Origin of the sequence: Pullulanibacillus pueri (assembly GCF_014639255.1) — a bacterium.
GTDB classification, from domain to species: domain Bacteria; phylum Bacillota; class Bacilli; order Bacillales; family Sporolactobacillaceae; genus Pullulanibacillus; species Pullulanibacillus pueri.
Genome location: NZ_BMFV01000034.1, coordinates 1 through 53,418, shown reverse-complemented (window position 1 = coordinate 53,418; position 53,418 = coordinate 1). Strand labels below are relative to the sequence as shown.

Sequence of the window (53,418 nt, the reverse complement as noted above, 5' to 3'; positions counted from 1 at the left end):
ATACAAAAAAATACCTGTAGGTGAAACACTCTTTTTCAAGTGTCCTACCTACAGGTACCATTTTAAACTGGTCATCCTCTTTTTCTAAAAATGAAGTTTTTGCGTTTCAATCTCTCCAACATGGAGCTTATGGGCAATTCTTATAAGGGGACGAATAAGCATTTGCGCACTGCCAATAACGAAAAGATACGTTCCTGCTTTTTGATATGCCTCAAAAAAGAATAAAAAGCTTCCAACAAGAAACCATAAACCGATCACGATATCGTTGATGATATGAAGCCACTGGTAACGATGATGAATAATAATCTTATGATGTTCCCATTCAAAGCTTAAGGTTCGATCTGCGGAATGAACATCAGGCGTATTTTTACTCACCTAAAAACCTACCTTTACTTAAGACTTATTCCAAGTGATTCCCTATTCTTTAGCTTCATTAACATATCTTTTGTCATTTTATCGAGATCATAAGCTGGAGAAAATCCCCATTCTTCTCTTGCAGCCTGAGCATCAATAGAATTGGGCCAACTATCAGCAATCTTCTGCCTTTCTGGATCTACATGATAATCAAGCTTAAATTCTGGCATCTGTTTCTTAATCGCCGCCGCAATGGATTCAGGTGCAACGCTCATTGCTGTAATGTTAAACGCATTGCGATGAATAAGCTTATCAGGATTCGCTTCCATTAACTTAATGATCGCGTTCAGAGCATCAGGCATGTACATCATGTCCATATAAGTACCTTCAGCAATATAAGAGGTATACTTGCCTTTTTCAACAGCTTGATAATAAATATCCACAGCATAATCCGTTGTCCCACCTCCAGGAGGGGTCATGTAAGAAATGAGTCCTGGGAATCGAACACCGCGGGTATCGACACCGAATTTTTGATAATAGTAATCACAAAGCAATTCCCCTGCAACTTTGTTGATACCATACATCGTTGTGGGACGCTGAATGGTATCCTGAGGCGTATTATCCTTTGGTGTTGATGGCCCAAAAGCACCTATAGAACTTGGAGTGAAAAATTGACAATTTAATTCGCGAGCAACCTCTAACGCATTCACCAATCCCCCCATGTTTAAATCCCATGCGGCTAATGGTTTTTTCTCAGCCGTTGCTGATAAAAGAGCGGCCAAGTGAATGATGGTGTCGACTTGATGTCTTTTAGCCATCTCATAAATCTCCTGAAGATTGGTCACATCCAACTTTTCAAACACACCCGTTTGTGTCATTGCATTCTCAGGCTTTCTCACGTCTGTTGCAATGACATGATCCTCTCCATATTGCTTTCTTAGCGCCATCGTTAATTCTGAGCCGATTTGTCCTAAGGCACCTGTAATCAGTATTTTTTTCAATGCTAAGCCCTCCTCCTCAAGAAAAAATTGCCTTCCATTAATGACTGTTTCTAAGAAGACAACCCTATCCATCACTTAAAAACAAATGTATTTTCTAAAAAGACAAATTCTCATATCCTCATTTTTTCAAAAAATAAGTGATATCAATATATGCACACCCAAACAACGTGTTTTACTCATTTTATAATAGCATATTTTCAGAGAAATGTTTACACCCTGAGGACATTTTCAAAAATAAGGCTCATCTTTAAGTTCTTATATTTTTCCATAAAAGGTGGGCGCCATTCGGAAGAATTTTCACTATCTGCAGAAATGAACTCAGTTTAAGGCGTTTAGAGCCTTTTTAGTTAGACAGAACATAAAGGACAACTATAAAAACATTCGAAACAAATAAACTAAAGAGATCCCAAGGAATCACACAGATGAGGCACAACTTTTTGACTAAAGGAAAATAACGAGTTGTGTGTATAAAAAAGTGCCACGTCCTCCGTCGGCCATTTGTTGTAATTACCTTCTTCCCACGAAAAAAGGATGGCGTCCTTAGACACCATCCTCAATATTCAATGCTTTAGTTTCGCTCTGAAATCTGTTTCAACAGTTGATCCTTAAAAGCCTCAAAAGCGATCGTCTCAGAGTTATTTTCGCCATATTTTCTAACGTTAACACTGTTTGATTCGATTTCTTTATCTCCCACAACAAGCATATAAGGGATTTTTTTCGTTTGTGCTTCGCGGATTTTATACCCTATTTTCTCATCACGATCATCGACTTCGACACGAACAAGCTGTCGTTGCAAGTCTTCAGCGACTTTCTTAGCATATTCCTGATGAACGCCGGCCACAGGAATCACTTTCACTTGAACTGGCGCAAGCCAAGCAGGAAAGGCGCCCTTATATTGTTCAATAAGGAAGGCAACAAAGCGTTCCATTGTGGAAACAACCCCACGGTGTATAACCACTGGACGATGCTCGTTTCCGTCTTCACCAATGTATTTTAATTCAAAACGCTCAGGAAGATGGAAATCTAATTGCACCGTTGAGAGCGTCTCATCCTTCCCTAATGCCGTCCGGACCTGCACATCAAGTTTCGGACCGTAGAAGGCTGCTTCCCCTTCTGCTTCCACATATTCAAGGCCCATCGTATCCATGGCATCACGTAATTTTGCTTGAGCAAGCTCCCACATTTCATCATTATCCACATATTTTTCGGTGTTGGCAGGATCGCGATAAGATAGACGGAAATAGTAATCCTTAACGCCAAAGTCTTCGTACACTTCTTGGATCAAGCGAACGACGTTAATGAATTCTTCCTTCAATTGCTCTGGACGACAGAAGAGATGCGCATCATTAAGGGTCATCGCGCGGACTCTCTGTAGACCCGCTAAGGCTCCAGACATTTCATAGCGATACATGGTCCCGAGTTCAGCAATGCGGACGGGAAGGTCACGATAGCTATGCAATTGATGCTTGTACACCATCATATGGTGTGGACAGTTCATGGGTCTGAGCACCAATTCCTCATTATCAATTTTCATGATAGGATACATATCTTCATGATAATGATCCCAGTGACCACTCGTCTTATAAAGTTCCACATTTGCAAGATTTGCCGTATACACATGCTCATAGCCATGCTGAATCTCCTTGTCAACGATATAACGCTCAATAACACGACGAATGGTTGCACCTTTTGGTAACCACACTGGAAAGCCTTGTCCAATTTCCTGGGAAATTGTAAATAAATCAAGTTCCTTCCCAAGTTTACGGTGATCACGCTCTTTACGTTCTTCAAGAATGTGCAAATGCTCTTCAAGCTGTTTTTTCTTAAAGAAGGCTGTACCATAAACCCGTTGTAGCATCTGATTATCACTATTTCCCCGCCAATAAGCACCCGCAACACTTAATAATTTAAAGGCTTTGATTTTCCCTGTGGATGGAAGATGCGGTCCACGGCAAAGATCGACGAATTCCCCTTGACGATAGAACGTAACGACTTCGCCCTCTGGAATCGCAGAAAGGAGCTCTACCTTATACTCATCACCAATTTCCTTGTAATGTGCAAGTGCTTCTTCGCGACTCACCACTTCACGTTTGATCTCCAGATTTTCATCAATGATCTTTTGCATTTCTTTTTCTATTTTTGGAAAGTCTTCAACTGATAAAGATTCAGGAACATCAATATCATAATAAAAGCCTTCCTCAATAACAGGACCAACCCCGAGTTTCACATGATTAAAGAGACGTTTAATGGCCTGAGCCATCACATGGGTGGTCGTGTGTCTTAAAATTTCTAGGGCCTCTGGGGCATCTTCTTTTAAAATCTCGATGGTCCCATCCATAGCTAATGGCCGACGCAAGTCGACGAGATCTCCATTAAACTTTCCAGCAATGGCCTGTTTTTTCAAACCAGAACTGATGCTGCCGGCAATATCTTCAATGGTTGAATCCATAGGATATTCCTTCACCGCTCCGTCTGGGAACGTAATTTTAATCTGTTCTGTCATCCTTCAACATCCTTTCAAAATTAAAGAAACTAAAAAACACCCATCCCAATTAAGGGACGAGTGTTATTCTCGTGGTTCCACCCTTCTTCCCACATAATTACTGTGGCTCGAAGTCAACATAACGGTTGGACCGTTGTTAGCTAATGATTATCCTTGTAACGTTCACTAACAAAGCTCAGTAGGGGGTAAATTTGTTGCCTACTAGGAATTCACAGCACACATTCCCTCTCTGTAAGTAGAAGCTCACAAATTCATGTCCTCATCAACGCTTTTCATAACGATTCATTTGTCTACCTTAACAAGCATTAAGCCCCCTATTCTTGTGGGGAGCCCATAAAGGTCCGATGTGTTCAACTCGTCCAATGGCGATGAAAGACCCTACCACGGGATAAGCTGCACGTTATGTTAGGTATTATAACTTTTCAGCCTGTAAAAAGCAAACCTAATTTTTCAGCTTCTTTAATCGGGAAAAAATGGACACGCTCTTCAAAGACTTTTTGTAAGGTATACATCATACTATCCTCAATACGATCAGTAAAAATATAAATATTCACCGGCGCTAACCCGATTAATGTTAAAAGTAAAGATGGTTCGGCTTCAATCCCCCATTGCTTTAACAAAGGATAAAATGAGCGAACCGCTCCAGGATCATCAATGATGCGATAATGCTCATCGTATAAGACATACGAGTCTTTATCCACGGCGTAAATCGTATGATGAAGGGGTCGATATGCTTTAACAATTCGGCGAAGTTTGTCTACGAAAGCACCATACTCTTGTTGTAATTTAAATTCATCAATGGCCAGTTCAACCGTTTCAGTCAAACATTCAAAATAATCATTCAGCCGAAAGGTCTCCAGCGATTGAAAACTGAAAGAAGAATGTTCTAGGAATAACCCCCTAATGGCTTCTCGCATCATTTGATATCGTGAAGGTAATGTATCCACCTTTGGCAATTCTTGTTTTTCACCGTCAAATATAGCACGAACAATGTTTAAAATATCTTCTTGATCCCCTTCATCAGTAAAATAGAAGGTATGCTTTAAAATATGTATTAACCATTGTTCTTCATAAAACTCAATCATGTAATCGGCCAAAGCGTCAGTCAATGCATCCTTAAGCTGCTCAGTCATCCCCCCAGCAAAACTTATCTCGAGTGTATTTTCATTTAAAGTACTCTCAATGGAATGAGTAAACCGTTGTGTGAGGTAATTATGTAAAGACACGGCTTCATGCCGAGTATTTAATGTCATTAAAATCAAACAGTGCCCCTCCTTCTACCCTTTTGTAAAACTATATGGGTCCTGTCCAAAAAAAATGACAATAAAAAAGGAAGCGAACACTCATTCGCTCCCGATTATTAAACGTCTAATGTTGGCTTCGCCTATTTTCTCCAGTAACAGCAACGGCCGTCGTATAATGCCGAATCCGCTCCATTAAACGTTTGGCTTTCAATTCCTCTATCCCGCTCTTATTGGAGTAGGAGAGATGATCTTCAAGTTCATCAAGATCATAATTCGATGTATATAAGGTTGGGAGATTGTCCATCATTCGATATTGTAAAAGACTCCCTAAGACTTCATCACGGATCCAAGGAGTTAATGTTTCTGCTCCAATATCATCTAAGATAAGAACAGGGACTCTTTGAATATAGTCTATTTTCTCATTCAGCGTATTATCTTGAATGGAATTTTTTAATTCCCGGAAAAAGTCGGGAGTATACACCATGAGCGAACTTACACCTTTTTGTTCGGCGAGAGCATTCATGATGGCGCCCATAATATAGGTCTTCCCGACCCCAAATTTCCCATGTAAGTAAAGTCCTTTTGTCGCCTTAGGGTCTCGACTATATTGTTCGACGAACCTCCCTGCAGCTTCAAGAGCATCGAAACGTCCAACATCAGCTTTATCTATCGTTTTAAATGTCACAGATAAGACTTCTTTCGGCACATACATACTTTTGATGAGTGAGGCTTGTCGGCGTGTATTCTCCAACTCTATCTTTAAGTGACAGGGCTCATAGGTAATCCCAAGGGATCCTTTATCAACCATTAAGTTGGGTTGATGCCCTTTAAGGACATTTTGACAATGAGCAAGGCCCGGACAATGGTCACAATGCTTTTGCCCCTCTATATACTCATAGAGTTTCGGAAGATTTTTTAATAGAATATCATCAGAAAGATTGGGATGTTCTTCAAGAAAGTCTACCACTCTATCATTTTTTTTAAGGGCTTCTAACAGTTTCTGATTCCTTTCTGCAAAAGACTGAGAACCTGAGAGTCGCCGTAGTGTCGACTGGATTGATTGCACACCTGACACCACCTATAAATTATTTAAATACTCTTCTAAACGCTGCTTTCTTTCAGCAAGAGTCTTATCATCAGGAGCAGATTGACCTTCAGACTTCGCTTGCTTTCCCTCTTCCATCCATTTTGGAAGTTTTGCTCGACGCGTATTACTACGCTGGGTTGGCCGCTTCGTTTTCTCCTCTGTCCATTTCTGATATTGCTTGTGTTCAGATTTCGCCAGTTCCATCGCTTCTCTGACTGTTTTTACCTTTTTCCGACCCCATTGAGCAGCAATTTTAGTCACATAGCCTTTGATCAGCCGATAATCATTTGTCCGCATCACATAATCCAATAACACATTCACAACGCCAGGATTAAGTTTTTGATCAAAAAGAACTTCCTCTACTATTTTAAGGTCAGGTGCAGCAGGTTGTCCACCCCCAACGGTTTCCAGTAATTCATAGGGCGATATTGATTCAAACCACTGAATGAGATGCTCATAATCGTCCTTGGGGGGGGTCGACGAAAATTCTTTCAAAGGTTCTGGTTGAGTGCGAAAACTCAGCGCCGGCAACTGTTCTCCATTTTCTATTTGATAATAATTTCTAACTTCTTTCCTCAACTGCTCTATATCGATTTCACCGGTATGCAAAAAGGCCCGCTGAATAATCTGGCCCATTTGCTCAGGACCCATTTTGTAGACAAAGGCGAGCTTCGTAATCGCCTCTTTTATTTCAGCTGTGAAAGCCTCCCGTGAAATAATCACATCCGACAATTTTCTATAAAGCTGATCGAAATCAAAATCTATTGTTAATCGTGGTTCCCCGTGCTTGTCCTCAAATTCTTTTACTGCTATCTCCATAGAGGCAGGGTCATGATGTTGGACTAACTCTGAGGGATTCACTGACGTAAACACATCACTAAAGCTCACCGTCACCTCATCATAATGGTCTGGAAGTTCCTTGAGTTTAAACCAATCCTTAAGCCTCGCATATTCTTGCTGTCCCACACGATTGTATAAAAAAATATTTAATAAGCCATCTGTAAAAAATTGAGCAGGTGAAAGAGGGGCCACTAAGTCATAAATAAAATGTGTGACCGTGCCCTCTTTGCTTTTGTAGACCTTAAGTAAACCGACGGCTTCAAGAAGCTTTCTATCTTTAAATAAGCTCTGTAGCGAGCAATTTGTTCTGACCATTAAATGATGGTGGGTAAAGTCAGTGGTAGGACCTTGAGCTTCCAATTGAAGGGACATATAGAGTTGACATGCCGATGGACCAATAAGAGGTTGATATAAAAAGTTAATAATCTTTAAATCAAAGGATTGGATAACGGCACCAAGACGCACTGTATATCGATCTACCGGAAGCAGCTCTTTCCAATGGGCCTGCACCTTAATTCCTCCTTTTGGGTACATCTCGGAAAAGACATTTATTCCTCTGCTTTTGCTTTGTTTAATAAGTCCTTAAGCTCATGAATAAAGACGTTAATATCCTTGAATTGACGATAAACAGAAGCAAAGCGAACGTAGGCAACATCATCCACCTTAGCAAGCTCGTCCATGACTAATTCACCGACTTCTTTGCTATTGACTTCAGACACCCCTCGCCCTCTTAATTCGGTCTCGACTTTTCTCACAAGTTCTTCTAGCTTTTCAAGAGGAACCGGGCGTTTTTCACACGCTTTAATGAGCCCTCTAAGGATTTTTTCACGATTAAAGGTTTCTCGATTATCACCTTTCTTAACGACAATCAATGGAATTTCCTCAACTGTCTCAAACGTGGTAAACCTGAAATGACAAGATTCACATTCTCTTCTTCGTCTAATAGAACGTCCATCTTCTACAGGTCTTGAGTCTAACACTCGGGTTCCGTTATGCTGGCAATTCGGACAGCGCATGTTTAGACACCTACCTTAGAATTTCTATCAATAGAGAGATAGATAAATAAATAGATTTAAAAAATTATTCACTGCCGCCAATGCCTACAAAAGTATGCTCTTTATCAAGATTGGCATAAAATTGTCGAATTAATTTCTGACCATATCCAAAATTGACACCTTTTTCAACTGTAAAAGAGAAGTCCACGCCAGTTCTAAAGGGTCGAACACTTGTAACAGTAATAACTAGAAAGCCTTTCTTGCCTTTAACAACATTAACAGAAAGCTCTCCACGTTCCTTCGATTCATCTAATAAAGAGAATCTTTGGTCCTTTGTCACCCATTCTGAAATAGCATTCATCATTTTATCTTTTGTCGTTTTATAATAATGGGTTCGAAGGGATTCATCTTCGTTTCTTTCTGAAGTTTCAACATGACTATTTAAAAAAGCTGATATTTTAGAAAACATTCCCATGTGCTCCACCGCCTCTATTCATACTACTCTAAGTTTAATGAAAAGAGCAGGGATTCACAAGTCTTTTTATCTGAAAAGCAAAATATTTGAATGCGTTCTCTTACAGAGAGCCGTCTATATAAGTTTTTATTTAAAAAGTTTTAGAAAACTTGGTGTATACTTCACCGTTTCGTAGAGCACAGCCTGATGTTCAAGCTACGCTTTCACACATTAAAGGTGTCGACATGCCTTCTGGATGAAAGTCAAAGTTGCACTTATAATGTCTTCTGCAACGTTATAAAAGGAAACGCCAGTCGCGTCTCCTTTACTCATCCATTATTCTATAATAACATGTCTTCCAATATTTCAGTAGAAATAACCCTCATATAAAAGGAACTTTCCTCTTACCATGAAAGGTGACCTATCACAAGTTTAATCACCTGTAAGGCGCGCCCCATATAAGGGTTAAGCGACCTTTAAAGATGATGGGTCAACGATGTTTAGTATAATTGTTTTGCCCTGACATTGCAATGGTAATTGATGAAATTCACTTTTTCAGAAGCTGGCGATAGGTCAAAGGTTTAAGCCTTTATCCACTGGTGAAGAATCGCATCAAGCTGCTTCTCAGTTTCCGCTATCGTGTGGCTATTGTCAATCCAAGCGTCCGCTTTGTCTCTCTTTTTTTCAAGAGACAATTGTGCATGAATACGTTGCTCTGCTTCTTCCTTTGTTAAGTGATCTCGCTTCATTAATCGATCAAGCTGTATAGAATCAGGAACGTAGACAACCAGAACTTTTTGTACCCAATCGGTGAGTTTACTTTCAAATAATAATGGAATATCGAGAACAACCGTCGCGTGACCCTGCTCCTCATAAGCCTGCACCTGTTCCAGCATATAGCGACGTACAGCTGGATGAACAATCGCATTCAGTTGGAGTCGCTCCTCTTCATTAGAAAATATCCGTTGTCCAAGGACTTTACGATTGAGGGTCCCTTCTGGGGTTAAAATCTCCTCTCCAAAGGTCTTAACAATGTGCTGAAGTGCGGGTTGTCCTGGCTCAACAACTCTTCTTGCTGCAATATCAGCATCAACAACCGGAATTTGGCGATCACGAATCATTCTAGATACCGTGCTTTTCCCACTGGCGATGCCCCCTGTAAGGCCAATCCTCATACCCTTACCTCCACTTGACACGACGGACAAAAGTGAGTGCCTCGCCCGGCTGCTTTGATCTTCTCAATCGGTGTGCCACATTTTTTACAAGGCTCTCCGGCTCGATCATAGACATAAAGCTTTTGCTGAAACATGCCCATTCGCCCCTGACCATTCAGATAAGTTCTTACAGAGCTCCCCCCCATTTTCACCGCCTCAGATAAGGTGGCTCGGATACTCTCAACAAGAGTCTTGATTTGTTGTTGTGTTAAGGTTTTGGCTTTTGTCGTGGGGTGAATGCCGGCACGAAACAAAGCTTCATCTACATAGATATTCCCTAAACCCACTAACACCTTTTGATCCAGTAAAACAGCCTTGACCATTCGTTCGGTTTTAGAAAAAGCTTGTTTTAATACTTCTTCGGTAAAAGCCTCATCTAATGGCTCCGGTCCAAGATCTAATAGCGGTGGACGATGCCATTCTTCCCCTTTGAGAAAGAGATGCATCGTACCAAATTTACGAACATCCTTATAAAAAAGTTGGGTTCCATCCGTAAAATGAAAAATAACATGTGTATGCTTATCCGGCACCGCCGTGGCTTCCTCTAAAGAGTATTTCCCCTCCATTCGCAAATGCGAGACGAGCACATAATGATCAAGAATAAAGCGAATAAATTTCCCGCGCCTTTCAATGGTCTGAAACGTCTCTCCACGAAGCAATGTGGTGAATACCTCACCATCATCGGGCTCTTTAATGATCTTTGGCCAACGGATCGTCACATCCTGAATGGTTTTTCCTATAATAAGATGTTTGAGTGTTTCCTTAACGGTTTCGACTTCTGGTAACTCTGGCATGTAAATCCCTTCTTTACTCTATTACTACTTAGCGTCATACCATGTTTGGCCATAAGAGGCTTCCACTTTAAGTGGGACCTTTAATTCAATGGCACTTTCCATTACTTCCGGAACAATCACCTTCAGCTTTTCGATTTCATGCTTAGGTGCTTCGAAAATCAATTCATCGTGTACTTGCAAGAGCATATTAGCTTCCAATTCTTCTTCTTCAAGACGATGAGCCATATTTACCATCGCTAATTTAATAATATCGGCTGCTGACCCTTGGATCGGTGTATTCATCGCGGTTCTCTCAGCAAAACTCCGACGATTAAAGTTACGACTCGTAATTTCAGGTAAGTAACGACGACGGTGTAACAAGGTCGTGACATAGCCATCGTGTTTCGCCTTTTGCACAATATCCGTCATATAGTTTCTGACCCCTGGATAACTATCTAAATACTTCTCAATAAACGCGGCGGCTTCTTTCCGAGTAATATTAAGACTCTGTGATAGACCATAATCACTAATCCCATAAACAATACCAAAATTAACCGCCTTCGCATGGCGTCTCATTAATGAGGTCACTTCATCATCTTTTACCCCAAAGACATCCATTGCCGTCTTAGTATGAATATCCATTCCTTCATTAAAGGCCTTAATAAGATTTTCATCATTAGCAATATGCGCAAGAACCCTTAACTCAATTTGTGAATAATCGGCTGCAAACATGATCCACTCTTTTTTAGAAGGAACAAAGGCTTTTCTTATTTTTCTCCCTTCTTCTAAACGAATAGGGATGTTTTGTAGGTTAGGGTCAGTAGAACTCAGTCGCCCTGTTTGTGTGAGTGCTTGTCTGTATAAAGTATGAATCTTATTGGTTTTTGGATGGATGACCTTCAATAATCCCTCAATATAAGTCGAATTCAACTTTCCTAACTGACGGTACTCTAAAATGTGGTCAATGATGTCATGACTGCCTTGAAGCTTTTCAAGAACATCTGCTGAAGTTGAGTACCCCGTCTTCGTCTTCTTGATCACAGGGAGATTGAGTTTTTCAAAAAGGATTTCCCCAAGCTGCTTCGGTGAATTAATGTTAAATGCAACGCCCGCCAGCTGATGTATATCTTTTTCAAGGCGCTCTAGTTTTTCATTTAATTCAATGCCCATATCTTTTAACGTTTGTTCATTAATGGCAACGCCTTTAATCTCCATTTCAGCAAGCACTTTTGCTAACGGCATTTCGAGCTCAAAGAAGAGGCTGGATTGATGGTTAGTCTGTAATTCTTCAGAAAGGAGAGGTTCAAGCTCTAACATCGCATGAGCCTTTCTCACCAAATGATCTGCAAGCTTCTCCTCTTCAGGAATGTGTTGCTTTGCCCCTTTTCCGTAAAAAGCCTCATCAGAGTAAACGTAATGAATCTTGCGACGTTTAGCAATCGCTGCTAAATCATGATTCGATTCCGAGGGATCAATGAGGTAAGAAGCTAAATTGATATCAAAATGGATGCCTCTAAGCTGAATACCATGCCAGCGCATCGCTACAATGTCACGTTTAGCATCATAGACAATCTTCTTGGTTGTCCCATCCTCTAGCCAATCTTTGAACAGTGTTGAAGCTAATGCAACTTCTTTTGGTACATAATAGTTTCCCTGTTCGTTCACGATTGAGAAACCCAAAATGTCAGCGTAGTGGTAATTCTCATCTAAGGTTTCAACAAGCACCGCACTTTCTTTTTGCAGCAGAGTCTCGGTGATATCATGGACGAGCTCAACATGGATGTCAAAATCCCTCGTTTCTTCTTCAATGGTCGCTTCGAAGCCAATGCGATCCAAAAGTGACGAAAATTCGAGCTCCTTGAACAAATCTCCTAATGCTTGAGAAAAATTACTTTCAAATGCTAAATCCTCAAGTTGAATATCTACCGGTGCGTGCACATCTATCGTTGCCAATTGTTTACTTAATACCGCTTGCTCATGGTTGGCCTCTAGTTTTTCTTTCAGTTTCTTTCCAGAGACAGACTCAAGATCCTCGTAGACGGCTTCCAATGAACCAAATTGCTTGAGTAACTTTATCGCCGTTTTCTCACCAACACCTGGGACTCCTGGAATATTGTCAGAAGAATCGCCCATGAAGCCTTTAAGATCAATAATACGAATAGGATCGATTTCATAGCGTTCCATTACTTTTTCAGGATCATAATCATCCATTTCAGTAATCCCTTTTCGAGTTAAACTGACAGTAATGTTTTTATCAACAAGCTGCAAGAGATCCTTATCACCAGTTACGACCTTTGTCGTCCAGCCATCTTTTTGAGCCACCTTTGATAACGTGCCAATGATATCATCGGCTTCATAGAGTTCTTTCTCATAGCGCTTAATCCCCATTAAATCAAGCATTTCACGAATAAGTGGTAGCTGTTCAGAAAGCTCAGGTGGTGTCTTTTGACGGGTGCCCTTATATTCCTTAAAGGTTTTATGACGGAAAGTCGTCTTTCCCGCGTCAAAAGCGACGAGCATGTGTGTCGGTTTTTCAGTTTCAATAATTTTTAGTAGCATGGTCGTGAAACCATAAACCGCATTGGTATACACACCCTTATCGTTATTTAAAAGTGGCAAGGCAAAAAACGCACGGTAAGCAATCCCACTGCCGTCGATTAAAACGAGCTTGTTCATAAAAACACTCCTCAAAAATCAAATGTTCGCTTTTCTATCTACTTATCATACACTTTTTTTCCCTGTGTTAAAAGAAAGGAGAGGTCCTTTGTAGTATTAAAAAAATTTAATATAATGTCTTGAGTCTTTAGGGCTTATACTTCTCACAATCTTACTCACTTTTCCTTTCATGAAACTAGGGACAGATCTATTAACGATAACAAGCCTTTGAATGAATGAGGCTAAAAGATAATAAGGGTTGACCTAATGATTTTATTTGTCAGGTAATGAATATTGCCTCGCTCTAGTGTGCCCTTGACCCTTGAGGTTCATGGTAGAAAACAATCTTCTTACGATATTTCGGGAGGAGAGGTGGAGAAAGTGACAGCCTTCTTTTAAAGTAATAGTTGATTTTATTAAAATGAAATAATCTAATAATGCTTGTACGTGGGCATCAGGTGAGGTAGCCAAACAATGAGGACAATGCCAAAGTGTATTTTTGTAAAACATAGCGAATCTTTGGCATTGGGAACACATGACGCCTGTTTCGAGGTCTTTTATTGTTATGTTATAAGATTTGAGAATCGAAGTTGTTTTTGGGGAATGATGAGATAAAAGATAATCGTTAATTTTTTTCAGTTCACTATTCGTAAATTTTTCACTCGCCTTCTTAGAGGCGAATAGTTCTGTTAAGTTAAGAACATGTTCTTTTAAATCTTCAATAGTGACGACTCTTTCTTTAGTCAAAGGATCATTTGAGAAGTTCCTAATAGAAGTAGTGGGATTGCTGAAAACAACTAGCCAGGGAGTAGGAATATTGGGAAGGTGTTTTTTTATCAACCATCGCTGCAACTCGTAAACTTGACGTGATACCTGCTGAAGAGGACTTTTTATTTTAATTCTATTACCATTTACAATATGAAAAAAATGATTATTTTCATCTATCTCGATGATCCCTGCATGATTTTTGGTTTCTATTGGAAGTAAAAAGCGAGAATTCATTAAAAGAGTGTCCATTTGAAAAGCATATTGGTCAGAGAGTAAACGAAGACCGCGATAGATGTAGTAATCATTCTTAGGCAACCCTGAAAGATAATAATCAGTACTTTGTTCTCCTCTTAATCCCGATTCATATCTTTGATAATCGGCAGCTATTAATGATGCCTTTGCATGCCCTTTTCGTAAATATCTTTTTAGTGCCGCTAATTCCTTAACGATGCTATAATTATCTCTAAATTTTTTCATCAATTGAGTAGTCTCTCCTTATCTTAACCAAATATTTCGACATCAAATCAAAATATCCTACAAAAATTAACAATGAATTTATTTCAAATTTATATTCGTTGCTAGTTTAGATATATGGTTTCATTACGTCACGTTTTCGCTTCTTTTCATTCATTTTTGTTGCAACTCTCCTTGTATATGAGGGGCATTCGTTGCTTAAGCTGTTCTTTTGTCCCTCCATGGCTTCTTTTAGTCGCTTTACCCCTTCTTTTGTTGCTCCTTTCCTTGAATTTGAATGACATTCGTTGCTTAAGCTATTCTTTTGTCCCTCCATGGCTTCTTTTAGTCGCTTTACCTCTTCTTTTGTTGCTCCTTTCCTTGAATTTGAATGGCATTCGTTGCTTAAGCTGTTCTTTTGTCCCTCCATGGCTTTCTTTTAGTCGCTTTACCTCTTCTTTTGTTGCTCTTACCAGTATTTTTGTTCATCCGCTTTTTGGCACGAAAAAAGTGTCCCCAAAAGCATTGCTTCTGGGGACACTTTTTATTGTTTTACAATTTACAGAGCTGCCATTACACTTCTTACAGACTCGACAGATTTATCGAGTGCTGCTTTTTCGTCTGCAGTAAGTTCAAGCTCAATAATGTGTTCAAGGCCGTTCCCGCCAAGGATAGTCGGGACACCAAGATAGAGATCGTTGTAGCCATATTCACCTTCAAGATAGGCGATCGCTGGTAAAATACGACGCCTGTCTTTTAAAATGGCTTCTGCCATTTCTGCAAGAGAAGCGGCTGGCGCATAATAGGCGCTCCCATTCCCTAGAAGGCTGACGATTTCACCGCCGGCCTTACGCGTACGCTCTACAATGGCATCGATCCGATCTTTAGGTATTAATGTTTCTAATGGTACCCCTCCAGCATAGGAATAGCGGATGAGGGGAACCATGTCGTCACCATGACCCCCAAGAACGAAACCAGTGATATCTTTGACAGATAGGTTAAGCTCTTGAGCAACGAACGTCCGAAAACGAGCCGTATCAAGAACACCGGATTGACCGATGACGCGGTTTTTAGGCAATCCGGATTCTTTATATACAGTGTAAGTCATTGCATCAGCAGGATTTGTTAATACAATGATTGTACAATTTGGTGAGTTTTCAACGACGTTGCGCGTCACGTCTTTCATAATTTTGGAGTTTGTATTAACGAGATCGTCACGGCTCATCCCTGGTTTACGAGCGATACCTGCTGTGATGATCACAAGATCTGAATCAGCCGTATCTTTGTAATTAGAGGTGCCCGTAATATTGGCATCTACACCGAATACCGGGGTGGATTCTTGCATATCAAGTGCTTTACCCTTTGTCGGATCTTCCATTTGTGGAATATCAACAAGAACAACATCCGCTAGCTCTTTCTGCGCAATGATGAAGGCAGTTGTAGCACCCGTAAATCCCCCACCAATAACCGATACTTTTTTCCTTTTGATGCCCATTAATACTCATCTCCTCATTACATATTTTTAATGAGTTCATCACCGAATTCAGAGCATTTGACTTCTGTTGCACCTTCCATAAGACGTGCAAAGTCATAAGTCACCACTTTACTTGCAATGGTTTTTTCCATTGACTTGATGATTAGGTCAGCAGCTTCATTCCATTTCAAGTGTTCAAGAAGTAGGACACCTGAAAGGATTACTGATGATGGGTTCACTTTATCGAGTCCAGCATATTTAGGCGCTGTACCATGTGTTGCTTCGAAAATAGCATGTCCTGTTTCATAATTGATATTCGCACCTGGAGCGATACCAATACCGCCCACTTGAGCTGCAAGTGCGTCAGAAATGTAGTCACCATTAAGGTTCATTGTGGCAACAACATCGAACTCTTCAGGACGAGTAAGGATTTGTTGTAAGAAGATATCAGCAATCGCATCTTTAACGATGATTTTGCCCTCTGCTTCAGCTTTAGATTGTGCTTCGTTAGCAGCATCTTTGCCTTGAGCTTCAACAATACGATCGTATTCTGCCCAAGTGAAGACTTTATCGCCAAATTCTTTTTCTGCCACTTCATAGCCCCAGTTTTTGAAGGCCCCTTCAGTGAATTTCATGATGTTCCCTTTGTGTACAAGGGTTACGCTCTTACGATTTTCATCAAGAGCATATTGAATAGCGGCACGAACAAGGCGAGTTGTCCCTTCTTCAGAAACAGGCTTAATACCGATACCAGAAGTTTCTGGGAAACGGATTTTGTTAACGCCCATTTCATTTTGAAGAAATTCGATAACCTTCTTCACTTCTTCTGTCCCTTTAGCATACTCAATACCCGCATAGATGTCTTCAGTGTTTTCACGGAAGATAACCATGTCTGTCTTTTCAGGATGTTTAACAGGTGAAGGCACACCTTCAAAGTAACGTACAGGGCGTAAGCATGTAAAGAGATCAAGTTCTTGGCGAAGAGCGACGTTTAGGGAACGAATACCACCACCGATTGGTGTAGTAAGAGGCCCTTTAATCGCGATGATATATTCACGAATAACATCTAATGTTTCAGCTGGTAACCATTCACCGGTTTGGTCAAAGGCTTTTTGTCCTGCAAGGACTTCTTTCCAAACAATTTTCTTTTCGCCATTATATGCTTTTTCAACTGCAGCTTCTAATACACGAGACGCTGCTGCCCAAATATCAGGACCTGTCCCGTCCCCTTCAATAAAAGGAATAATAGGTTGATTTGGTACTTTTAAATTACCGTTCTCGACGACAATGCGTTCTCCATTTGCCATATAGAATGCCTCCTATGTAATAGTCATTAATATTTATACATAAAACAGGAGGGGAATCCCCTCAACACCATCATATCTGTTTTATTTACGGTCTTCAATTGCGACGTATTCTTGTTTATCAGGTCCAACATATTCAGCACGTGGACGGATAAGACGGTTGTTTGCATATTGTTCTAGAATATGCGCTAACCAGCCTGACACTCGGCTGACTGCAAAAATAGGGGTAAAGATATCATGCGGAATTCCTAAGCTATGATAAACGCTTGCAGAATAGAAGTCCACATTTGGACGTAATCCTTTTTCCTTAGTTACGATTTCGTCCATCTTGACAGACATATTATACCACTTTGGTTCACCGCTAATTTGTGTAAGCTGACGAGACATTTCGCGTAAATGCTTAGCACGAGGATCGCCATTTTTATATACTCGGTGACCAAAACCCATGATCTTTTCTTTATTTGCAAAAGCATTTTCAAGGAATGGTTCAATCTTATCTTCAGAACCAATTTCAGTGAGCATCTTCATTACACGTTCGTTAGCGCCACCATGTAATGGCCCCTTAAGAGCGCAGACAGCAGCAGTAATCCCTGAGTAGATATCCGATAACGTTGCAACCGCAACACGAGCAGTGAATGTTGATGCATTAAGTTCATGATCTGCATGAAGAATGAGAGCCTTATTAAACGCTTCAACTTCAATTTCATTTGGTTCACGATCAAATAGCATATATAAGAAGTTAGCTGCAAAGCTTAAATCACTTCTTGGTGCCACAGGCTCTTTTCCGTCACGAATCCGTGTAAATCCTGCAACAATAGTTGGTAATTTTGCTTGTAAACGCACCGCTTTACGCTTGTTAGCTTCTTCTGTCATTTCATCAGCTTCTGAATCAAAGACACCAAGAGTAGACACTGCCGTCCGTAATACAGCCATTGGATGCACATTTTTTAGTGGTAAAGCCTTGATTTGATCAAAGATCTCTTTTGGTACAACCATTTCTTCTAATAATTGTTTTTTAAAGGCATCTAATTCAGTTTGTGTTGGGAGCTTATCGTTCCACAAAAGATAGACGACTTCCTCAAATGTTGATTTCTCAGCAAGATCATCAATGTTATAGCCTCTATATGTAAGTACGCCATCAATGATAGAACTCACTGAAGAAGTTGTTGCGACAACGCCTTCTAAACCTTTTGTTGTTGGCAATCTAATCTCCTCCTTAAGAGTTTTGCAATTAACAACCAATGATTATCTATTTTGAAACTATTGGTTATTGGGTTGGAATCCATATACAATTATAAACAAAGTCTAAGTATTTGTGAACAAATATGGATCTTGTGAAAAAATGGGAATAAAGTGACAAGCATAAAAAACACATTATTTTCTTACTGACAAACGTTTTTTTCACAAAGCAGGGTAAATGACTGTCTAGAATTTTTTTGATACAAGGTTTCGAGAACATGCAATAATCAGCCGAACTCACCATAGAATGATAATGGATAAGCTTTCTTCTAATGTGAGTTAAGGTGGGTTAGCATGAATTCAAAATACCTCAATGACTTAGTGAGATACGTGTTTATTATTTTCCGATTTGCCTTCATCTTGCTCGTCTTTACCTTTTTTGCTGTTCTGTTTTTCTATGTGGTTAAGTACGCATATCCTTTTATTATTGCCTTTGTTTTAGCTTTGCTGATTAATCCTATCGTCGACTATCTAGAAACACGGACGCCATTACCAAGAAGTCTGGCAAGTTTGCTGGCCATTCTTAGCTTTATGAGTCTAATCCTTGGAGCCATTGTGTTTCTCGTCATTGAGATGATCAATGGTCTTAATGATTTAAGTCATACGATTCCTAGCCATATTAAGTGGCTCTCTCATCACCTGCAAGCATCTTTCTCGTCTCATATTCTCCCCTTATGGGAGCGTATTACTCATATTATTAGTACATTAAACGAAGGACAGCAAAAAACAATTGAAGCCAATATTCAAGAACTAGGACAAAAACTTGCTTCAGCCTTAGGAGATGTTGGACAATCCATCGTCACGGTCCTTACTCACTTTGTGGTTTCTTTTCCTTCATTCTTAACCGTATTGTCCTTTGTTCTCATGGCGACCTTTTTTATTAGCAAGGATTGGTACAAGATCCATCGCTATATTCATAAAAAAATTCCTACAACGTTTTTAGACAATGTCGTTTCCATTGGACTAGATCTTCGAAAAGCCTTAAGAGGTTACGTCAAAGCACAAATGACGCTCATGGTGATCACTGGTGTGACCATTTTTATTGGACTCATTTTATTAAGAGTCGATCACGCACTAACGATCGCCATCGTTGCTATGTTAGTAGATATTCTCCCCTATTTAGGAACTGGAACGCTTTTAATTCCCTGGGGGGTTTCAACCTTTCTTACTGGAAACTATTTTCTCACCATTGGTATCGGTAGCTTATATGCCATCACTGTTCTTCAAAGACAAATGATTGAGCCTAAGATATTATCGACTTCCATTGGTTCAAACCCCTTACTCACATTGATATCATTATTTGTTGGTTTTAAACTTATGGGCATCATGGGGATCGTCCTTGGGCCAGTCTGCTTAATTACTTTAACAACGATTGCCCATTCAGGGATCATTCTAACTGTGTGGCACTACATATTAGGCAAAGGGTCCCCTCATTAACAACTTGAGAAATTTGAGTTCCCATTCTCAGCGTCTGTAATGAAAGAAAAGTCGCCCCTTACTTAACTGCTGTTTCAACCAGAGGTAAATCATAAATCTAACCTTGCGTCTAACAAATGGAATTAAGAGCAGAAAGCCTGTGAGATCACTAAGATAACCTGGCGTAAGAAGAAGAATACCGGCGATGAGGGTCACAGCACCTTCTAAAAGAGTGTTTCCGGGCATTACCCCTTGAGAAACTTCATTTTTTAATTGGTTCCATATTTTAAGGGCTTGCTGTCTGGCAATATACCCCCCTATAACACCTGTTAAAATAACGATCAGTAAGGTAGAAAAAAAACCAATCCAATGCCAAGATGTGGCCAATAATGCTAATTCTATTAGAGGTATAAGGATAAAGAGCGGAATCAGCTTCTTCACTTCTACCCCTCCATGTTATCAACGAGAATCTTATCAAGCTCCGGCCACAATTTCTTTAATTTAACAGGGTGCATTGACTTGGATGTCCAGCAATGTTCTGTGTGGCCCTCCACAATAACCCGTTTATCTTCAGCATGTAGGGCAATATAATGGAATTTTATCCGGACGCCATTGTATTGGCTAATCGAGGTTTGAATGATGATTTCATCATCATATTTTGCAGGTGACTTATAATGAACATCCACACCAATAACAGGAAGGTAAAAACCCTTGTCTTCAATTTCGACAAAGGAGTAATTAAAGTCACGTAAAAAATCAGTCCGGGCCACCTCAAACCATTTCACATATTCACTATGGTGGACAATACCCATTTGATCTGTTTCACTATATCTTGCTCTTATTTTTGACTCTCTTATCATCTGATTTTGATGAGGCCACTAGAAGGCTTTCCCTCTCTACACAATAACCTCACCCTCTCCCTCCTTTATTCTAAATTTGAGGTGAATGGTTTTAAAAACCTTGGCTTGCGCTTCATCGCTTTGCTAAGCACCGCCTGATGTTCAGGCATACGCCTACACATTAAGGCTGCCGCCAAGCCTTATTGCGATAAGCCTAAGTTGCACTGACAAGGTCTTCCACTAGTTATTAACTTTGATTGACAAAAAAAGGGGGGCAAATTAAATAGAAATTGCCCCCTCTAACTTTTAACGACCTATTAAAGGACTTTAGCGTGTCCGTTATAAATATTGCCACGTTCGGAATCGACGGTGACTTCTTGATCATTTTTGAAAATTTTAGTTGCATTTTTAACCCCGACAATAACAGGTAAATCAAGGTTTAAACCTACCACAGCTGCATGAGAAGTCAATCCGCCTTCTTCAGTAATCACAGCACTCGCACGTTCAAAGGCTGGCATCATATCGCGATCGGTTGCACTGGTGACTAAAACAGCCCCCTCAGGCATATTCGAATTTGCGTCGGCACTATCGTTGGTGACGTAAACTTTACCATTGGCTGACTTTCGCCCCACACCTTGCCCTTTAGCTAAGGTTTCGCCAACAAGGTGAACTTTAATAAGATTGGTTGTCCCAATTTCTCCTACAGGTACACCCGCTGTAATAACAACCAGATCACCGTGTTGCACAATCCCTGATTTAACAGCATCATCGACAGCGTAATCTAACATTTCGTCTGTAGACTTTGCAACATTGCCGAGATAAGGATAAACACCCCATACCAGGCAGAGATGTCTTAAAGATTTTGGCGTACTTGTGACAGCCACAATATTCGCTTTAGGACGATATTTAGAAACAACGCGAGCAGTTTGCCCTGAAACCGTTGCTGAAACAATAGTGGACACATTAAGAGACAATGCAGTGTTTGCGACAGCTTGACCAATTGCATCTGTAATGCTAACACCATTCTCTCTAATACGCGCATTAAAAAGATCACGATAGTCTAGAGAAGCTTCAGTTCTTGTGGCAATGCGATGCATCGTTTGTACTGCTTCTACAGGATAGTCACCTGCAGCCGTTTCGCCGGAAAGCATGATCGCATCGGTACCGTCAAAGATAGCATTAGCAACGTCACTGGCTTCAGCACGCGTTGGGCGTGGGTTCCGTTGCATGGAGTCAAGCATCTGTGTCGCAGTGATAACGGGTTTTCCAAGAGCATTACATTTCTTAATCAACATCTTTTGAACCAATGGCACTTCTTCAGCTGGAATTTCGACACCTAGATCACCACGGGCAACCATTAGACCATCAGAAACCTCTAAAATTTCATCGATATTATCGACACCTTCTTGGTTTTCAATTTTAGGGATAATATGTATTTGGTCCCCAAAGTTATTCTTTTCAAGAAGTTCACGAATTTCTAATACATCAGATGCACGACGTACAAAAGAAGCGGCAATAAAATCAACATCCTGCTCTATACCGAAAAGAATATCATTAGCATCTTTTTCAGTGATCCCTGGTAGATTGACACTTACATTAGGAACATTGACACCCTTCTTACTCTTTAATTCGCCAGTATTTAACACCTTTGTGACAATCTCATTGTTAGACACAGAAACCACTTCAAGTTCAATAAGGCCATCATCCAAAAGAATTTTGGAACCAGGATGAACATCATTGGCCAATCCCTTATAAGTTACAGAAATTTTTTCTGCAGTCCCTTGAACCTCATCCATGCTGACAATGAGTTGCTGACCTTTTTCCAATAACACCTTAGGCGTTGCCATATCACCCGTTCTAATCTCCGGACCTTTTGTATCTAGAAGAATGGCAACATTTTTCCCCGTGCGTTTTGAAGCTTCACGGATGTTTTTAATTCTGTTCCCGTGCTCCTCATGATCACCATGAGAAAAGTTCAATCGCGCAACGTTCATACCCGCCTCAATCAATTCAACGAGCTTGTCTACACTTTCACTAACAGGACCAATTGTACATACTATTTTTGTTTTTCTCATCTCAAATAAACCTCCATCAATTCATGCATCATTGTTTTTCTTATATCGAAAGTTCTCTAGCAAGATCAATGAGTTCTTTACCAACAAAATGTTTTTCCGTTAGTATATCCCCAATGTCATGAGAAACAATCTGATTATTTTGGATGCCAACCATTTTACCAGCTTCTCCATTTATGAGAAGTTCTACCGCTTTGGCTCCAAGGCGACTCGCTAACACACGATCATTCGCCGTGGGGGTGCCCCCTCTTTGAATATGACCTAAGACCGTCACACGCGTTTCAATCTCAGCCTGCTGCTTCAATTGCTTGGCAACATCATGGGCCGTACACACACCTTCAGCCACAATAATAATACTATGTTTTTTTCCTCGGGCATGTCCTTGTTGTACCCGCAAAATAACTTCATCGAGTTCCTTAGGATTCTCTGGGATTAAAATCGATTCAGCACCGCCTGCCAGACCTGACCAAAGGGCAATATCCCCAGCATCTCTTCCCATGACTTCAATGATAAAAGTTCGGTCATGTGAAGTAGCCGTATCACGAATTTTGTCAATGGCATCAATGACTGTATTCAGTGCCGTGTCAAATCCAATGGTGAAATCAGTACCCGGAATATCATTATCTATAGTACCCGGAATACCAATGGTCGGAAACCCGCTTTCAGTCAGCTTTTGTGCTCCACGGAAGGAACCATCACCACCAATAACCACCAGTGCCTCGATTCCAAACTTTTTGAGTTGCTCAATGCCCTTTTGACGACCTTCTACTGTTTTAAATTCTTCACAGCGTGCACTGTAAAGCATTGTTCCCCCTCTTTGAACAATATCACCAACAGAACCGACCTCTAGCTTTTTAATATTCCCTGCAATGAGTCCTGAATATCCTTGATAAATACCATAAACCTCTAGACCTTCAAAAATCCCTTTACGAACAACCGAACGGATTGCAGCATTCATCCCCGGTGAATCGCCACCACTTGTTAATACACCAATCTTCTTCATCTTCATTCACCCCAAATTTTAATAAGTGACTTTAATGCTTTAAAAGTAGCTGGTTCATCGACTGATTCAGTTTATTCTATACTCTCAGTTATACAATGAATATATTACCGTAAAAAAGGTGCTTTCCATAGTGGAAAGCACATTGGTTTCATTCGACGTAATCGGTTTCATGCTTAAACTCACCCATTACGCGGTATTTTTCTAGTCTTTGTTGGACAAGATCTTCTTTATTAAAATGGCGTAATTGTTCAAAGGCTTCCGAGAGAGCGGAATCGATGGCCTTAGCCTGCATTTCAATATCATGATGGGCGCCGCCCTTTACTTCTGGAATAAGTGTATCGATAATATCTAATTCTTTTAAGTCAGGCGCCGTAATTTTCATTGTTTTCGCAGCTCTTTCAGCTTGGGTTGCATCTCTCCATAATAAAGCAGCGGCACTTTCGGGGGCAATAACCGAATACCATGAGTTCTCAAGCATTAAAATGCGGTCTCCAACACCGATCGCAAGCGCACCACCACTTGCACCCTCACCAATAATAATACATACGATTGGCACTTTCAGACCCGCCATCTCAAAAAGGTTACGGGCAATAGCCTCACCTTGGCCTCTTTCTTCTGCGGTTTTTCCTGGAAAAGCGCCTTTTGTATCAATAAAGGTCACCACAGGACGACCAAATTTTTCAGCTTGTTTCATAAGTCGTAACGCTTTCCGATAGCCTTCTGGGTGAGGCATACCGAAGTTTCTACTTAAATTTTCCTTTGTATCACGGCCCCGTTGCTCGCCTATAATAGTCACAGGACGACCTTTATAACTGGCAATTCCGCCAACAATAGCCGCGTCATCTCCAAAGAGACGGTCACCGTGACATTCAACAAAATCAGAAAAAAGATAAGGAATATAATCAAGGGTTGTCGGTCGGTCCATATGTCTCGCAATTTGGACACGATCCCAAGGCGAAACATTGCTATAGGTTTCATCCTCTAGCTTCGAAAGCCGATTCTGTAGCCTTTCAAGCTCATCAGACAAATCAATATTTTTCTCCTGCATAAATGCCTTGAGTTCATTGATTTTATTTTTAAGCTCTATAATGGGCTTTTCAAAAGCTAATTCTGAAGCCATGCTTCGTCACCTCCTTGATCATGTAATGATAATACTGTTGTTAATTGGTCTTTTAATTCGTCTCTTGGAATCACGCGATCCAATTGCCCATGCTTTAATAAAAATTCAGCCGTTTGAAAGTCTTCGGGTAATTGTTCTCTGATCGTTTGTTCGATAATCCTTCTCCCAGCAAAACCAATCATAGCCCCCGGTTCAGCAAAGTTATAGTCCCCTAACGAAGCAAAACTTGCTGTGACGCCTCCTGTCGTTGGATGTGTCATCACCGTAATAAACAAACCACCAGCATCACTATATTTCTTGAGGACTGTGCTTGTCTTAGCCATTTGCATTAAGCTGAGAACACCTTCTTGCATGCGTGCACCGCCAGAAGCCGTAAAAATAATCATCGGGAGGTTTTCAGCCATGGCTTTTTCAAGGGCGCGCGTAATTTTCTCGCCAACAACCGATCCCATGCTCCCCATTCTAAAGCGGGCATCCATCACCGCGATCACCGTGCCATGACCATTAATCTTTCCTTTGCCGGTGACAATCGCTTCATTTAAAGACGTCTTTTGACGATCCTTTTCTAATTTTTCTTCATAACCAGGGAATTTTAATGGATTTTCAGACAAGAGGTCAGCATCAAATTCCACAAATGTACCTTCATCCATCAGGCTCTTAATACGTTCATCCGAAGCCATTTGAAAATGATAACCACAAGATTGACAAATATATAAGTGCTTTTGAAGCTCTTTAGTGTACATGATCTTCTTACAACTTGGACATTTTTTCATTAGACCTTCCGGAACATCTGGTCTTACCTGTTGTGAAGGTACTGTTGCATATTTTTTCTTTTTATTAAAGATATTATTAAGCACTGCTCTACCACCTTCTTCATTCTGTTGGTTGGCCTAGGTAAATGAAGTCGACACCCTTAATAATATTAGCCTTGCATTTTTCGCCCGTCAAATATTTTTAAACAGGTTAGGCAAAAAGCCCCCCCCAAAATCACGAAGACAACGGCTTTTTGAATATATCTTTCGTGGTCTTAGCGTATGAGCTCGTCCTTAAAGGCTAACAGCTATTTAGTCTTCATCAATTAAAGAGAGTTGACGCGTCTTTTTAGCCATTTCCTCTGGGTCCACCTGTTGACGTGCCACACCTGTTTCCATTGCCGCCTTAGCGACTGAAGGGGCTACTTTAGGATCGAAAGGCCTTGGAATAACGTATTCAGCATTGAGTTCATCCTTCGAAACAAGACTGGCTTTGGCGTGAACTGTTGCCACCTTCATATCTTCATTAATATGTGTCGCATGGACATCCAATGCCTCCCGAAAGCTAATGCTTTCACGGTGTGTATAATCTTTTCGTTGTCCGTTGAATATAAGCATATTGGAAAGACGTCAACTCCAGCAAAACTTTTAAATAGGACGGCCTTTCCTTCCATTACTGACCGAGCGGCTTTAGGGCCTAAATCTTCCAATCCAAGAACGGCTGTCCCATTTGTAACTACCGCGACCGTATTCGCCTTCATGGTGTGTATTGATATACCTCTTTTTATTATTGTAAATTTCTTTACAAGGTTCCGCGACACCTGGTGAATACGCTAAGCTGAGATCCCTTGCATTTTTGACAGGAACCTTAGGGATGATTTCAAGTTTCCTTGATTCATTCTATGCCTATGTAACGCTTCTTTTCGGGTGACTGCTACCTGGATCCGTTCCTTTATCTCGGTGCTCGATCATCAGTAGACCAAACTATTATAACAAACTCCATATACATATTAAAGCGATCTAAAATACGCCAACCGTTTCCATCGAATTAACCTTTGAGAATCACATGTTCTTCACCTAATAGGTTGCTCATTGTCTTCAAACAGCTTGCTGATGCCTCAACATGATAATCCTTTGAAAGCTCTACCAATCGCTTTTCCTCTTCGTAATAGAGCAATACAGGACTATTCCCTGGATGCTGCTTTAAGAGATTTTTCAATTGGTAAAGGACATCACTTGAACGGTTGCTTTTCGTAATCCTTAAGAAAAGTTGTTGAGGAACTTGAACACTCTCCAGTTTTTGAGCAGTTTGAACAATAAACTGTTTTTGTTCCGCGCCACCCTTACGGTCAAGATTCCCTTTGACTAAAAGGAGTTCTCCTTTAACAAACAAGTCTTTAAGGGGCTCATAACTTTTTGGGAACATCACAGCATCAAGTGTCCCCGTTTGATCACTCAGCGTTATAAAGGCCATCAGTTGCCCCTTTTTCGTACGGATCTGCCGGACATCTTCTATCATTGCCGCGAGCTGTATGCTTTTATTCACTGGAGCAGTCGCTATCTCTACAATCTGGTCAATCACCAATTGAGATAAAAGGTGGTGATAGCGATCTAAGGGATGCGCACTCAAATATAACCCAAGAGCTTCTTTTTCAAAATAGAGCCTTTCTTTGAGTGTTAAAGGGGGAACAGGCTCATAACTCTCTTCCTGATCATCCAAAAATGAAGTTTGCCCCTCAAAGTTCTGCTGATTTTCAGCAAGTCTCATCGCTTTATCAATCGTGGCAATGAGACTGGAACGATCGACACCAAATTCATCCATAGCACCTGCAAAGATTAAGGACTCAATCGCTCGCTTATTCACCTTTTTTAATGAGACCCTTTGACAAAAATCAAATAAGTTTTTGTAATTTGTGGTCCTCTTTTCCAAAATTTCTTGGACAGCCATCGTGCCAACATTTTTTATAGCGCTTAATCCATAGAGAACACCTTGGGCGGTTGTTTTAAACGTTGCATCACTTTTATTGATAGAAGGAAGCATAAGAGAAACCTGCCGCTTTTGCATTTCCCTTCTATACTCATTCAATTTTTCCTGATGGTGGATAGCCCCTGATAACAATGCCGTCATAAAGGCCTCTGGCTCATGCGCCTTTAAATAGGCTAAACGATAGGCAATGACTGTATAGGCGACAGCATGTGAACGGTTAAAACCATAATCGGCAAACCGCACAATCAACTTATAAATAGTTTCGGCAGTCGCTTGCTCATACCCTTTTTTTAAACAACCAGAAACAAAATGTTTTTCCTCTTGTTCTAACACCTCACGTTTTTTCTTTGAAACGGCTCGCCGCAAGATATCGGCTTCCCCAAGGCTAAATCCCGCCATCGTCGCTGCAATTTGCATAATTTGTTCTTGATAGACGATAATGCCATAGGTTGATCTGAGTATCGGTTCTAGATCCGGGTGAGGATACGTGACTTGACGCTTGCCATGCTTAGCCTCAATAAAATCAGGAATAAACTGCATAGGACCCGGGCGGTTGAGGGCATTGACAGCAACAAGGTCTTCAAACTCAGAAGGTCTCAACCTTTTCAAAACCGAACGCATGCTGTCTGTTTCAAATTGAAAGATCCCCAGTGTGTCACCACTACTTAATAATCGATACGTTTCTGGATCGTCCATGGGTATGCTGTTAAGATTGATTTTCGTTCCTTTTCCATGCTCAACCTCTCTTAAAATGCGATAAATCAGCGTCAGATTACGTAATCCCAAGAAATCCATCTTCAATAATCCTAAGTCTTCTAAAACCTCCATAGGAAACTGGGTCACTTGAATACCGTCCTTATTTTCATCAAGAGGGACTAAATCAGTCAAACGCTCTGCGCTAATCACTACACCTGCAGCATGAACTGAAGTATGTCGAGGAATGCCTTCAACCTGACTTGCTAATTTATAAAGCTTTTTAGCCTCATCGGATGCGGCAATAAGCCGTTGCAAAGATCCGGAAGCGTGGTAGGCTTTTCCAAGTGTTATGCCTGGTTTAGATGGAATTTCACGGGCAATGCGATCCACTAAATGACTCTCCAGGCCTAAAACCCTCCCCATATCACGAATCGCTGCCTTAGCTGCTAAAGTACCAAAGGTTCCGATTTGGGCTACGTGCTCACCGCCGTATTTTTCATTTACATAGGCAATGACTTTATCCCGATCAACGTCCGGGAAATCAATATCAATATCTGGCATTGACACGCGTTCAGGATTAAGAAATCTTTCAAATAAAAGGTTATACTGGATAGGATCAACATCCGTGATCCCTAAAACATAAGCCACTAGTGACCCCGCAGCTGAGCCCCGTCCTGGTCCTGGCCCCATGCCTTTTTGTCTCGCATACCGGGTAAAATCCCATACAATAAGAAAATAATCATTAAATCCCATATCATCAATGATAGTTAATTCATAATCCAATCTTGCTTTCAGCTGTTCTGAAGAAGTTTTGCCTTCATAACGTCGCCTTAAGCCCTTTTCACATAACGAGCGTAAAAAAACTTTGGCTGATTGTTGATCAGGGACTGGGTATTTAGGCAGCCTTGGGACACCAAAGGTAAAATCCACCTGACATTGGTCCGCAATTTTCATCGTATTTGCTATTGCTTCTGGCACCTCTTGAAATAATTGCTTCATTTCATGAGGGCTTTTAAATGCATACTCCTGGTTGAGTGTCTCAAAAGGGTGCGCGTTTAAAACCTCACCAGATTGAATACTTTGCAGGCACAGATGGGCCGAAGCCTCACTCGGCTCAATATAATGCACATCGTTCGTGGCCACAAAGGGAATTGCACAAGCCTTCCCTAACTGGAGACTCTTTTGCCAAAGGGCTTTTTCCATCGGCTTGCTATGATCCTGGAGCTCCAGATAAAAAGCACCGTTAAATAGATGCTTATAGTGCAAAGCCACTTCCTCGGCCGCTACAAAATCATTGTTTTGTAGATGACTTTCAACTTCACCGTCTGGACCTGATGACAAAGCAATTAATCCCTCCGAATATTCCGCGAGTTTTTCCTTAGGGAGTGTTTGCCATTTGGATGTATGGATGAAAGTGCTCAGTTTAACAAGATGACGATAGCCTTGATTATTTTTGGCTAAGAGGATCAGCGAGAATGTCGCTGGTTTTAACCGTGAGTGTGTTGACTTTTCCATGTTACTGAGTCTAATTTCCATTCCAATAATCGGCTTAATTCCCTTAGCTTGGCAAAGTTTATAAAAAGGAATCACGCCGTAGAGGACGTTTGTATCTGTGATCGCTAGGGCTTGATATCCTTTGTCCTTAGCGGCATTGACTAATGGTTCTAAACGACAGGTACTATCTAATAAACTGTATTCACTATGGACGTGAAGGTGTGTGAAACTCAAGCATTCTCCCCCTTTCCACACTTACAAAAATCTAACGTATCTATCATTCTTTCTCCTCTTATTATAATATAGACTCCTCATTTATGCGTGGTTAAACAGCCGATCGCCGTTCTCTTGTATCGTTATCCAATGAAAAAGAAGAATATTTCACTTAGAATACGCTTGCGATCTTCATACCCTTTCTCGACTTCTACCTTTGTGAAGGAAAAATGGCATACCTGAACACCTTGTCTCATAAAAATATGTCTAAGAAGGGGAGAGAGCGTATGGATTTTCGTGAATTTGCATCGAGTGCCATTATGAACTTTTTGATTGCTATGGGTTTGCTCATTGGTGGGTGCCTACTAAGTGGCATCGGCGCAATGTTTGTCAGTAAACCTCCGCTTTTCACCATGAATGAATTTGCTGACAAACTCAAAATTTGGGCTATCGTTGCTGCCATTGGTGGAACTTTTGATACCATTGATGATCTTGAAAATAGTTTCTTCGGCGGGGCACCCGGAGAATTAGTTAAACATCTCTTATTGATTGGTTCAGCCATGACAGGCGCTCATACCGCTTCACTCATCATTCACTGGATTACTCAGGAGTATTAGGAATGAGGGTTCCTCCTAACTATCGCTCCCCTGGTCTTGAGCGTTTTTTTGCCGGCGCCGTTGTCGGCATTGTCATCGGGTTTGTTTTTTTTATTCTTATCTATGGACTTGCCCAAGATAAACAAATGCAGAAAATAACAAAGCAACAAGTAGAAATTGAAGGCTTGAAGCATGACAATGAAATCTTGAAGGAAAAAGGTCTAGAGGAAAATAAAGAACTTGAAAAACAATTAAAGGTTCAAGAAATTTTAGTCACTATCGATGATGGTGATGAGAATCTCCCACGTCTTGTTACCTTTGAACTCAAAAGGAAAATCGCCCAAAGACTAGATTCCTTCAAAAATAAAAATATCGAAACAGTAGCTGATACAAAAGATGTTATCTACGGGCTAATAGAAGGCTATAGCTTTCAGGTTGAAGATAAGCTTTATACCTTTACCGTTAAAAATTTTGTCGTCTCATCAACGCTTGATCTTACCGTTCAATTACTTGATGCTAAATCAGCCTCGACTATCCCATAACCATGCTTCACACCTTAAAAATAGGCTTAGTCAAAAGAAATCTAAGGAAGCAAAAACGAACGATAATCCGAGTATCTTTTAGTGATTATCGTTCGTTTCTTGCTCGTTATATATGTTGGGGTCTAACAACGATTTAAAAAAGTTGTTTAAAACATTTTTAAAGGGTTCACGCCTTCCGCTCCAATCTCCTTGATTACTGCGATGTTTTTTGTTAGAAAAATCTGTCTTTAGTGCAAGCGCAGCGCTATTTTGTTAATTTTAGCCTTGATTGGTGCGCCTTTTAGGATTCAGTACTCTTTTATGTGCGAATGCAGCGCGCTTTTGTTAGCTTCACCCTGGCTATGCGCGCCGCCCCGTTACGTCGCAATCTATATCCATTATTCTTTTAAGCATTCTTTCATTACTGTTCTTCTAGGAATTTTTGTGTTGCTTCGATAAGATCGGCAAGAACGCGATCGCAGTCTTCCCAGGAATAGACGGTGGCACCACTGGCCATCGGATGCCCTCCGCCATTGTAACGGGCAGCAATCGTATTCACGACAGGACCTTTGGAACGCAATCTGACACGAATTTGATCGGGTTCCTCAATGAAAAATACCCAAGCCTTGATCCCCTCAACATTCGAAAAAGAATTAATTAATAAAGATCCCTCTTGAGGAGAAATACCATAGGTCTGAAGCACGTCCTTTGTGAGCCTCATCTGACCGACCTGACCATTAATAAGTTCAAAATTTTCGAGAACATAACCTTTAAAACGGATGACTTTCAGCGTCACTTCATTTAATTGATCATGGAGTGTTTGCCGATCAAACGATTTCTCGATAAGGCGACTGGCTTTTTTAAAAGTTTCAGGTGTCGTGTTATTAAACATAAAATGGCCCGTATCACCGATAATGCCTGCATAAAGCAAGCGAGCCGCTTCATTCGACATCTTCAGTGAAGGATCAGATTCATAGAGATCAACGATCATTTCACTGACTGAGCTTGCTTTTGTTTCAACCCACATCAGATCTCCATAAGGATCTTCATTAGGATGATGATCAATCTTCACTAATTTGTCGCCTTGGCCATAGCGTTCATCACTAATCCGCGCTTGGTTTGCGGTGTCACAGACAATGACGAGGGCTCCCTCATACATGGCATCTTCAATAAGGTCCATTTTGTTTAAGAAGCTTAAAGACTCAACCTCTTCACCTACAACAAAGACCTTCTTACTTGGAAAGTTATCCTTAATTAAAGCAGCAAGTCCCCCTTGGGAACCTAAAGCATCTGGGTCCGGTCGAACATGGCGGTGAATGATGATGGTGTCATAGGCTTTAATCATTTCAATAATCTTATTTTTCATTTTTTACTGCCCCTTATATAATTAGGATTCAATCATTATCAATCCAATCCCGAGTGATTAGAGATTGTCATGTTTGATTCTTTCTGATAGTCTATGAATTGAGAAGATTCTCGGAGGTTAAAAAATGCCAACACTTATTGTTTTTATCGTTCTTAGTGCGATTATGACCCTTTTCTATTGGTTTAAAGGCTGGATGACAGACGCTCCCTACCGAAAAAAATGGACATTTTCAAAAGCCCGAATAGGACTTGGCGCGTTTCTTTTCTTTTTTGGTGCGAATCGAATCTTTATTTCTTCAACAACCCTGACGATGATTGTTTGTGCCATTTTTATGTTATACGGCATTTTCATTGTTTATTTTAGTATTAAAACTTATCGATTTTATACGATGAAGATGATTGAAGAGGCTAATCAAAGTCAAAAACAATAGTCTTTTATTCGCCTGAACCATGACTAGTAGCGGTCAATAAATTGGGCAATCAGAAACGCTTTACCTACAATGTGTTCCTCATGATAGAGTTCAATATCAACTTTTCCATAGCGTCGAGTCACTTCCAACACTTTGGGATGGATATCGATAACACTTTCTAGCTGAACAGGCTTTAGAAAATAAAGGGTGACATTCTCAACCACGAGGTCTCCCTTTTTTTGTTTCCCTAAAATTTTCTCTGCAACGGTTGTGACAATGGTTGTCGTCGTCCCATATGAGAGCGCCCCTAAATGATTGGTCATTTGTGGTCTAACTGTAAATTGATACTTTTGCCCTCTCACTTCGGTGAGTTGATCCGTTATGATGTCGTCAATCGTTTCGCCTATTTGCGGTTGCCGCTGGGCCATTTGCAAGGCTTTAAGCACATCTTGACGTGTAATAATCCCTATTAATTCTTGAGAATGGGTCACAACGGGTAAACACTCAATGCCCTCCCAAATCATCCGATGGGCCGCTGAAGCCACCGTTGTTGTTTCACTTACTGTAATGGGTGATTTCGTCATGACCCTTTCAATAGGGACATCATCAGAATACCTGAGAATATCTTTCGCAGTCACCATCCCTTGTATTCTTTTTTGATGATCAATAACAGGATACCGACTGTGCCCGGTCTCCTTGTTGAGTCGTTGCCAATCCGACACCTTAGAATCGTTATAAAGAAAGCTTGTATCTTTATAGCCAATTAAAATATCAGAAACATGGATGATTTCTTTTTTGATTAACCGATCATAAATGGCGCGATTGATCATGGCAGCTACAGTAAACGTATCATAGGAGGTGGAGATAATCGGAAGCTCTAAGGTGTTAGCAAGCTCCTTCACTTCTTCGCGGGTCTCAAATCCCCCTGTTATAAGAACAGCGGCTCCGGATTGAAGAGCATATTCATGGGCTTGATCACGGTTACCAACAATGAGTAAGCCACCTGCCTCAATATATCGTTTCATGGCTTCAAGTTTCATGGCTCCTATGACAAAACGATTTAATGTTTTATGTAAGCCATTACGCCCTCCTAGGACCTGACCATCAACGATAGAGACCACTTCTGCATAGGTGAGTTTTTCAATATTCCCCTTATGTTTCTTTTCAATTCGGATAGTCCCCACACGTTCAATGGTACTGACATACCCTTGATTTTCAGCATCCTTAATCGCACGATAAGCAGTGCCTTCACTAACTTGTAAGGCTTTGGCGATTTGTCTCACTGAAATTTTATATCCAATTTCTAAGTTTTTAATAAAGTCAAGAATCCGTTCATGCTTCGTCGCCAACCCTGTCACCTTTTCTGTATTTTGTAAATGCATATCACCTTCTCCCCTCTCAAGTTTATTTTCAACAAGCGCGAGAAATAGAAGGAAACAGCGGAACACTAAAAGTCCCGCTGCTTTTTCTTAGGATACTTGTATTCTAGATACCTTCATGCACCCGTCATTATACTATAGTGTCAGACTTTCTCCCGAGGCCATGACCTTTCCCTCTGTTTTTAACGTATTTACGAAGGCAACGGGATCTTGTTCAATAACTGGGAAAGTATTGTAGTGAACGGGAACAACCGTTTTAGCTTTAATCCATTCTGCCGCAATCGCTGCATCCTTAGGTCCCATTGTAAAATTATCCCCAATCGGTAAGAAAGCAAGATCAACATTATGGTATTCACCAATCAGTTTCATATCCGAATAAAGTGCAGTATCCCCCGCGTGATAAAGAGTTTTTCCTTCAAGAGTGAGTAACACACCGCCTGGCATACCTGTGTAAATGATTTGATTGTTTTCATCAGTATAACTTGAACCATGAAAGGCGATCGTATATTGGACGCGACCAAAATCAAAGTTATAGCCACCGCCAATTGACATCGGATGAGCGTTTAAACCTTTGCTCTCAGAGTACCCTGCAAGCTCTGCGACCGCAATGATCGTGGCATTATGTTTTTTCGCAAGATCAAAAGCATCGCCCACATGGTCGTTATGTCCATGCGTAAGAATAATATAATCTAAAGCAGGCAAGTCTGCAGGTTTAATGGTACATTGCCCATTTCCAGTAATAAACGGATCAATAATGATGTTGGCTTTCTCTGATTCAATGAGCACCACTGAATGTCCATGGTACGTTACTTTCATACTTTCACTCTCCCTTTTTACTTTTTACAATTCCTTTTCAGCGTAAAGCACGCAAAGCTTAAACAACTCTCTCTTTTAATAGTATAACCAAGCCTGTTGGTACATTTCAATTATATTGGGATGTATCAGTGTGTTTGGCTGTAATTCCACCCGTTTTCCCTCTTGATAAATTTTAGCATCGATATCTTTACTAAACGCCGTCAGGCTACGCAATGTCGTATCGTTCAAAAATTTTGTAGAAATGGCATCAGAAATATGAATATCACTTACCGAGAAAGAATGGCGCGCCGCGAGGACAAAGCCCCAATCCCCAAAGCTGGGAACATCAACATGTAATTGAGCGGTGTGAAGCCCTGTTGCTTTTACTGTTTTATCAATGGTCCAATAAACCTTCGTTGCAAATGTCGGACTTGTGGCCTGGACCATCATGGCTCCTGTTGGGCTAAGATGGTTTCTTACTAAGGAGTAGAACTCTTCTGTATAAAGCTTATTTAAGTTTGTATTATTAGGATCAGGTAAATCAATTAAGATAACATCATATAAAGCGCGACTTCCCTTAAGATATTCAAAAGCATCCTCATTCTTAATATGAACTTTGGAATTCATCAAAGCCTCTTTATTCAGTGTGGTTAACAAGGGATTGGTCTTAGCCAAATGTGTCATGGCAGGATCAAGATCGACTAGCTGAATGGAGCGAATATCAGGATATTTCAACAATTCCCGTGTCGCTAAACCATCACCGCCCCCTAATATCAACACTTTTTGTGGATGCTCTGCTAAGGCAACCGTAGGATGCACGAGCACCTCATGATAGCGATATTCATCGGAAGAGCTAAATTGTAAATTCCCATCAAGAAAAAGTCGGGTATCCCCCTGTTCCTTAGTGATGATAATGTGTTGATATTTCGTCTCCTTAGAATAAACTATGGGGTCCTTATAGAGCTTCTGCTCAAACAAAAAGGCTTGTTCATCACCAAAAAACAAACCTATCAATAATAAAATACCAATTACCCCTCCCACAAAAGAGAGGTACTTAAACCCGCGAATCTCGCTTTTAAAAGACACCAACATCCAAAGTGAAACAGCGAGATTGACTATCGCCACAACAAAGGCAGTCTTGACCATGCCAAAGGTTGGGCGCATCCAAAAGGCAAATAGAAGGCCTCCAATTAACCCCCCTGAATAATCTGAAAAGAGCACACGTGCGGTACTGCGATTAACTTCTTCCCCAATGTCATTAGCTTTGCGTATTAATAAAGGGAGCTCAAGCCCTGTTAGACCACCGACAATAATGATCACCAAATAGAGAAAAAGAGCATCTGACCCTTCTGGAAGATAGGCTGTCACACCAAACAATAAAAAAGAAGACATCCCTCCAACCAAAGCAATCAAGAACTCAATAATAATAAAAGCCCTTATTAATCCTTTCGTTACTTTTTCACTAATAAAAGCCCCAATACCCATTCCTGTAAGAAAAAGAGCGATGGTCAATGTATACTGCTTTACACCATCGCCCAATATGTAAGAGCCTAGAGCCCCAAAAAGCACTTCAAAAATAATACCGCAAATCGAAACGATGCCGGAAGCCCAGTACAAACGTTTCGTCTGCTTTAATGATAAGCCATTCACCTTCACGCTTTTCACCCTTACTCTGTTATATCATGCTACATTTCTCATATTGGATTGGGGTCATTTATGTGATAGAAGCACCGATGACAAAGCCTAAGCCGAGGGAAACACAACAAGAGATAATACCAACCGCGACATTGCCCTCTTTAAGTTTTTGTTGAACTGAAAATCGGGGAGTTAAAAGATCAAATAAAAAATAGATCACAATTTGGAGAACAACACCCACAGCTCCCCAAAGCAATGTAATACTTACGGTTTCCCCTTGTAATATCGCAAACATCAACACAATCGATAAACCGATGATCTTCCCACCGACTGAGAGGGCAACAGCGGTGTTCCCATCGGCAATCTCATCCCAATCTTTATACTTTGTTGTAATAAGACCAAACAAACCCACTCCAATAAGGACAACGACAATGGATACGACAAAATACAAAAGTGTTAGTAGCAAGGCATTCACAAGCTTCACTCCTTTTTATTTACTGATAAATCAACAACACGTCTGATGAACAATGAAAAATAGTGGCTATTAGTCAAATATCATTTGTTGCCTTTAATTGCAATCCTTAACAATCATTTCCCTTCACCAGGTCCACCACCGCGGAAGAGAGAAGATCGAAACAGTGGCGTTGATCCTGGTCCCTTATAATGGGTTCCTGATTTATTGTAGCCTTGATAGCATCCACCTGAAGTCACACAACGCTGCCTTTGAAGATTCGCCCAATTATTGATCCCAAAGAGGTGATTAAGGACAGCATAAGTCAGTAAGCCATCAAAGAAACTGGGATGATAATTATCACGAACAAAACCATAGGTTGCCACTTCGATATTCGTTTGCTTAGGATCCTTCTCGTCCTTCGTTAAGGTGACAAAATAATCATCATAAACAAGGACTTGTTTATCGTTTACAAGCTTTGACTCTCGATCTGGTTTGATTTCCTTTCTCAATGTTTGTTCAACTTCTTGAATAGATTGCTTTGTAGTAAAAAGTCGTGCCGTATCCTCTTGATCCACACTACTTTTTACTGTGTCACTCATTTGATACTTCTCTTTAATAACATCTAAAATAGATCGGCCAAACCCCGAACAACCAGAGATAAGTAAAGTGAGCAAAAGTATGATCGCAATGCCTTTCACTTTCATTGATCCACCCCCTTATTTCAAGCAAGCACAAAAGAGGGTGACTCATAAGAGGCCAGAGTACACTCATACTTCATATAGTCATATTTCATGAAAAATAAGTCCTATATGTTGTACAGGTGGTCCCTGACCCCTTAATTTAAGTCATCCTCACTCTTGGTCAATGAGTCCTATATTCTAGAGGTGCTTATTTCCCTAACTTTTTCTTAAGCTCTTCCAGTTCTAGATCAACATCACTTTTTGTTTCTAATGCTTCAAATTCATCGTCTAGACTTCGATTTTCCGAGCGCAAATCTTCACTTGTTTCTGCCTCGGCTTCATAGCGAAGCACTTTTTCTTCCATTCTTTCAAAGCCTTGTTTAGAGGCATCCGAACCTATAGCTGACATACTACGGTTAATCTTCGTTTTTGTTTTGGCTGCCTCAGCACGCGCTTTTAGGGAATCCCTTTTAAGATCCATTTCCTGATATTCATTTTTCATGTCTTGAAGTTTTGCCTTCAAATCGGCAGCATCAGCCTTAGCCCGCTCCCAAGATTCTTTCAAGGTTTGCGCTTGACTGTCATGCAATTTTTTATCTTCTAAAGCTCTTCTTGCTAAATCTTCATTGCCAGCCTCTAAAGCCTTGACGGCTTGAGCTTCACGTTTTTCTACAAGCTTCTCAGCATCCGTATATTTCTTATAAAGCATTTTCTCGTTTGCCATTTGTTTCGCTACCGCAGTTTCAACTTCTCGAATGTCTTCTGCCATATCTCTCATAAATTGGTCGAGCATTTTCACAGGATCTTCTGCCTTATCTAATAAGGCATTGAGTTCCGAAGACATAATGGTTTTGACACGTTTGAACATTTTAAACATCCGCATATTCCTCCTTAAAATTAGCTACCTGCAATAATATTAAAGTCATAGTCATGAGCTATATGACCTTGACTGGCTTCAATTTCTCCGCCCCATATTTCAATGGATAAAAAGGCTTCTTCTTCATCGTCACAAAAATCGAAGTAACGCACCATTTGCCCGCTCAAGTTATTATTTCTTCCTTGACCAGAGACATTAGCCGTCCCCTTCTCGTCAAGAGTATAGACGATACCATCATATTCGATACGATGAGGGATGGGCTCGGTAAATGTATGTTTGACTTTATGATACACGCCAAGTTCCAATTCATCATCCAGTTCAACAGAAAGCCATAGCGTATGATCTGGATTCTCCAGTTGGTATTCAAACCATTGAAAACCATGGTCATTAAAAATAATTTTCCCAACAACTTCAAAATCCTCTAATTCATAGGTGACCATATCGCCAACCCGAAGGTTCATGAGTGTCCGCTTTTCTATTTCTGGTCCCGTTTTTTGGGATTTAAGATTTTTGAGGCGCCTAAAAATCCCCATTGTACCACCTCTATTCTTTATCCATTGTACTCATATTTACGAATAACACCCTGCATTGGTTTCAAAAGAACGAGAATTTCTTGGCCAAAGGTTCCAATTCAAATCATTCCTTTTCCTTTTATATTTATGATAAAGTGAATAATATATCAAAAAAATGGGGTGACTGGGGCTTGACTCATCGTTTAAGTCAGTTAAAAAATTGGTTAATTGAAAAGCAATATGCGTTTACATTTTTATCCGAACCTAAAAATGTTTTTTATTTTACAAACTTTATGTGCGATCCACACGAACGCTTACTAGGATTAGTTGTCTTTCCACATCAAGACCCTTTCCTAGTGTGTCCAAATATGGAGAAAAGCCAGGCAGAGCAAGCGGGTTGGCAATATGACATTATCGGCTATGAAGATCATGAAAATCCTTGGACTCCTGTTATTAGGCGCATTCAAGAGCGGATAGAAGGAGAATCACTAAAGGCTGCTATTGAAATGAACACGTTGCCGTATCGCCATGGACTGAATCTCAAGGCATGTGCAGAAAATCTTCAATTCTATCCCGCAGAACCTGGTGTCGATCAGCTTCGAAACATTAAAGACGAGCAGGAATTAAAAAGCCTGCGAAAAGCAGCAGAGCTTGCTGATTTTGCTATAAGCGTTGGGGCAGGAGCCATTAAAAAAGGGAAAACGGAACAGGCACTTATCGCTGAAATTGAATATGAGCTAAAGAAAAGAGGCTGTGAGGGCATGTCCTTCGCCACTACTGTTCTTGCAGGGGATAAAAGCGCTGCGCCTCACGGAAATCCTGGCGATCGTCAAATTCGCGAAGGTGACTTTGTCCTGTTTGATCTGGGTGTTATCGTTGATGGCTATTGTTCTGACATTACCCGGACCTTTGTTTATAAGCATGCTTCTGATGAGCAAAGAAAAATCTATGACACTGTTTTGCAAGCCGAGGAAGCGGCTATCGCTGCAGCTCAAAACGGTGCCATTATCGGAGATGTTGATCGAACGGCACGCCAAATTATCGACCAGGCCGGCTATGGGAAGTATTTCACTCATCGCATCGGTCACGGGCTAGGATTGGGCATTCACGAAGCACCATCTATGAGTTCTGATAACACCAATCATTTAAAAACAGGAATGGTCTTCACAATAGAACCCGGTATTTATGTCCCTGACATTGGTGGCGTTCGGATTGAAGATGATGTCTATATTGGCGAAAATGGTCCTGAATGTTTAACGAAGTATCCTAAAGAACTTCAAATTATTGAATAACCCACGGTGTTAATCTCAAAAACCTGGAGACAGAGTGACTAGTCCTTGATAAGGTCATGAGGAAATTTTTTAGATTTACTTTATAGTATAAACGAAAACAGGTTGCCCGTTTAAATAATCGGACAGCCTGTTTTTTCTTGCACCACTTAAGCTTTTCTTCTCAAAAATAAGAGGAATTAAATATGCTGTTTAATAAGCGCTTCGGCCTCTTTATAAACTAAACCATGCGTATCTGCAACAGCTTTATAAGTGACATAACCGTCTAAAGTATTAATCCCCTTCAATAAAGCCTTGTTCCTCGAGCACGCTTCTTTATAACCTAACGAAGCGATTTGAATGGCATAAGGCACCGTCACATTCGTAAGTGCTATAGTAGAGGTTCTTGGGACTGCACCAGGCATATTAGCCACCGCATAATGCACAACACCGTGTTTAAGATAGGTAGGGTCATCATGTGTCGTAATATGATCAGTCGTTTCAAAAATGCCTCCCTGATCTATGGCGACATCAACAATAACGGATCCTTCTTGCATAGCCATAACCATTTCTTCAGTAACAAGTCGTGGCGCTTTGGCTCCTGGAATCAATACAGCTCCTATGACCAGATCTGATTCTGCAACAGCCTCCGCTATATTTAAAGGATTAGAAATTAAGGTGTTAATCGAATGCCCAAAAATATCATCCAACTGCCGAAGTCGCTTCGGGTTTAAATCCAAAATCGTGACGTCGGCTCCTAGTCCAACAGCAATTTTTGCCGCATTCGTTCCGACAATACCACCGCCAATAACGGTCACTTTCCCGCGCTTAACTCCTGGCACTCCACCTAGTAGAATCCCTTTTCCTCCATTGATTTTCTCTAAAAACTGGGCACCTATTTGTGTAGCCATTCGCCCAGCGACTTCACTCATAGGCGTTAATAAAGGTAAAGAACCATCTTCCAGCTGCACGGTCTCATAAGCAATAGCAACCACCTTATGGTCCGTTAAAGCCTTTGTTAATTCAGGTTCAGGCGCTAAATGTAGATAAGTAAATAAAATAAGACCTTCATAAAAATAATGATACTCCTCAGGGAGTGGTTCTTTCACCTTCATCACCATGTCAGTCGCCCATGCTTCTTCAGCTGATGGAACGAGGATCGCACCTGCTTCTCTATAGTGTTGATCGGTAAAACCAGAGCCCATTCCTGCTTCTGTTTCTATATAAACTTCGTGCCCTGCCTCTATCAAATGAACAACTCCCGCAGGTGTAATGGCCACACGGTTCTCATTGTTTTTTATTTCTCTTGGTATCCCGATGCGCATGGTAATAGCCCCCTCTAATGTTATGTTTGTCTAATATAGTTTATTGATGAAAACCCTTACAATTATGTAATCTACGCCAATTTCATAAAATAATCAAGAGTGCCACAAATAGATTCACTTTACTGATTATCATAATTGTTCCGAAAACGATTAATAACATCAACAGCGCCTGTTAAATCTAAGGCTGTCCCTGTAATCATCTCTGATTCTTTTTGACATAAAAATACAATTGCCCGGGCAATATCTTCCCCTGATACTGATCTTCCTAATGGGGTTCGATTCTGACTATGAGCTTCTGCATAGTCAATACCTACTTCCTTCATATCATTCTGAATAATTCCTGGACAAATCATATTAGCTGTAATGCCATATTCTGCTTCCTCTAAAGCAATCGTCCGGGTTAAAGAAAGGACTCCCACTTTAGCGGCTGCAAAAGGCCCCCGATGTAACCACCCCGGTGCATCTCCAGCATTTTGGAATCCATAAGTGATAATTCGACCAAATTTCTGCTGTCTCATGACCGGAAGGACTAATTTGGTTAACCTAAAAACCGCACTCAAATTCCCGTGGAGGAGATTGAGCCATTCTTCATCAGTGTAATCTGTCATTTTTTTTCTTTCAAAGACAAAAGGACCTGCATTATGAACCAAACAATCGATTCTATGGAATCGCGAGTAGGTTTCGTCAAAAAGAGTTTGAATATCCTCCGCTTTCGACACATCACCTTTGATGAATTGGAGTCTATCCGAGTTATCCTGCCACTCTTCCATCAGCGCCTCTCTGGCATGGTCATCACTACGATAGTTTACCGTCACAGAGTAGCCTTCCTGCAAAAATTGAAAGGCAACACGCCGACCAATCCCTTTTGTCCCTGCTGTTATTAAAACATGGCGCATCCTTTCCCCTACCTTTATTTCACATTTTCTTTAGTATATCTATTTTATCACTCATAGAAAGGAGTAAGCAAAAATATTTAGTTATGAGGCCCTTAAATATAAAAAGAGGTCGCCCCAAAAGTCCTAATAGGGACAGGTTGAGACGACTTCTTCTTGATGTTACCCCTTTATGTCAAATAATCCCCAAAAGACCACCTGCAAGTGGCCAACGATATAACCAGCCAGATAAACACTGGCAATGCAACGAATAATCAGGCTTGAGACTTGGGATTCGGGTAAAGCGAAGTGGATTCCTCTTTTATAGGCATGTGATTTAAGCTCAAAAAGAGAGAGGGTGTCCTCAACAACCATTAGGCTTTTGGGAAACCCTCTAAAAGTTAAGCTATCTTACTTTTTGTCCCCATCGTTTTTCTTTTCGGATAGCTTTTTTCCTTCAAAGACATTGTACGTGGCCATAAAATTATCAACGACACCACTCGCATACGATTCATTCAAATATTGAAGCGCTAATTTCTCGTTCTCTTCTTCATTTGTCCACTGTATTTTATCAGCCATTCCAGAAGCCCCCTTTACAAATATGAAAAGCACCGTCAATTTAACTTTTCATTATAGCTTCTGTCCATCATCACTAAAATATACCGTAATGGAGGCTGAATAACAGCTTCACACCTTATTGTTTTTTTCTCTAAACCAAGCATCAATTCTAGCAATCATTTTCGCCATTGCTTGACGATCCTTAAAGCTGGGTAATTTAACAAGCAAAGCGTCTTCAGGTTGCACGCGGTCTTCGCCTTTTTTCTGTAACACTAATATACTTTTAGCATGCCGTGAGTCTTTAAAAGTAGACTCTGGCAACTCAATAAAGGCCAATATATCCGCCTCATCTCGAATCAATTGATGAAGACTGCCTTCCACATCAGCTGTAAATAATTGATTGGGAATAAGCCCGATAAAATACCCTGCTGGTTTTAAATAATTTAGAGCTTGTTCAATCAACAAAAAGTGACTGAAAGGCTCTTCACCCTTTCCTACTCGAAAACCTTTGGCAATCTCTTTATTATAGTAAGTACCCACGGGTAAATCTGTAATGATCACATCAATAGGACTCATCATTAAGGGCCGTAAAGCATCTTGATGAAAAAGTTCAATTTCCTGTTGTTGTAGGTTTATGTTTGCATGGGCCAGATTGATCAATAAATCATCGATTTCAACACCCATGGCGAGCTTTGGTTTATTTTGCACATGATTCATGACTGTTGTCATTAAATTTGCCGTCCCTATCGCAGGATCTAAAAGGCTGTAGGCCTCAGGGAGCTCGAGTTTATCCATTAAATAACTGATAAATAAGGCAATCCCATCCGGTGTCATTTGATGTTGTGGCTGTGACGCTTGCTTCATCCCTTTGAGTAGAGCTAACTGAAACGCTTTGCGTACGTCCTCTGCCGTCATTCCCTCAATAAAAAACGCATCGTATATTGGAGTGAGTTGATCCTTAAGTATCTCCTGCTTAATCTCTCCATTACATATATTATCCACCGTTAAACAAAGTGCCTCAAGATAAGAGATTTCCTCTTCCTTCTCCAATAGTGTTGCTGATTGATCAAGTCGTTCAAATAAATGATTTAAGAGTTGTCCTTGTTCCATAAATTCCCCTCCAGCTTCCATCATACTGAAAAACAAGGGGACACGCAAAGACTCCGGTTAGCCGGAGTCTTATTTTAATAAAATTCATCCTCTTCTTGATCCTGCCCCCGACGACGAACGCCTCCACGTGGGCCTTCGCTTTTTTCTTTGCCTTTTAAAGCTTTCCCCTTTTCCATCTTGGTCAGCATCTGTTGTATTTTATCCACCGCTTGCGGAGCTAAATCAAGTAATTTTTCATAAATATGCGTACTATTATCCAAATGAATAGTCTTAATCCCTTGACTTCCGACTATAAGAAAAGCAATTGGGGTGATTGAGACACCTCCACCACTTCCCCCACCAAAAGGGAGGGCACTCTCACCAGAGCTATCGTCGTTTTGGCCTCCACTGGGTTTAAATTCACTTCCACCAGCTGCAAATCCGAAGCCGACTTTCGATACAGTTAAAATCACATTACCATCAGGTGTTTCAATTGGATCACCAATAATAGTATTAACATCCGTCATTTCCTGTAGACTTTCTAAAGCTGTTTTCATTAAACCTTGTATTGGATGTTCTTCTGGCATGTCTCCTGCCTCCCTTTCCTTTGTTTCGCGATCTTATAAGCTGTACGGATAGCATGCCCGAGCCGAAATTGAATCATGCATGTTAAATGTGTTTTAAACGTGAACACTTGGCTATAATCTGGTTGAACAATAAGGGACGGAGCATCCATTTTGTTTTTTAAAAAATAATGTTGTATAAAGCCTAAAAAAGTGGTCTTGAGTGTCCACAGAACGCCTGTTAACCACGCTGTTTTATCGGCTTCTTCAAAGCCAATTGTTGAATACCACTTAATCTCTTTAATCCTTAAGGAGTCCATAGAAAATTGAATCATCTGTTCTTCCAGTGTTGGTTTGTTCTTTAACGCACCAAACAATTCGAGTAACTGCTCTAGATCATTCATAGGGAGCTCTTGTCCGTTATCCTTTCTTTGTTGTCTCCAATTTTCCAACATCGTCATAGCTTTATTGAAAAGACTCATGGGTTGATCTGGATTAGGATATTGAATAAACAAAAAACGTATCCCTAAACACTTCAAAGTCACCTTGAAGTCTATTTTTGTATTGAGGACGCGCCCATCAATAGCAATACTAATAGTGGCAAAGATCACAAGCAAAAGAAATAAGATGATCAAGAGAACAACGATGGATAGGATCACGAGCAGCTTCATGATGATGGCCCCCTTAAATACTCCTTAATATCATCGACAAGCCAAAAAAAAATAAACAGAAAAAAATTATTTTCACTGTTTAACGTTTCTTTCTATTGCTTGAATTTAAGAAAAACGGGTCAAAAGCTCTTGGTTTTGTCCCACCACTGCCAAATTTCTCATCTCATGATTGTCAAACATAAGTCATAAAAAACAAAAAACCGGGCGTAAAAGCATACCCGGTCCTCATTCAGTTGGGCATTAAAATGTTTTTTACCAAAAGGCCTCGCCAACCCCCCGTTTGTTGGAACGAAAGACGCGAGATTCGGAATACTTAAGAAAAGTGTGTACCTTAGCGCCTTATGCTTTTTCCTTATACTCTTTGTCACGTAATGCCACACGACGAATTTTCCCAGAAGTTGTCTTTGGTAAGTCTTCAACAAATTCAATTTTACGAGGATACTTATAAGGCGCTGTTAGAGTTTTTACATGATCTTGAAGCTCGTTTATAAGAGTTGAATCTTCTTGGTCCTTTGGGTTCTGCAAGATGACAAAAGCCTTAACAACAGCCCCTCGATCAGGATCCGGACTGGCGACAACGGCACACTCCTTGACCTTCGGATGCTTAATAAGGGCATCTTCCACCTCAAAAGGACCAATGGTATAGCCTGAACTGATAATAATATCATCACTGCGCCCTTCAAACCAAAAATAGCCATTCTGATCCTTTCTCGCGCGATCACCAGTCAAATAATAATTTCCTCTCCTTGATTTCTTCGTCCGTTCTTCATCTTTATAATACCGTTTAAATAGAGCCGGAGTATCCACATGAACTGCGATATCGCCAACCTCTCCAACATCAGCGGCATCGCCGTCTTCTGTAATGATCTCTACTCGATTGCCAGGTGTTGGTTTTCCCATCGAACCGGGGCGTAATTCCATATCTTTCATAATTCCAACAAGCAGGGTATTTTCAGTCTGCCCATAGCCGTCACGAACATTGAGATTAAACTGTTTCTGAAAAATATCAATGACTTCTCGATTAAGAGGCTCCCCAGCCGATACAGCACTTCTTAGATGCTTCAAGTCGTATGCATTGAGAGCATTTGATTTTGCCATTAGGCGATATTCTGTCGGTGTACAACAGAGTACATTAATTTTATGTGCTTGAATAAGGGCCAGATATCTTTCCGGATCAAAGGGCGCGTTATAGAGAAAACCAGTAGCACCTGACCCTAAAGTCGCTAAAAAAGGACTCCACAGCCATTTAGCCCAGCCTGGTCCAGCTGTAGCCCATACCGTATCTTCGGGCTGAATATCTAACCATTGGGAGGCTGTCGTTCTAATATGAGCAAAGGCCCAGCTATGGGTATGAACAACACCTTTCGGATGCCCTGTCGTTCCAGATGTATAAGAAATAAAGGCCATTTCATCACTTTTCGTTTTAGCCGCTGTAAAATTATCCGATTCGGGGTTAAGCACATCTTCAAAGGACAGCCATTCTTCTGTAGGCTGTTTTCCTAAAACAATTTTAAAATCTACCACTTCCGTATCTGCCATTTCAATCTGTTCAGTTAAGATTTCATGGGCGATAATGGCTCGTGCTTCAGAATGGTTCAGACGATAGCTCAGATCATTAGGTCTCAGCATTTCTGAAGATGGGACAATCACCATTCCTGCTTTTAAAGCGGCAATATAAGCAACATATGTATCAAGCGACCTCGGCATCATGATCAGGATACGATCACCTTTTTCTAAGCCTAAATTCAATAGACCATTAGCAAGCTTATTTGCTCGCTTAATCAATTGATCATAAGTAAGTGTCAAAACTGTCCCCGCTGGTCCCACATATTTGAGAGCCAATTTCTTATCATTTTTGCCCGCAAACTGTTCAATTTCTTCCGTTAAATTATAGAATTCAGGTGCAATCAGATTTTCCATGTAACCGCTCCCTTTTTTCAGCTTATCTATATGATACTAGACAACAATCATTTTTTGAAGTTATATTTTTTGGAAAATTAATTTAAATCAAAAGACCTTAGTTAATAATGAGGCAAAAGAGTGTAGCCAATAATAAATCCTTGGAAAGTGAGGCCATTTTCTCTTGATTCTCGCTATGCATATAGATTGCGATGTAACGGGTAGATGGATTTCCGCTCCAGGTCGCTCACTTTCCTCATGCCCACAGGACGTAGGCAGGATCGGTGTTGTCACAGGACGTGACGATTTTAACCGATCGTCCTTAGTGGCCTCAGCTAACTTGGGATGCGTAGTCGAGTTTCCCCTAGTATTTACGACTACAAAACCCCTGTTCCTGCGTCTACTCGTATGGCTTCGTCGTCAGCTTTCTCGGAACAACTCGAAGTGTATTCGTGAAGTCACGCTGGCCCCGTTCCCGAAGGAGCCAGAGCGCCTTTTGCTCCAATCCACTTCCATGCTGTCGATGCTTTTTGAAGAAAAGAATGGGCATCTTTGCTTTTTTTTAAGCTAATATTAACTTTAGTTGCAAGTAAATCAGATCATCTTACCTAGCGTAGGCAGAATACGCAGACTCCAGTGGGAACAGCACGTGTCCGAAGATCCACTTTGGAGCACCAAAAACTGACTCCAAAGTTAGCTGAGGCCGTGCCCACGGAAAGCGAAGTATTCTGCCGAAGCGGTTGTTAAACACTAAATATAATAAGGTATGAGCTGCCAAAGCCGATCGAATTGACGTCGCAATATCCTTCAATTCCTCATCTTTCATCGCTTAATAACAGTACCAGTTTTCTTGCACTTTTCATCTTTTAATTATATTTGCAAACACAAAAACGGAGAGTGACACGAAGTCACTCTCCTAGCCATTGCTTATTCAGATTTTATTAGAATGATTTACCGCCAAGTTGTTGCTGAGCTGTTGCAACTAGACGCTTAGTGATTTCACCACCGACAGAACCGTTAGCACGGGAAGTTGTGTCAGGGCCAAGTTGTACACCAAATTCAGAAGCGATTTCTTGCTTCATTGCATCAAGAGCTTGCTCAACGCCAGGAACTAAGATTTGATTGCTGTTGTTGTCTGCCATGTCTCTCACCTCCTTGTGTACTTATAGAGTCTGCCAAGAAGGGAGAGTTCATGCATATTTCTTTTTGGTAATTATTTCTTTAATAACGCTTAATACAATCTTAAATCATTAGCTTAAAGAAGATCCTCAATAGCTTCTGCTTCTTTCCCAATATCAATAGTTTCAACCCCAGCTAAAGCCTCTTCTATAAGAGCTTCAATCGCGAGGCTTTTTTCAAATCGATTGGCCTGCTCACGTTTTGGCTTTGTCTTAGGGGCTCTTGGTAAAAAGAGTGTGCAACAATCTTCATAAGGACGTATTGAAATATCATAGGTGCCAATTTTCTTAGCGATATCAATAATATCCACTTTATCTGTTGAGACAAGGGGACGCAAAACTGGAAAATTGGTGACCTCGTTAATGGTGTTCATGCTCTCAAGGGTTTGACTAGCCACCTGACCTAAGCTTTCACCTGTGGCAATGGCCAGCGCATCATATTTAATGGCTAAACGTTCAGCAATACGCAACATCATTCTTCTCATAATGGTCATTCGATAATTATCAGGCATTGAATCGCGTATAGCAATCTGTGCATTAGTAAAAGGTACGACGTGAAGCTTGAGCCGACCGCCAAACTTTTTAAGTGTCGCAGCAAGATCAATGACCTTTTGCTTAGCACGATCATTGGTATACGGAGGACTATGAAAATGAATGGCTTCAATAGTGGCTCCACGTTTCATCATCATGTAGGCAGCAACAGGGCTGTCGATGCCACCAGAAAGCATGAGCATAACCTTACCTGCAGAGCCTACAGGAAGACCGCCAGCCCCTTTAATGACCTTGCCATAAATACGCGTGCTTTCTTCTAACACTTCCACTTGAATATTGACATCGGGATGATGAACATCGACTGTGATATTCTCCGTATTTTGGAGGACATAGGAACCGAGAGCATGATTAAGCTCTTTTGAATTCATTGGATATTTTTTATTTTTTCTTCTTGCGGATATTTTGAAGGTTTTTACTTCCGCTTCAATATCTTTTACGACCTTTAAAGAGCCTTCTTGTAACGAAGTCAGCTCATTATCCACAATAATCGCCGCTCGAATGGATTGAATACCAAATACGTGCTTAATGCGATCGGCAACCGTTCGATAATCCAAACCATTGAGTTGGACTTCAATATGGTCAAAATGTTTTTTTATAGTTAACGCTGACAGTCCTTTTAATTGTTCCTTTACACGATCATAAAGGGTGTCATAAAAACTTTTTTTGTTCTTTCCTTTAAGCGCGATCTCACCATAACGGATAATTAATGTTTCGTAATTCATTTTAAGCCTCCCTAACTTTCTCTAATTCTCCGACCTTTTTCTTGAATGCAGCGATAAACGTATTAATCTCTGCTTCAGTATTTTCAAAGGACATACTGATTCGAATGGCCTGTTTCGCAACAGCTTCAGGAATGTGACAGGCAAGTAAAATCTCACTTGCTCCTGTATCTTTTGAAGAACAAGCTGATTTTGTGGAAATATAAATCTCTTCCTCTTCTAATGCATGGATCAAAACCTCAGCCCTGATCCCCTTCACTGTAGCATTTAAGATATGCGGAGCTGATTCTTGAGCGTTTGAGTGTATTGTCACCAAGGGATGAGACTCTAATGCCTCGCGTATCTTCGCATTTAAAGACTCAAGTTGAGCGATGCCCTTCTGTGATTTTTCCATCGTGATTCGTAAAGCTTTCACCATACCGGCAATGGCGGGTAAATTTTCGGTCCCAGACCTTTGAGCAAATTCTTGTCCACCCCCCGCAAGTAAAGGTTCAAGACTTACACCTTCTCTTACATAGAGTATCCCTGTTCCCTTCGGCCCATGAATTTTATGACCTGATACTGTACAAAGATCAATGCCACTTTCTTTAAAATTCAAGGGTACCTTTGCAAGTCCTTGGACATGGTCCACATGAAATAGCGTCTTCGGCTTTGATTTCAATAACTTGCCAATTTCCTTCACCGGTTGAATCGTTCCCAATTCATTATTGACATGTATGATTGAAACAAGCAATGTATCCTCACGTAAGGCTTCTTTAAAATCATCCACCGAAATCCGCCCGTTTTCATCCACTTCTAAATAGGTGACTTCAAAACCTAAAGCTTCTAATTGCTCAAAAGCATTTCGACTCGCAGGGTGCTCTACTCTTGTCGTAATCAAATGTTGACCGCGATGTCTATATTTTAACGCGGCTCCTTTAATCGCAAAGTTATTCCCTTCAGTCCCCCCGGAAGTGAAGATAACTTCATTTTCCTTAACCCCTAGTAAGTCTGCGGCCTGCTGCCTCGATTTGTTCAGTAAATCCTCTGACTTCCCTCCTAGCCTATGAATAGAGGAAGGATTAGCAAAAAAACGTTCTGACACAATACGATAGGTCTCTAATACCTCGGGATAAGGAGGGGTAGTGGCACTATTATCCAAATAAATCATTGGCTACACAACTCCTTTATATATAAATAGCGTGGCGCTCACGCCCGGCGTCGCTCTTAGACTTATACTGCAAAACATTATTATTACACGTCTGACTTACACCATTAAACAATAGCGACTCTGACTCCCGATAGCAAGTAAAACGTTGAACAAAAAGAAAAATCCTCGGAAATGAGGATTTAACTAATCTCTTCAATTTCAACCTTGAACTTTTTCAATACTGTTTTATCGACTTGGAAAATGGCACTTGCCGCAATTTCAATGGCTTCCGTGTAATTATAACTTCTAAAATACGCTTCCGCTCGATTTAATTCCTCACTAATCATGGGATTTTGGCTTCGATACCTATTCCCATACTGAATCAACTGCTCCGTTAAGACCGCTGATTCAATCATTTCATCTGTTTTGTTGAGAACGAGCTTTATTTTTTCTTTTGCTTCAGGTAGAAGTTGTTTAACTGTTTGCATCTCAAGTGGCTTTTCATCAAGTTTACTACTGATTTCAGAAAGAACATCCTCGCCTTCCTCTAAAAGGGTTAAATATTCCGTTGGCACTCCTGGGAGATTGCTCCTCTGTAACTTTCGTCGCGATTCAATAAGTTGTTGTTTTAAATCCCTAAGTAAATCTTTGGCAACCATCTCATCTTTTCTTAAGGTATTAAGCTTGACTTTAAAAGCATCCACATCATCATGCAGATGATCAAGCTGTTCGCGCATGGCCGTGATTTTTTCAAACAAAATACTATAGGCTTCTCTTTTTTCTTGTAAAATTTCATCAACCTCATTAAATTCCTCATCAAGCTTTCCAAAGAATTGATCAATATCTGCTTGTTCTCGTAAATCCTCTTGATCTATGCGATAACTTTGTTGGACAATCACCGTTTCACTGCTCACATCATCAATTTTTTCGCCAACAATACGCAAATCATTGCGAAGAAGGTCTGCCTGTTCCTTAATTTTATGCCTGCTCTCCACTTCTTTTTCAATGAGATTATAGAGTGCCTCTAATTGTTCAAAGATAGCTGTTAAGCCTTGTTCGACCTCATTAAATTCAGCCTTCTCCATCTTTTCTTCAAACAATTGAAGTTTATCGCGAATAGCCACCATTTGCTCATCAATTTGTAAATGACTAAGAACATAACCACTATCAGTCATTTCCTTAACACCACTTTCAAGCTCCTTTAACTGACCAGGAATGACTTTGGTGATTTGCTTATAATGCTTAGGTATAATATCCATTGTTTCAGTGAGTGCTTCAATATCCGTTTTAGTCTCCGAAAGGATCTTCCGAGCATTAATAATATTGCCTTCATTTGTTTCCTTTTCAAAGAGAGTCAAATTCTCTTCGATTTTCTCTAATTTTGCTTCAACAAATGGCAAGGTCTTCTTATATTGTGGGCGATTCGTGATCAAAATCTTCTTTAGGCTATGAAATTGTTCCTTGACTTCCACAATATCTTTACGGTTTTTTTCATCGCTTTCCACGACGACATTTAAATCTGCTAGCATTTCTTTCAAGCGAAATTCAATGTCTTCCATTGTCAATTGTAATTCACTGAGAACCTGTGAAGCCTTATCAAAGCGAAACCTATCCGCCATTTCCTCTGCATCGAAAAGCCTCTCTTCAACTAAAGGAAGTTCTGTTGAAACAATTTCGTCCCAATCATGTCTCCAGGTTTCAAACTTCTTTTCTGTCTCTCCGACCATTTTCAATTCTTTGACCTTAGAAATTTCATCTTTCACCGGACGGTTTAAGATATCTATTTTCCATGATTCAATGTGATCAATTTGTTTATATATTTTTTTGCGCATGATTGCTCCAACAATGACAACAATAGCGACAATCACTATGAGCCCAATAACGACATAAGCCACCATTATAAAGGTCCTCCATTCCAGCCACGATAAATCAATATAAGTCCTTATTTCCACTGGTAGAAGTTATCCAACCAGTTCGGCGCAATGAGGCGATCCAAATCTACGCCCTTTTAAGGCTTGCCACTGGCAAGTTTTCTGTGAAAAGTCCACTCGACCACTTATATGTAGAAGAAGCAGCGAATATGACGAAAAAACATATATTATGTAATATTAATAATATCATGGAATAGAAGGAATGCGACAGTTAAATTCAAAATTCTTACGTTTTTTGATGAAAAAATGTCACCCTTACTTCTTATCTTTCTCATATATCATTTTCTGAAAGAAGACTCCCCTAGAGAGAAAACAATACTAAGGGATAGATAAAGTTAGATTACGGTAGCCAAAACGATTATATAATAACTCAAACTTCGCAGAGTGAAATCGACAAATAAGCCTTGATATAATTGGGAAGGCTAGCGATCCATTGCTGAAGTTGACTTTTTATAAATTTTTGTACTCTTTTGTTTGTCCTTTTTAGGGT

The 53,418-nt window shown here is 40.5% G+C and carries 48 protein-coding genes, 1 pseudogene and 1 other annotated feature; of the genes and pseudogenes, 5 read left to right on the top strand and 44 right to left on the bottom strand.

Translation table 11 applies throughout. The features are described 5' to 3' along the window. Window positions 1–84 precede the first annotated feature (84 nt). The 16 genes from IEV91_RS17430 to citZ form a co-directional block, all read right to left on the bottom strand. Entirely contained in the window at window positions 85–375 is a 291-nt protein-coding gene (locus IEV91_RS17430; protein WP_188498715.1) for a YrhK family protein, read from the bottom strand. Window positions 376–389: 14 nt separating this feature from the next. Next, entirely contained in the window at window positions 390–1,355 is a 966-nt protein-coding gene (locus IEV91_RS17425) for an L-threonine 3-dehydrogenase (protein WP_188498714.1), read from the bottom strand. 568 nt (window positions 1,356–1,923) lie between these two features. Further along, the gene (thrS, locus tag IEV91_RS17420; protein ID WP_188498713.1) at window positions 1,924–3,858 is read right to left on the bottom strand and encodes a threonine--tRNA ligase; all 1,935 of its coding nucleotides are present in this window, start codon (window positions 3,856–3,858) and stop codon (window positions 1,924–1,926) included. A 49-nt stretch (window positions 3,859–3,907) separates the two neighbouring features. After that, window positions 3,908–4,133: a binding site (T-box leader), on the bottom strand. A gap of 147 nt (window positions 4,134–4,280) precedes the next feature. Continuing rightward, complete coding sequence (ytxC, locus tag IEV91_RS17415; RefSeq protein WP_229745635.1) at window positions 4,281–5,111, bottom strand: sporulation protein YtxC; 831 nt, start codon at window positions 5,109–5,111, stop codon at window positions 4,281–4,283. Window positions 5,112–5,226: 115 nt separating this feature from the next. Next, complete coding sequence (gene dnaI, locus IEV91_RS17410; protein WP_188498711.1) at window positions 5,227–6,168, bottom strand: primosomal protein DnaI; 942 nt, start codon at window positions 6,166–6,168, stop codon at window positions 5,227–5,229. Window positions 6,169–6,180: 12 nt separating this feature from the next. Then, window positions 6,181–7,539, bottom strand: coding sequence for a replication initiation and membrane attachment family protein (locus tag IEV91_RS17405; RefSeq protein WP_188498710.1), 1,359 nt, complete (start codon window positions 7,537–7,539; stop codon window positions 6,181–6,183). Window positions 7,540–7,577: 38 nt separating this feature from the next. Then, window positions 7,578–8,045, bottom strand: coding sequence for a transcriptional regulator NrdR (nrdR, locus tag IEV91_RS17400; protein ID WP_188498709.1), 468 nt, complete (start codon window positions 8,043–8,045; stop codon window positions 7,578–7,580). A gap of 64 nt (window positions 8,046–8,109) precedes the next feature. Then, a complete protein-coding gene (locus tag IEV91_RS17395; RefSeq protein WP_188498708.1) occupies window positions 8,110–8,499 on the bottom strand; it encodes a cytosolic protein in 390 nt (129 codons plus the stop codon). A 560-nt stretch (window positions 8,500–9,059) separates the two neighbouring features. Then, window positions 9,060–9,653 carry a dephospho-CoA kinase gene (gene coaE / locus IEV91_RS17390; protein ID WP_188498707.1) on the bottom strand — a complete coding sequence of 198 codons (594 nt, stop codon included), beginning with the start codon at window positions 9,651–9,653 and terminating at the stop codon, window positions 9,060–9,062. Then, the gene (gene mutM / locus IEV91_RS17385) at window positions 9,650–10,486 is read right to left on the bottom strand and encodes a DNA-formamidopyrimidine glycosylase (protein WP_188498706.1); all 837 of its coding nucleotides are present in this window, start codon (window positions 10,484–10,486) and stop codon (window positions 9,650–9,652) included. Before mutM ends, coaE begins: the two co-directional genes overlap by 4 nt. A 24-nt stretch (window positions 10,487–10,510) precedes the next feature. Beyond that, window positions 10,511–13,141 carry a DNA polymerase I gene (polA, locus tag IEV91_RS17380; RefSeq protein ID WP_188498705.1) on the bottom strand — a complete coding sequence of 877 codons (2,631 nt, stop codon included), beginning with the start codon at window positions 13,139–13,141 and terminating at the stop codon, window positions 10,511–10,513. A 252-nt stretch (window positions 13,142–13,393) separates the two neighbouring features. Continuing rightward, window positions 13,394–14,365: a nuclease-related domain-containing protein gene (locus IEV91_RS17375; protein WP_229745634.1), complete on the bottom strand. Its 972-nt coding sequence runs from the start codon at window positions 14,363–14,365 to the stop codon at window positions 13,394–13,396. 106 nt (window positions 14,366–14,471) lie between these two features. After that, window positions 14,472–14,771 carry a hypothetical protein gene (locus IEV91_RS17370; protein ID WP_188498703.1) on the bottom strand — a complete coding sequence of 100 codons (300 nt, stop codon included), beginning with the start codon at window positions 14,769–14,771 and terminating at the stop codon, window positions 14,472–14,474. Window positions 14,772–14,900: 129 nt separating this feature from the next. Continuing rightward, complete coding sequence (gene mdh, locus IEV91_RS17365; RefSeq protein ID WP_188498702.1) at window positions 14,901–15,836, bottom strand: malate dehydrogenase; 936 nt, start codon at window positions 15,834–15,836, stop codon at window positions 14,901–14,903. Window positions 15,837–15,853: 17 nt separating this feature from the next. Then, the gene (icd, locus tag IEV91_RS17360; protein WP_188498701.1) at window positions 15,854–17,122 is read right to left on the bottom strand and encodes an NADP-dependent isocitrate dehydrogenase; all 1,269 of its coding nucleotides are present in this window, start codon (window positions 17,120–17,122) and stop codon (window positions 15,854–15,856) included. 81 nt (window positions 17,123–17,203) lie between these two features. Further along, on the bottom strand, window positions 17,204–18,322 hold the full coding sequence (gene citZ / locus IEV91_RS17355) for a citrate synthase (protein ID WP_188498700.1): 1,119 nt from the start codon (window positions 18,320–18,322) through the stop codon (window positions 17,204–17,206). A gap of 330 nt (window positions 18,323–18,652) precedes the next feature. Here citZ and ytvI point away from each other — a divergent pair, with 330 nt between their 5' ends. Beyond that, on the top strand, window positions 18,653–19,795 hold the full coding sequence (gene ytvI / locus IEV91_RS17350; protein WP_188498699.1) for a sporulation integral membrane protein YtvI: 1,143 nt from the start codon (window positions 18,653–18,655) through the stop codon (window positions 19,793–19,795). A 27-nt stretch (window positions 19,796–19,822) separates the two neighbouring features. Here the strand turns inward: ytvI and IEV91_RS17345 are convergent, their stop codons facing one another. The 9 genes and pseudogenes from IEV91_RS17345 to dnaE all read right to left on the bottom strand — a co-directional run bounded on the left by IEV91_RS17345 (window position 19,823) and on the right by dnaE (window position 29,971). Beyond that, complete coding sequence (locus IEV91_RS17345; RefSeq protein WP_188498698.1) at window positions 19,823–20,215, bottom strand: FxsA family protein; 393 nt, start codon at window positions 20,213–20,215, stop codon at window positions 19,823–19,825. Window positions 20,216–20,217: 2 nt separating this feature from the next. Next, window positions 20,218–20,634 carry an acyl-CoA thioesterase gene (locus tag IEV91_RS17340; RefSeq protein ID WP_188498697.1) on the bottom strand — a complete coding sequence of 139 codons (417 nt, stop codon included), beginning with the start codon at window positions 20,632–20,634 and terminating at the stop codon, window positions 20,218–20,220. A gap of 296 nt (window positions 20,635–20,930) precedes the next feature. Next, complete coding sequence (pyk, locus tag IEV91_RS17335; protein ID WP_188498696.1) at window positions 20,931–22,688, bottom strand: pyruvate kinase; 1,758 nt, start codon at window positions 22,686–22,688, stop codon at window positions 20,931–20,933. Between the two features lie 40 nt (window positions 22,689–22,728). Next, window positions 22,729–23,688 carry a 6-phosphofructokinase gene (gene pfkA / locus IEV91_RS17330; RefSeq protein ID WP_188498695.1) on the bottom strand — a complete coding sequence of 320 codons (960 nt, stop codon included), beginning with the start codon at window positions 23,686–23,688 and terminating at the stop codon, window positions 22,729–22,731. A 148-nt stretch (window positions 23,689–23,836) separates the two neighbouring features. Beyond that, complete coding sequence (gene accA / locus IEV91_RS17325) at window positions 23,837–24,808, bottom strand: acetyl-CoA carboxylase carboxyl transferase subunit alpha (RefSeq protein WP_188498694.1); 972 nt, start codon at window positions 24,806–24,808, stop codon at window positions 23,837–23,839. After that, a complete protein-coding gene (gene accD, locus IEV91_RS17320; protein WP_188498693.1) occupies window positions 24,793–25,665 on the bottom strand; it encodes an acetyl-CoA carboxylase, carboxyltransferase subunit beta in 873 nt (290 codons plus the stop codon). Before accD ends, accA begins: the two co-directional genes overlap by 16 nt. A gap of 207 nt (window positions 25,666–25,872) precedes the next feature. Continuing rightward, window positions 25,873–26,178, bottom strand: coding sequence for a hypothetical protein (locus IEV91_RS22130; protein ID WP_420850735.1), 306 nt, complete (start codon window positions 26,176–26,178; stop codon window positions 25,873–25,875). Further along, a pseudogene (locus IEV91_RS22125) lies at window positions 26,127–26,459 on the bottom strand (NAD-dependent malic enzyme); the annotation flags it as partial. The gene IEV91_RS22130 and the pseudogene IEV91_RS22125, both read right to left, overlap by 52 nt. Window positions 26,460–26,608: 149 nt before the next feature. Next, on the bottom strand, window positions 26,609–29,971 hold the full coding sequence (dnaE, locus tag IEV91_RS17310; protein WP_188498692.1) for a DNA polymerase III subunit alpha: 3,363 nt from the start codon (window positions 29,969–29,971) through the stop codon (window positions 26,609–26,611). A 266-nt stretch (window positions 29,972–30,237) separates the two neighbouring features. Here dnaE and IEV91_RS17305 point away from each other — a divergent pair, with 266 nt between their 5' ends. Beyond that, window positions 30,238–30,567: a YtrH family sporulation protein gene (locus IEV91_RS17305; RefSeq protein ID WP_188498691.1), complete on the top strand. Its 330-nt coding sequence runs from the start codon at window positions 30,238–30,240 to the stop codon at window positions 30,565–30,567. A 2-nt stretch (window positions 30,568–30,569) separates the two neighbouring features. Beyond that, window positions 30,570–31,088, top strand: coding sequence for a sporulation membrane protein YtrI (gene ytrI, locus IEV91_RS17300; protein WP_188498690.1), 519 nt, complete (start codon window positions 30,570–30,572; stop codon window positions 31,086–31,088). Between the two features lie 400 nt (window positions 31,089–31,488). Here the strand turns inward: ytrI and IEV91_RS17295 are convergent, their stop codons facing one another. After that, on the bottom strand, window positions 31,489–32,433 hold the full coding sequence (locus IEV91_RS17295) for a DHH family phosphoesterase (protein ID WP_188498689.1): 945 nt from the start codon (window positions 32,431–32,433) through the stop codon (window positions 31,489–31,491). Between the two features lie 124 nt (window positions 32,434–32,557). Here IEV91_RS17295 and IEV91_RS17290 point away from each other — a divergent pair, with 124 nt between their 5' ends. Continuing rightward, window positions 32,558–32,863, top strand: coding sequence for a YtpI family protein (locus tag IEV91_RS17290; protein ID WP_188498688.1), 306 nt, complete (start codon window positions 32,558–32,560; stop codon window positions 32,861–32,863). A gap of 23 nt (window positions 32,864–32,886) precedes the next feature. Here the strand turns inward: IEV91_RS17290 and IEV91_RS17285 are convergent, their stop codons facing one another. From IEV91_RS17285 to IEV91_RS17255, 7 genes are all read right to left on the bottom strand, one after another. After that, complete coding sequence (locus IEV91_RS17285) at window positions 32,887–34,224, bottom strand: DRTGG domain-containing protein (protein ID WP_188498687.1); 1,338 nt, start codon at window positions 34,222–34,224, stop codon at window positions 32,887–32,889. A gap of 132 nt (window positions 34,225–34,356) precedes the next feature. Next, window positions 34,357–35,037: a metal-dependent hydrolase gene (locus tag IEV91_RS17280; RefSeq protein ID WP_188498686.1), complete on the bottom strand. Its 681-nt coding sequence runs from the start codon at window positions 35,035–35,037 to the stop codon at window positions 34,357–34,359. A 75-nt stretch (window positions 35,038–35,112) separates the two neighbouring features. After that, window positions 35,113–36,666, bottom strand: a complete 1,554-nt coding sequence (locus IEV91_RS17275; RefSeq protein WP_188498716.1) for a polyamine aminopropyltransferase — start codon at window positions 36,664–36,666, stop codon at window positions 35,113–35,115. A 64-nt stretch (window positions 36,667–36,730) separates the two neighbouring features. Continuing rightward, window positions 36,731–37,126, bottom strand: a complete 396-nt coding sequence (locus IEV91_RS17270) for a DUF350 domain-containing protein (RefSeq protein WP_188498685.1) — start codon at window positions 37,124–37,126, stop codon at window positions 36,731–36,733. 113 nt (window positions 37,127–37,239) lie between these two features. Next, window positions 37,240–37,809, bottom strand: a complete 570-nt coding sequence (locus IEV91_RS17265) for a DUF4247 domain-containing protein (protein ID WP_188498684.1) — start codon at window positions 37,807–37,809, stop codon at window positions 37,240–37,242. A 184-nt stretch (window positions 37,810–37,993) separates the two neighbouring features. Beyond that, window positions 37,994–38,662 (bottom strand): PspA/IM30 family protein, encoded by a 669-nt coding sequence (locus tag IEV91_RS17260; protein WP_188498683.1) that lies wholly within the window; start codon window positions 38,660–38,662, stop codon window positions 37,994–37,996. Between the two features lie 20 nt (window positions 38,663–38,682). Then, window positions 38,683–39,195 (bottom strand): DUF4178 domain-containing protein, encoded by a 513-nt coding sequence (locus IEV91_RS17255; RefSeq protein ID WP_188498682.1) that lies wholly within the window; start codon window positions 39,193–39,195, stop codon window positions 38,683–38,685. A gap of 170 nt (window positions 39,196–39,365) precedes the next feature. On the opposite strand from IEV91_RS17255, the gene IEV91_RS17250 reads away from it, so the two are divergent. Further along, window positions 39,366–40,466 (top strand): M24 family metallopeptidase, encoded by a 1,101-nt coding sequence (locus tag IEV91_RS17250; protein ID WP_188498681.1) that lies wholly within the window; start codon window positions 39,366–39,368, stop codon window positions 40,464–40,466. 176 nt (window positions 40,467–40,642) lie between these two features. Here IEV91_RS17250 and ald read toward each other — a convergent pair whose 3' ends face one another. From ald to ezrA, 11 genes are all read right to left on the bottom strand, one after another. Further along, window positions 40,643–41,767 carry an alanine dehydrogenase gene (gene ald, locus IEV91_RS17245; protein ID WP_188498680.1) on the bottom strand — a complete coding sequence of 375 codons (1,125 nt, stop codon included), beginning with the start codon at window positions 41,765–41,767 and terminating at the stop codon, window positions 40,643–40,645. 119 nt (window positions 41,768–41,886) lie between these two features. Next, window positions 41,887–42,663 (bottom strand): SDR family oxidoreductase, encoded by a 777-nt coding sequence (locus tag IEV91_RS17240; RefSeq protein WP_188498679.1) that lies wholly within the window; start codon window positions 42,661–42,663, stop codon window positions 41,887–41,889. A gap of 387 nt (window positions 42,664–43,050) precedes the next feature. Then, window positions 43,051–43,218, bottom strand: a complete 168-nt coding sequence (locus tag IEV91_RS17235) for a hypothetical protein (protein ID WP_188498678.1) — start codon at window positions 43,216–43,218, stop codon at window positions 43,051–43,053. Window positions 43,219–43,326: 108 nt separating this feature from the next. Then, complete coding sequence (locus IEV91_RS17230; protein WP_188498677.1) at window positions 43,327–44,307, bottom strand: class I SAM-dependent methyltransferase; 981 nt, start codon at window positions 44,305–44,307, stop codon at window positions 43,327–43,329. 74 nt (window positions 44,308–44,381) lie between these two features. Then, entirely contained in the window at window positions 44,382–44,873 is a 492-nt protein-coding gene (ytfJ, locus tag IEV91_RS17225; protein WP_188498676.1) for a GerW family sporulation protein, read from the bottom strand. Further along, window positions 44,843–45,520 (bottom strand): DUF2953 domain-containing protein, encoded by a 678-nt coding sequence (locus IEV91_RS17220; RefSeq protein WP_188498675.1) that lies wholly within the window; start codon window positions 45,518–45,520, stop codon window positions 44,843–44,845. The genes ytfJ and IEV91_RS17220 overlap by 31 nt, the downstream gene beginning before the upstream one ends. A 339-nt stretch (window positions 45,521–45,859) precedes the next feature. Then, a complete protein-coding gene (gene mbcS / locus IEV91_RS17215) occupies window positions 45,860–47,440 on the bottom strand; it encodes an acyl-CoA synthetase MbcS (RefSeq protein ID WP_188498674.1) in 1,581 nt (526 codons plus the stop codon). A gap of 920 nt (window positions 47,441–48,360) precedes the next feature. Then, on the bottom strand, window positions 48,361–48,561 hold the full coding sequence (locus IEV91_RS17210; RefSeq protein WP_188498673.1) for an alpha/beta-type small acid-soluble spore protein: 201 nt from the start codon (window positions 48,559–48,561) through the stop codon (window positions 48,361–48,363). 113 nt (window positions 48,562–48,674) lie between these two features. Continuing rightward, the gene (gene thiI / locus IEV91_RS17205) at window positions 48,675–49,871 is read right to left on the bottom strand and encodes a tRNA uracil 4-sulfurtransferase ThiI (RefSeq protein WP_188498672.1); all 1,197 of its coding nucleotides are present in this window, start codon (window positions 49,869–49,871) and stop codon (window positions 48,675–48,677) included. Window position 49,872: 1 nt separating this feature from the next. Further along, window positions 49,873–51,018, bottom strand: a complete 1,146-nt coding sequence (locus IEV91_RS17200) for a cysteine desulfurase family protein (protein ID WP_188498671.1) — start codon at window positions 51,016–51,018, stop codon at window positions 49,873–49,875. Window positions 51,019–51,197: 179 nt separating this feature from the next. After that, window positions 51,198–52,895: a septation ring formation regulator EzrA gene (gene ezrA / locus IEV91_RS17195; protein ID WP_188498670.1), complete on the bottom strand. Its 1,698-nt coding sequence runs from the start codon at window positions 52,893–52,895 to the stop codon at window positions 51,198–51,200. Window positions 52,896–53,418: the final 523 nt, after the last annotated feature.

Coding starts and splice junctions, on each gene's coding strand:
- thrS (WP_188498713.1), bottom strand. CDS start 3,858: ATGACAGAACAGATTAAAATTACGTTCCCAGACGGAGCGGTGAAGGAA.
- ytxC (WP_229745635.1), bottom strand. CDS start 5,111: ATGACATTAAATACTCGGCATGAAGCCGTGTCTTTACATAATTACCTC.
- nrdR (WP_188498709.1), bottom strand. CDS start 8,045: ATGCGCTGTCCGAATTGCCAGCATAACGGAACCCGAGTGTTAGACTCA.
- IEV91_RS17395 (WP_188498708.1), bottom strand. CDS start 8,499: ATGGGAATGTTTTCTAAAATATCAGCTTTTTTAAATAGTCATGTTGAA.
- coaE (WP_188498707.1), bottom strand. CDS start 9,653: ATGAGGATTGGCCTTACAGGGGGCATCGCCAGTGGGAAAAGCACGGTA.
- mutM (WP_188498706.1), bottom strand. CDS start 10,486: ATGCCAGAGTTACCAGAAGTCGAAACCGTTAAGGAAACACTCAAACAT.
- polA (WP_188498705.1), bottom strand. CDS start 13,141: ATGAACAAGCTCGTTTTAATCGACGGCAGTGGGATTGCTTACCGTGCG.
- IEV91_RS17375 (WP_229745634.1), bottom strand. CDS start 14,365: ATGAAAAAATTTAGAGATAATTATAGCATCGTTAAGGAATTAGCGGCA.
- IEV91_RS17370 (WP_188498703.1), bottom strand. CDS start 14,771: ATGGAGGGACAAAAGAACAGCTTAAGCAACGAATGCCATTCAAATTCA.
- mdh (WP_188498702.1), bottom strand. CDS start 15,836: ATGGGCATCAAAAGGAAAAAAGTATCGGTTATTGGTGGGGGATTTACG.
- icd (WP_188498701.1), bottom strand. CDS start 17,122: ATGGCAAATGGAGAACGCATTGTCGTCGAGAACGGTAATTTAAAAGTA.
- ytvI (WP_188498699.1), top strand. CDS start 18,653: ATGAATTCAAAATACCTCAATGACTTAGTGAGATACGTGTTTATTATT.
- IEV91_RS17340 (WP_188498697.1), bottom strand. CDS start 20,634: ATGATAAGAGAGTCAAAAATAAGAGCAAGATATAGTGAAACAGATCAA.
- pyk (WP_188498696.1), bottom strand. CDS start 22,688: ATGAGAAAAACAAAAATAGTATGTACAATTGGTCCTGTTAGTGAAAGT.
- pfkA (WP_188498695.1), bottom strand. CDS start 23,688: ATGAAGAAGATTGGTGTATTAACAAGTGGTGGCGATTCACCGGGGATG.
- accA (WP_188498694.1), bottom strand. CDS start 24,808: ATGGCTTCAGAATTAGCTTTTGAAAAGCCCATTATAGAGCTTAAAAAT.
- IEV91_RS22130 (WP_420850735.1), bottom strand. CDS start 26,178: ATGCTTATATTCAACGGACAACGAAAAGATTATACACACCGTGAAAGC.
- IEV91_RS17305 (WP_188498691.1), top strand. CDS start 30,238: ATGGATTTTCGTGAATTTGCATCGAGTGCCATTATGAACTTTTTGATT.
- ytrI (WP_188498690.1), top strand. CDS start 30,570: ATGAGGGTTCCTCCTAACTATCGCTCCCCTGGTCTTGAGCGTTTTTTT.
- IEV91_RS17295 (WP_188498689.1), bottom strand. CDS start 32,433: ATGAAAAATAAGATTATTGAAATGATTAAAGCCTATGACACCATCATC.
- IEV91_RS17290 (WP_188498688.1), top strand. CDS start 32,558: ATGCCAACACTTATTGTTTTTATCGTTCTTAGTGCGATTATGACCCTT.
- IEV91_RS17285 (WP_188498687.1), bottom strand. CDS start 34,224: ATGCATTTACAAAATACAGAAAAGGTGACAGGGTTGGCGACGAAGCAT.
- IEV91_RS17280 (WP_188498686.1), bottom strand. CDS start 35,037: ATGAAAGTAACGTACCATGGACATTCAGTGGTGCTCATTGAATCAGAG.
- IEV91_RS17265 (WP_188498684.1), bottom strand. CDS start 37,809: ATGAAAGTGAAAGGCATTGCGATCATACTTTTGCTCACTTTACTTATC.
- IEV91_RS17260 (WP_188498683.1), bottom strand. CDS start 38,662: ATGTTTAAAATGTTCAAACGTGTCAAAACCATTATGTCTTCGGAACTC.
- IEV91_RS17255 (WP_188498682.1), bottom strand. CDS start 39,195: ATGGGGATTTTTAGGCGCCTCAAAAATCTTAAATCCCAAAAAACGGGA.
- ald (WP_188498680.1), bottom strand. CDS start 41,767: ATGCGCATCGGGATACCAAGAGAAATAAAAAACAATGAGAACCGTGTG.
- IEV91_RS17240 (WP_188498679.1), bottom strand. CDS start 42,663: ATGCGCCATGTTTTAATAACAGCAGGGACAAAAGGGATTGGTCGGCGT.
- IEV91_RS17235 (WP_188498678.1), bottom strand. CDS start 43,218: ATGGCTGATAAAATACAGTGGACAAATGAAGAAGAGAACGAGAAATTA.
- IEV91_RS17230 (WP_188498677.1), bottom strand. CDS start 44,307: ATGGAACAAGGACAACTCTTAAATCATTTATTTGAACGACTTGATCAA.
- ytfJ (WP_188498676.1), bottom strand. CDS start 44,873: ATGCCAGAAGAACATCCAATACAAGGTTTAATGAAAACAGCTTTAGAA.
- IEV91_RS17220 (WP_188498675.1), bottom strand. CDS start 45,520: ATGAAGCTGCTCGTGATCCTATCCATCGTTGTTCTCTTGATCATCTTA.
- mbcS (WP_188498674.1), bottom strand. CDS start 47,440: ATGGAAAATCTGATTGCACCTGAATTCTATAATTTAACGGAAGAAATT.
- IEV91_RS17210 (WP_188498673.1), bottom strand. CDS start 48,561: ATGGCAGACAACAACAGCAATCAAATCTTAGTTCCTGGCGTTGAGCAA.
- thiI (WP_188498672.1), bottom strand. CDS start 49,871: ATGAATTACGAAACATTAATTATCCGTTATGGTGAGATCGCGCTTAAA.
- IEV91_RS17200 (WP_188498671.1), bottom strand. CDS start 51,018: ATGATTTATTTGGATAATAGTGCCACTACCCCTCCTTATCCCGAGGTA.
- ezrA (WP_188498670.1), bottom strand. CDS start 52,895: ATGGTGGCTTATGTCGTTATTGGGCTCATAGTGATTGTCGCTATTGTT.